Raw genomic sequence first — 56,048 nt, forward strand, 5'->3', positions numbered from 1 at the left:
GCAGATCTTTGGATGGGGCCAGAAAACGGTGCGATGAATATGGCATTTCATTTTGACCATGTCGACATTATGCGACGGTCGCGACTCGCCCCACTCGATGTCGTCGAGTTGAAACGAATCTTCGATAAGTGGCAGCAAGGTTTACGCGACACAGGATGGAACGCGCTATATATTGAAAACCACGATATGGTGCGAGCGGTCTCGCTCGTCGGGGATGAGCAACACTACTGGCGGGAGAGTGCGACTGCGCTCGCAATGATGTATTTCTTTATGCATGGGACACCGTTCATCTATCAAGGACAAGAGATTGGGATGAAGAACGTGCCGCTCCCGTCCATCCATGACTACGATGACGTCGCGACGAAAAATGAGTACTTCGAACGAATTGCGAACGGGATGAGTGAGCTTGATTCGATGCAACAAGTGTGGGGCACGTCCCGTGACAACGTGCGAACACCGATTCAATGGGATGCGTCACCATATGCCGGTTTCTCGACGACAACCCCATGGATGCCGATTCATGAAGAGTACGAGACACTCAACGTTGAGGCGCAGAAACACGATCAACACTCGATTTTATCGTTCTACAAGGAGATGATTCGTCTTCGCCGAGCCGAGGATGCGTTCACGTACGGTCGTTATCGTGATGTCTTGCCGGAACATAAGCAGGCTTTCGTCTACGAACGTACATTTGAAAATAATCGATTCTTCGTGGTCGTCAACTTGACCGCTAATCCGGCAGAAGTGACCATTCCGGAGATTGCGAGTGCGACGCTTGTCATGACGAATGAAATCGATCCGGAGACGATTGATACCGAGACATTTATGTTGCGACCATTCGCAGCACGTTTGTATCGTTTATGATAGAGGGGTACCTTCTTAGGAGGGTACCTCTTTTGAATATGAGGTGAGACGAGGATGCATACGGTTATATTTTCGAATGAGAACGAGTCAGTGCAGGTCGTGATTGCAAATGCCAATCGTGAACGATTAATCTTACAGATTGGGGAAAGCTGTAGTGTGATCGCTGTGACGGCGTATCTCGACTTTGCAGAGACGTTCGCGGAGGCTTTTCATTCTCTACAAGGATTAGCTACGCTTTGCGATATAGACGGAAACGAGGTCATCGACGTCAGCTTCTCACATCGGGGCGTCCGTATCGCGTTCCATAATTCGTTTCCGGAGAAGGTGCTACAGACCGATCAAAGTTACATGACGGAAACGATGCGACAAATCGGGATCTGGAATAGGCTGTGACAAATGAGGGAAAAGAGCATATGATAGAGATTGACTAAATGGAAAGGGGTGTCGGGTATGGATGGAACGAAACGTGCTGACATTCGCCCAGGGCTCCATGTCCAAATCGTTTTGAAACAAGATCAACGAAGCGGGAAGCTGACGAAAGGCGTCGTTCAAGATATCTTGACGAACTCGCCACGTCATCCGCATGGAATCAAAGTGCGTTTGAGCGATGGACAGGTCGGTCGTGTGAAAGTGATCGAAGCTGGAGGTGAGTAAGATGAGCGAGAAAAAACTATCTTTTCAAGAAGCGATGAAACAAAAGCTTGCAGAAAAGAAACAGAACCAGACGAAGGTTCCGACAGGTTTACATGGTACAAAACAAAAACCGTTAACGAGTCAATTGACGAAAAAACCTAATAACCAGAAGAAACGTACTGGTATTTAAAAAGCAGTCGCTTGAAAGAAGCGACTGCTTTTTTTGATGGATTAGTCGTGTAACGTATTTTCAAAATAACCGTTGTTGAATTGATCGAGAAGTTGTTGGTAATACTTCATTTGGTCTACGTTATTGTTAGCTAAAGCTGTTTCTGCGCCGGAAAGTAGCTCGCCAACTGTCAAACCAGTCGATATGCCACTGTCTTTATAGACGAGCTCTAGATCAAGGAACGCAGGGTCATTCAATAACACATTGATTTTCGCTGCTGTCAACTGCATAATCAATCGTTTTTCTTCCGTCATTGATTTTGGAGAACCCGTCATTAATGCAGACAACGCTTGTTGTCCTTCAAGTGTGCCGACATCATAGGCTACTCCTTGAATATAAACGATTGAACCATACTCAAACGAGACTTTTTCATAGTTGAAGATGTTCTTCCAGAATCCGATTGTATAGACCCCATAATCGATCTCTGGTGGCGGAGGTGTGCATTCTTCAACAGTCAATGTCACATAGCGGACCCAAGGAGTTCCAGTGCCTGGATCACCAGGATAAGCCGTCTCCGTTTCTCCATTGACGATTGTGTCTAGGTGAAGGAAAACGTTAAATTGGAAGCCGTTTGACTTCAATACACTTTCGTCTACGCCAAGATAACTTGCTAACGAAGCATAAGGGATTAGTAGATGTGTTGGATCAACGAGCGATGCTGTTTTAAATTCGTATGCGCCTGGACTTCCACGTTCGAGTGATTCGCTTGTTAACCGAAAATCAATTTTGATGTTTTCAGGCACGTCAGCTAATGTCACACCATCATTTAAATCGATGACAATTTTTAGACCGTCTGCGACAAACTCAAAATCGACGACTCCGATTGGGATGTTCTGTCCTGCATAGATGGTTGAATCAGAGGTGGTGGAGATACACCACTGCGTCCCGTCATTTGCTTCGACAACATTACCTTTCATGGGTAACAAGGACAACACGAATGCCAACACAACGAACCAAGACAACCATTTCCGATGCCTTTTCATGATGGATTCCTTCTTTCTTCTAGATGACTTTACGTGGTGAACAGAAGGTGACAACTATAGTAAGTTAATACCCGATAAACAGAGAAAACATAGATGAAGCTCCAAAAAAACAGCTTGAAATAGAGGGATAATGGACTGACTTACCCTTAAAATTCATGAAATTGAGTTTTCAAATATGTCAAAATAATCATGATTTAATATTTCTAAACATCTTTATGTAAGCGCTTTAAATGACTAAAAATAAGGAATCTCGTCGAATTGATGTGAAAAAAGAGTGAAATCACCCATAAAAAAATTGTTGCTAATTGTCAGAATCTTTGTATAATTCAGAACTAAGACATCATAAAAAATTCTCAACTTCAGATTCACACAACAGGGAGGAACTTATTCATGGAAGCGATTCAAGGTATGTTACAAGGAAGCGTCGACTTTTTGAACAACATCTTATGGTCGTACGTATTGATCGCCGTGCTCGTCGGAGCCGGGATCTACTTCACAGTCAAAACACGATTTATGCAGTTCCGTTACTTAAAAGAAATGTTCCGGACGATTACAGATAAATCGGACGTAACACCATCAAAAGATGGAAAGAGTATCACACCAATGAAATCATTCTTCATCGGTGCAGCTACTCGTATCGGTACGGGTAACCTTGCAGGGGTTACGGTAGCGGTCACACTCGGTGGACCAGGAGCGGTCTTCTGGATGTGGATTGTCGCCCTTCTCGGTGGAGCGACAGCGATGATTGAAAGTACATTGGCTCAAGTATACAAAGTGAAAGACGATGTCGCGTACCGCGGTGGTCCGGCTTACTACATTGAAAAAGGTTTGAACAACCGTGCGCTCGGAATCGTATTCGCGGTTCTCATCGCCGTCACATTCGGTTTGATCTTCAACTCAGTTCAATCGAACACGATCGCTGCAGCATTCGATAACGCGTTCGGTGTCGATGCAGTCATCGGTGGAGCAGTCTTAGTCGTCCTTACAGGTCTCGTCATCTTTGGTGGTGTACAACGTGTCGCGAACTTCTCGGCAATCGTCGTACCTGTCATGGCTGTTCTCTACCTTGCAATCGCACTTTACGTTGTGGTTGTAAACTTCGCTGAACTTCCAGCTGTCTTCGCGATGATCTTCCAAAGCGCATTCGGCTTAGACGAAGCGGTCGGTGGTTCAATCGGTGCTGCGATCTCAATGGGTGTTCGTCGTGGACTCTTCTCGAACGAAGCTGGTATGGGTTCTGCACCAAACGCAGCAGCAGCTGCTGAAGTATCGCACCCAGCGAAACAAGGTTTCCTTCAAGCACTCGGTGTATTCTTGGATACATTGATCGTTTGTACGGCAACTGCAGCAATCATCCTTCTCTCAGATAGCTACGCTTCAGGGAACGGTGAAGGGATTGTCCTTCTTCAAAACGCTTTGACTGAACAAATCGGAGCGCTTGCTCCAGCATTCATCGCTGTCAGCGTCTTCTTGTTCGCGTTCAGCTCGATCGCAGGAAGCTACTACTACGGTGAAACGAACATCGAATTCATCAAGAAGAGCAAAGGTGCAGTCCTCGGATTCCGTCTTGCAACAATGGCATTCGTTTTCATCGGAGCGGTCGCTAGCCTCGGATTCGTTTGGAGCCTTGCTGACCTCTTCATGGCAGGGATGACATTGATCAACATCGCGGCAATCACATTGCTCGGTGGTGTTGCCTTCAAAGTCCTCAAAGACTACGAAGAGCAACGTGCTCAAGGTCTCAACCCACGCTTCTCTGCTCGTAAGCTCGGTATCGAGAACACAGAGTGCTGGGACGTGGAAGAAGACGAAGTGGCACAAGGTTCTGTTCAAGCAGCCGCTGCTGACTCTTCAAAATCATAATTCGTGAAATGAAACAAACAGGGACCCTGCGAATCGGGGTCCCTGTCTTTTTATGCACGTTGGCGAATCGGTTTGACGGCTTGCTCCGTCTCCGATTTGTTCAAATATAAGTAACTTCCCGCAACGAACAACGCACCACCGACAATATTACCGAGTGTGGCGAAGAACAAATTGTAAAGGGCACCGCTGAAGGTGATGAGATCTGAAGGAACATAGTGGAGCGCAAGCGCGAAGACGCCCATGTTCGCAATCGAGTGCTCGAACCCGGCGGCAAAAAATACGACGACTGGAATCATCGTCAGCATAATCTTCGCGACGTCATTGTTCGTTTTGAGCGGCATGAAGATGGCCAAACAGACGAGCACGTTACATAAGATCCCTTTCAGAAAAATCGCGAGGGCATCTCCACCGATTTTTTTCGTTGCGACGACGGCGAGTAAGTGCTCACTTGTCACTTCCCCCATACTATGGGCACCGATGACGAGCAAGGCCAGGATGATGGCACCAATCAAGTTACCGACCCAACTGAGTCCCCATATTTTTGCTAAGTCTAGCCAAGCGACACGACCTCGTTTTGCACCGGTATAGAGATACATGGTGTTACTCGTAAAGAGTTCTCCACCCATCCACACGATGAAGACGAGTGCGACCGAGAAGCTCGCGCCGGCGATGAGCATCGTGCCGGGCACATCGATGAACATGTTTCCGACCGTGAACGAGAAGACGACCCCGATTCCAATCAAAAACCCTGCGATGATGGAGCGTAGCATGTATTGCGAAAATGATTGCTGAAGCAAGGATGATTTTTTAAATGCGGCTTCTTCCATATAGTCGACGACTTGCTTTTCCATAAAAAGACCTCCTTTAGACCCTTTCAGTCTAGGAGGTTGACATAAAGTTTGCAATTGTTTTCACAAACTTTCAAGAAGTTATCAAGAAACCGTTCACATCGTTGCCACGAGTTCAACTTTGATACGGTCCGGGTCTTCAAAAAACAGTGCTGTATAGTTCGGACCACCTGCGTGAGGGAAACGGTCCGCATACAATTCGCGAAACCCGTGTGATGTGAGCTGTTGTCGAATTTCTTCTAATTGCTCGAGTGATGAGGCATGAAACGCCAAATGATTCAGACCAGTCTTTTTTCGATGATAGGGCGGAGAAAGGTGATCTTCCTCTGTCTGGACGAAAACGAGATATGTATCTCCGTAACGATAGCTCCGACCTTCTGGCCACGATTGGTAAAGTGTGTACGCCAGTTGGTCACAGAGGAGCCATTCCCAGGCACGCACACTGTCATCAAGGTTGGATACGTACAGTTCAACATGGTGAAGCATGAGAATCATCCTTTCGATGGACGTTTGAAATCGGTCCGTTCGGTATAATTGAACTATACAACGAATGGGGGAGGAAGCATATGGATCGGACAGGGCTCGTCTCGAATATTTTGATTGCCGGGAAGACCGGTGTCGGAAAGAGTGCGTTCATCAATTATATATACGGTCATGACGTCGCCGAATCGCGTGCCGGAAGTCCGGTCACCGCAGAAGGCCTTCATGAATACGAGTATTACGATTTAGAGCGAGGAATCTTATTTCGTTTCTTTGATACGTGGGGGCTTGAAGCAGACCGTTCCGAAGAATGGCATCAAGCTATCCTATCCATTGTTCATCAGCGCGAAGGTGCCCTCGATATCGCAGAGTGGTTTCACACCATCTATTATTTGTTGTCCGTGCAATCAGGACGTGTCGAGGCATACGAGCTCGAGGCGATTTTAAAGCCGTTATATGAACGGGGGAGCAACGTCACCCTCATCCTGACCAACTTCAATGAGGAAGACCCGATGAGTGTACAGAAGGCGGAAGCGATGGAGCGAGTGCTGTTACGCGAACTTCCGATTGAAGAAGGAGACATCATCCGTGTCAACAGTGTCGAAAAGAAGTTACTGACGGGGAAACGTGTCCCGGTGAGAGGGTACGAAGAGGTGTGGAAACGGAATCGAACGAACTTGTGGAAAGACATTGAACGAAAACTTCCCATCAATCTGACGAATCATCTCATAGAAGAATTGGAAGATTGGCGCATTCGAAGTATCACGTCAGCGGAAAAAATCCGCATGCTGACCCCGCAAGCGATGATCAGTTGGAAAGCCCGGAATATTGAAAAAGATTTAGAGAAAACGCTCGAACAGGCGGCCGTGACGACCGAAGACGCGATGGCAGAAGGGGTGCGTCACTATATCCAACTCATGCAGCGGTACCCTCTGGTCGGTGAGCAAGCCGATCATCTGTTTAGAACGAGACGAGTCGAGCTCGGATTTGACTATTCGTTCGGGAAAACGGTCCGAAAGATGGTTCTCGGAATGATTCCTGGGGTGCACTTCATCTACTGGGCATTCAAGCGCCGAACGGCAGAACGAGGCATCAAAAAGGCCATCGATCAACAATATGCATCTGTGAAACAAACGATTGAAGAAGAGATTCGACGTGGCTTTGAGCGTGAGATGCGTCAACTTGGTCAAACGCTCAACTCATAAAGGGGGAAACGAGAATGGAATCGACAAAACGGTTCGATTTTAAAGAATATGATTTAAAAGCGGAGCTCGATCGCCTTCGTGGCAATGTGAAGAAACCAAACATCCTCATCGCAGGAGCGACCGGGGCTGGGAAAAGTTCGGTCGTGAACCATGTGTTCGGTCGTGATTTGACGAAGGTGGCGGCGGGAGAGCCGGTCACTCGAGGAATTCACCAATATAAGAGTGAGGATATTGCGGTCACGTTGTTTGATAGTGAAGGATATGAAATCGGCAGCGCACGGCAGCAACATTATGAGGAAGAAGTCATCGGTTTTGTGGAGAACGCAAAACGACAAGAGGCAACGAATCGAATCCATCTTGTATGGTACACGATCAACGCTGCGACAAAACGTGTCACGCCGCTCGACAAGACGCTCATTCGTCGTCTACGTGAATCGACCGCTGTGGCTGTCTTATTTACACAAATCGACCAAGTCGATTTGGATGAACTGACGGCGCTACGAAGTGAACTAGATGAGGTCGTATCAGAGGAATCCGTCTTCCAAGTCAGCATTTCCCCAGAAATATTGAATGATGAGACGTTACGACAGTATGTCGATTGGGAACGGTTGATTGTGTGGTCGGTCGAACAGTTAGACACTTCATTACAGGAAGGACTCTTGATGGAGATTCAGGCAGAGAGTGAAGCGATGCTCAAGTTGAAACGGAAGAAAGCGAATCGAATCATCTCAGGCTATGTGGCGAGTGCGGGGACTGCTGCGGCAGTGCCACTTCCATTCGCAGATGCCGTGGCATTGACACCGATTCAAGTGACGATGAGCGTCCACCTGTTCCGTTATTGGGGTGTGAAGGCGAGTGACGATTTACTGAAGACACTCATTGGAAGCACGATCATCCCACAAATCGGTCGTACGCTATCGAAGACGCTACTATTGAACGTAATGAAATTCTTCCCTGGAGCGAACGCCGCAGCTGGTGTCATTAATGCAACTGTCGCCTCGGGGATCACGTGGGCGATAGGACTCGCCATCAACGAAATTGCTTATCGAAATGCGATGGACTCCTCAAAAACAATCGAGCAGTTGTTGAATCAAGAGTTCGGCTCCTTGTTTGAAAAGTTCCTGAAACAAACTCCGAAGTCGGATCAACCATCTTAACGGCTCCCTTTTGTTAGACTACAAGTAAGTGTAGAGAGGGGGAGAAAGATGAAAAAACGAATCTATATTACGCGGCGTTTGCCGGAAGAAGCAGTCGCGCCACTTCGTGACCATTATGATGTACGTATGTGGGAACATGAGGGGGAAAGTGTCCCACGTGAGGTTCTTTTAGAAGAGGTGGCAAGTGCACATGCACTGTGGACGATGCTCAGTGACACGATTGACCGCGAGGTATTTGAACGTGCAACGAATTTAGAGGTCGTTTCCAACTTGGCTGTCGGCTATAACAACATCGACTTGAACGCAGCGAAAGCGAAGGGAGTCATCGTGACGAATACTCCGGACGTCTTGACCGAAACGACAGCGGACTTGACGTTTGGACTCATGATGATGACGGCACGGCGTCTCGGTGAGGCAGAGCGTGATTTACGTGCTGGCGAGTGGAAGTCTTGGCTGCCGATGGGGTATGTCGGGATGGACCTTTATCAAGCGAAGCTCGGCATTATCGGCATGGGACGGATTGGTGAGGCGGTCGCACGACGGGCACGAGGGTTTGATATGGAGGTGCTGTATCACAACCGGACGCGTCGTCATGAGTCGGAGTCGATGTACGGCTTCACGTATGCGGAAATCGATGAACTGTTGACGCAATCTGATTTCGTCGTCGTTCTCGCTCCGCTCACGGATGAGACTCGAGGCATGCTCGGAGCTGAGGAGTTTGCCAAGATGAAAGAAACGTCGATTTTCATCAATGTGGCTCGTGGAGAGATCATCGATGAACAGGCGTTGTATGAGGCACTCAAGGCGAAGAAAATTTGGGGAGCGGGACTCGACGTGTTCACGAAAGAACCGGTCAATCTCGATCATCCGCTATTGACGCTTCCGAACGTGACGACACTGCCGCATATCGGGAGTGCCTCGATTCGAACGCGTCTCGCGATGATGGCGTTGAACCGAGACGCTATCGTGAACGTGCTGGAAGGAAAAGAACCGAAGAATCGATTGACGTAAATAGAGCCTGACGCGGACGCGTCAGGCTCTTCTTATAATTAAAAACGTCGAATGTTGTCTGGGTCTTCGACGTCATTTCGGTAAGCACGATCATCGAGACCACGTAGTTTTTCTTCTCGGTCAGGTTTCTTCGTTTCTTCGTCTAATTTATCTTGTTCTGGGTCCACCGGGTGACTTGGATCGACCGTCTGGGCTTCATGATAAGGTTTCGAATCGATTTCTAATCCGTCGTCTGTATGACTACCGAGATGAGTGGATGATGCGTCTTGATACGGTTTCGCGTCAACCGTCACCCCGTCCTGATGACGACGTTCAAAATCTTCATCGACGTAAACGAGAATTTTACCGGCCTCGACATCGTCATAGTGACGTTTCACTTCATCTTCGCTAAGTCCCATATTTCGTAAACCGGCATGAACATCTTCATGTCCGCTTAAGAAGGATCGGACCTTATCGAACCAACTTGTATGATGTGCAGCTTCCGTATGAACGTCTGTGTCCCGTCTCAAAATCGATACGTTGTCTTCATGCTTCGTGACGACGTAAATGTGTGAGTCCTCGTACCCTTTTGCGCGTAACTCTTCAATTTTTCCAAACGCCGCATCTTGTGTGTCGTGCATACTGATGAATCGTTTCTCGTTCATAGTAACTCCTCCTTATAGTCGTCGATGGTCTTCTAAACCTGAATGTCCGCGAACAATCGGGTCATCCTTTGTACCTTTTGGTTCCTCGTCATGGTCGTTGAATGGTTTCGCGTCAAACGCGATTCCATCTGCCTCTTCCCCTTTGTCATGATCGAGTTCGCTATCTTTTTTATACATATTCGGATAGCGGTCGTACGAATGGCGATCGACATAGAGTAAAATCTGACCTTCATCGATGGCGTCATAGTATTGCTCCGCCTCTGCATCGCTAAGGCCCATGTTGCGCAGCTCGTCACGGATACGGTCACTTCCATGTAGGAATGCTTTGACGCGATCGAGCAAATTCACATCTCGAACCCCAGCCTCGGCATTTACATCCGTATGGTCACGTAAAGCAGAGATTTCCCCATCTCGTTTGGCGACGACATGCATATTTTTCTCGGCTTCCCCTGCAGCCCTTAATTCATCTACTTTATGCATGACTTCTTGTTCCGTCTGAAACAGGCCAATCATTTTACGTTCTGACATCGAATACCCCCTTAGATTTTGTCACTCTTCAATTAGCGTCACAATAGGAGTAATTTCCGTTCTGTCCAAAATCGAAACAAAAAACGCCATCTCCTTAAAGGAGTGGCGTGGTTAGTAGTAAAGCATGAGCGTGTCGTCACCGAGTGAACAACGTGTGCTCTTCCAGACGAATTCAATCAACGTCCAGATGGCCATAAAGCCGCTGATTGCCAAGAGAATGAGGGCATACAGTGGAGTCAATTGAATGACAAACGACCAACCGAGCATCATTAAAAGCGGTTGAATCAAAAAGATGGATGTAACGTAGACGACTACAATGAGTAGAGCAAATGCGATTCGTCTTCCGAGCGTTTGGATGTGGTGCCGAAAGCGGGTCAATACACCAAAGATGGCACCAGTCACGAGGACGGGTAACAGGAAGGCTAAATAATCTACCGGATAAGTCGACATTGGGGCAGTGAATAACCGTCCGCTAAATACATCGTCGATGACGAGCAGTAAGTTGGCGTAGGAAAATGCCAAAATCATACCGAGCAACCAGCCAAATCGGTTCCAAATCGCACGTGACGATTTGAGTGCTTCGATTTTTGTATAGGCGAGGAATGCAAGGTCTCGTACTTCAATCTCTTTTAATGAGAGTTTCGCTTCATCCAGTTGATTGACGGCCCAATCGAAATCTCGATTCGCCTGAGCTTTTTCATGAGGTTTTAATTCATCCGAGGCCTCGATCAAAACGTGGTAACGACGTCGATATTCTTCATTTGTTTCTGGTTGTTCAATGAGGAAACGAGCATACTCGTGCGGATCTTGGTTTAAGAGGCCGTCTAACGACTGTCCACTTTTCTCCGCATGGCGGATGTAGCCGGCGAGTGCCAGCAAGAGGCGGTCCGCTTCCGCCTCATTTCCAACTAGTTCAATCAGGCGCTTTCGCACTTCGTTAAAAAACTGTTGGACGTTCGGGTCGTGAATCATATTCGGTTCCAGGGAGATTCCTCTCCTTTCTTGGTTTGTCATGGTCACGCAGGTGGTTCGTCATTATGAGAAAGTTTGAGCGACTCAAAATCACCTTGTTCGATGCTTCGAATCAAAATCTCACTTCCGCCCATGTTTGTTGAAAGGGGGATGGAATAAACGTCACACAGACGCATCAATGCGCTCACATCTGGTTCGTGAGGTTGGGCAGTCAATGGATCTCGGAAGAAGATGATCATATCCATCTCTCCGCGTGCGACGGCAGCTCCAATTTCTTGGTCCCCTCCAAGCGGTCCTGAGCGGAAACAATGCACCGGTAACCCAGTCGCTTCCGCAATCCGTTTACCTGTCGTACCCGTTGCGAATAATTGATGTTTTTCTAGAATATGTGCATACGTTTTAATGAGGACAATCAAATCGTCTTTCTTTTTGTCGTGAGCCACTAAAGCGATGTTCATTCGAATTCCTCCTAAAATGACTTCTCATGTTATTCGTATCATATCTCGAGTGATTTGACACGAGTTCTCTCTTAACTAACGTACCCAATTCCGATAAATCGTAATAGTCATGTAAACGAGTTGTTATGTGCATGATGTTTGATGATTTTGAAATATAGGTATTTAAAGAAGGAGCACTGTTAAGGAAAAGCAATCATTTCATAAAAAAAGGAGGAAGATTCGATGAACAATACGACGTATAACTTCAATTCGTTCATGTCATGGCTACCAGAGCTTTTGCTGGCAATTGTTATTCTCGTAGTCGGTTATATCTTGGCGAAAGTATTGGAAAACGTGACACGAAAAGCATTGAAGAAGGCACGACTCGATGAGCGGGCCGGTATTAAAAAAGAGGGGGAAAAAGGAGATAAGTGGACGCCTGAACGCATTATTGCAAAAGTGGTGTTCTTTGGAGTCTTACTTCTCGCATTCCTGATCATCTTTGAATTTATGAACGTTCCTGCAATCACAGAGCCGTTCAGTCAGATTTATGAAGGATTCTCTGGATTGATTATTGGTGTCATTAAAGCCGGTTTGATTTTACTCGTTGCTTGGGTCATCGCCACTCTTTTGAAAAAAGGGATTCAAATGGCGGGACATCGCTTGAATTTGAGCAAGTTGATGGAAAAGACAGGACAAGAATCGACAAGTGTCAACCAAACGAAATGGGTCGATACGGTCGCGAATATCGTCTTCTATCTCGTCCTCTTACTTGCATTACCGGCTGTACTTGACGCCCTTGGACTTCGTGGGGTCAGCGGACCATTCGAGGACTTGTTAAACAGTTTCCTTGGATTCATTCCGAAGCTTGTCGCAGCAGCCCTCATCTTCGCAATCGGTTACGTCGTCGCGAAGATCGTCCGCGATATTTTGACGAAGTTCCTCGAGGCAGCAGGTTTAGATCGATTGGCAGAACGTTTCCATCTTTCTGACTATGTAAAAGGATCGAGTCTTGCGAAAGCGATCGGTACAATCGTGTTCATCTTCATCATGATTCCGGTCACAATCTCAGCACTTGAAGCGCTTGATATTCGAGGTATCTCGGAACCAGCGATTGCGATGCTGAACGATGTCCTTGTCATGATTCCGGACATCCTTGTTGCAATCGTTCTCGTCCTCGTCGGTGTGTTTGTCGCAAGATGGTTGAAAGGTGTTGTCGTATCGCTCCTTGAAAACCTTGGCGTCAATTCACTGGCTCAAAAAATGGGCTTCGGGGAACGCGCATCTTCGATGTCAATCGCCCAAGTGGTCGGTGTCATTGTCCAAGTAATCGTGATTTTACTCTTCGTATCTGAGGCACTTCAGGTCGCGAATCTCGAGTTCATGGCATCTCTCGCAACGGCAATCTTCGCTTACTTGCCAATGGTGATTGCAGCACTCATCATCTTGGCGGTCGGCTTCTGGTTGGCTAATATGGTAGAGCGTTTGGTCGGAAGTGTCCTTGTCGATGGAGCAGGACAACCGAGCGCACTTCGTTACGTAGCGAAATACGCGATTCTCGGTCTCGTCTTCTTCATGGCAATCAGTCAACTTGGCATCGCGCCAATGATTGTCAATACGGCATTCCTTCTCATTCTCGGAGCCGTGGCTCTCGCCTTCGGACTTGCCTTCGGTCTTGGTGGTCGCGAGACGGCGGCACGCTATTTGAAAAAAGCGGAGCAACGTATTGATGAAACAGAAGTGTCAAAAGAAGGGCTCGAGCAAGAAAAAGAACAGATGAGTCGTGAAGCGGAAGCTGTGAAGCATCAAGCAAAACAAGGTGTTGAGCAGTCGAAGCACGAAGCGGAACAATCCAAGCAAGAGATGAAGCGAGACGTTCATGATTCAACGGGAGATCACGTTGACGGACCGGAACCAAATCCGTTCCACGAAAATATCACCCCGGATCAAGACAATCGTTCACTTGATGACAATGATGGTCCGTTGCGTCCTTAATTGAATCTTTCACGGATCTCCCATGCGGAGATCCGTTTTTTGTGTTCAACTTATAAAGGAATCTGGTCGATAGGTAAAGAAAAGAGAGACAGAGGTGAGGGGAATGTTTGAACGATTTCAACGAACACTCGTAATCAACTATATCATCGGATCAGGATTAGCCGTTTTTGGAGTGGGTGGAGTCTTTATTTTTCAGACGCTTGATTTGTCCGTTCGTGAGGTGTTGTTGCTATTGACCATCATGCTAGGCTCAGGGATTATCATGATCACATCCGAACTTTTCTTATACCGCCGTCACATTCGACCGATTCGACAGTTTTTTGCGACCGACACACCGACAATTGATGAATTGACGTCGGCGTTCGAGCAAGCGAGTCGATTCCCGATTTTAACGGTACAGCGGATTCTAGGTCCGCATTTATTTGGATTATCCATCCCGTCAATTGCTTTGACGACCCTTTGTATTTATTATGATTGGATTGATTTACCGTATCGTTTGATTGGGCTAGCCGCCATCGGTGCTGTCATGATTGCCGTGTTACATGCATTGATTGAATATTTTTTAACGGTACGGTCAGTGGAACCGCTTCTTGTGCATATGAAGGATAAGCACTATGAGCTCTTTCATCAACCTATCCATGCAACATATCAATCGTTTAGTGTCCGAACGAAATTATTGATCAGCATGCTCATTACAGGTGTCTTTCCGATTATGCTGTTTATGTTGGCTTCGAGCGTTCAACTTTCGACCTCGACACGCACCGATACGTATTGGAACTGGGCGTTCGTGATTCTCGTCATCATTGTCGGGATTGCGGTGTTATGTAGTTTCTTACTTTATGACAACATCAAACGGCCGATTGGACTTTTGACATCGGGAATCGAACAGATGGAGTCGGGACGACTCCAAAAAATCGAAAATCCCTATTTAGACGAGTTCGCCCAATTGATCGGTGGCTTCAACCAAATGGTTGAGACGGTGAACGCTCGAGAACAAGAGAATGCGCAACTGCTAGATAGCCTCTTCATTTTGTTTGCCGCAACACTCGATGCACGTGACCCATATACAGCAGGTCATTCGGAACGTGTAGCGATGTACTCGGTGGAACTTGCCCGTGCCCTTGATTTGCCAAAAGAACAAATCGATTTACTCAATAAGTCAGCACTGCTTCATGACATCGGGAAAATCGGAATTCGCGACGATGTCCTGTTAAAAGAGGGGAAGTTGACAGACGAAGAGTTTTCAAAGATTCAGGAACATCCGACAATCGGCATTCATATTTTGAGTCAAATCCATTTGCCGGCATCACTTCAACCCATTTTAGCCGGAGTTCGATCCCATCATGAACGAATCGATGGAAAGGGTTATCCGGATCGCCTAAGTGAAGTCGATATTCCTCTATTCGGGAGAATCATGGCCATTGCCGATGCTTATGATGCCATGACATCAGACCGACCTTATCGATCGGGAATGCCGGTTGAGAAGGCACTTTCTATTTTAGAGAGCGGTCGTGGCACACAATGGGACGCCGAATTCGTAGACGTCTTTGTACGACTTCGTCGACAAGCCATCTCTGCATGAAAAAGGAGCCGCACCTCGTGTGCGACTCCTTTTACAATAAGGTTTGGAAGGCGTAAACACCGAACACGGCTCCTATGACGACAACGACGAGATTGACGCGGAGTAGCGCAAGCGTCGTAGCAACCACCCCTCCGAATAAGGCGGACGTCGTAGTGGTTGTGGAGGATAAGACCCCCGGAAAGATCAAACTGGCCAATACCGCATAAGGGATGAAGGAGAGAAATCGTTTCATATATGCCGGTAACGCCAATTCCTTTAACCACAGTAGCGGAATGACGCGAGGGAGGTACGTGACAAGAGCCAACCCTAGGACGAGCAGAAACAACGATATCATGTGACCTGTTCCTCCTTAAATACAAAAGCACCGATTCCGGCTGCAACAACGGTCGCGATGATGATTCGGATGCCGTCTGAGATTGGAAAGAACGGTGTGATGCCCCAGTGAAGTATCGCTTGAATCATGATGGCTAAACTCGCGACAACGAAGACGGGACGAGTCGTCAATGAAGGGACGAGTAACCCGATAAACATCGCATATAGCGCAATGCCCATGCTCGCCTGTAACGTGCCGGGAAGACCGAAGGCTAGGAAGACGCCAATCCATGTACCGATATTCCAAGCGAGAAAGGCAATTGTATTTAACCCGAGGACGAACAGACCAGAACGTGCCTCTTTTCGAGTGGACGCGATACTAAACGTTTCATCCGTCACTCCGAAGGCGATGGTTGCTAATAGTTTTCGAGACGTCGTTTCAATTCGTTGTGACAACGAGGCGGACATTAAAAAGTGTCGCGAGTTTAGAATGAACGTGGTCAGAATGATTTCCCAATACATCGAACCGGTCATCAGCAATTGCACGGTGATGAACTGACTCGCTCCCGCGAAGATGAAAAACGACATAGATAACGTGATGGTGTTTGGAAGATCAAACGATTTTGCTAAAAGCCCAAAGGCGACGGCGATCGGGATGTATCCAATTGCAACGGGAATACCTGCCCGAAGGCCGGCACGAAATGTCGATTGTTGTGAAGATGGGGATGTGGATTGAATCGAAGTCGCCATGACAGCCCTCCTTAAGAATCAAGATGATTTCTATGTCATTCGGGATGAATGGACGGTTTCCTGCTCAAACGATGAAAAAGAGGGTATACATGTATCGTTAAGGAGGGTGGTCACATGAGTCGTGCTGAAGAATTTTTGGCCTCTTATCATCGAATCGAGGACTACTTGAGTCGAGAGATGGGAGATGGACAACATTTCAGCTTTAGCAACATGGTGAATCGGTTAGCGAAACAAAACCCGATCATCGACCGTTATAAAGAAGATTTGCATCAAATGAGTCAACTGCGAAATGCCATCGTCCATGAGCGACGAGAACCTGATTTTATTATCGCGGAACCACACGAGTCGCTCGTTGAATTGATTTTAGAGGTGGAGCGGGAGCTACTTCATCCCCGTCTCGTCATCCCATTGTTTGCGAAATCCGTGGTGACGTTTCAGTCAGAAGACTTTTTGACGGAGGTGCTACGCGAGATTCGCGATAAAAATTACTCGCAGTTTCCGGTATATCACGACAATGGCTCGTGGCGTGGTCTACTGACGAAAAAAGGAGTGACGAGTTGGCTGGCCGAGACAATCGACGGGACCAACTTATCACTCAAAGGAGTCCGCGTGAAGCATGTGCTTCACCATGATCCACATATGCATCGTTATCGATTCATTCGAAAAGATGCTACGGTCATCGAGGCACAACATTGCTTCACACAAATGAAAGAGGGCGCACGATACGACGCCCTCCTGATTACGAATACCGGTAGCCCGGATGAAACGTTACTTGGAATCATTCGCCCTCAAGATTTACTGAACGCGCTCCGTTGAGGCGAGGTGTTCAATGGCAACCTCATATTGGGTGACGGTGTTGCCGAGGACGATCGGTTTCACTTCCGACGTCCCGTCATCCCGTTTCTTATGGGCATGCTTGTAGGCGTTGCTGTCACGCCAGTTCTCAAAGCTTGCCGCATCACGCCATGTGGTCATGATGACCACATGATCCATTGCCGCATCAGACGTATCTGTTAGCACTTGCATACGGACAAAGCCATCCATCGCTTCGATTCCTTTTGTCGTTTCGAAGCGTGCTTTGACCGCATCGACCTTTCCTTTTTCAACATCTAGTTTGTTCATCACAATCCACATCACGTATTTCCCCCTATACGAATAAGATGACTCCATTATAACGTGAACGGAGAAATGCCTGAAAAAGGATGCTCACTCATCGTTGGTTCCACCATTCTTCAAACGCCCAATTCTTTTGCTTCATCATCGTCGCTTCATTGACCCCGACATAGCGCAAATGCCATGGTTCATAATTGTAGCCGGTGATCTTTTCTTTTCCTTTCGGATAACGGACGATGAAGCCGTAACGATGTGCGTTTTGGATCATCCACTTTCCTTCAGGTGATTGGTCAAAGGATTCATATAACCCTAGTCGCATGCGTTGACTCGTCATATCTACGGCTAACCCGGTTTGATGTTCACTATGACCGGGACGGGCGACATATTTTGAAGCGTATGCGACCCCGCGTGTATTGACCCAGTAAGTGTATAGTGATTTTTGGGTCGAATAGGAGCGATAAGCGCTGAGTGCGTACAACGTATGACCTTGCTTCCGACCTGCATAATACAATTTCGCCAGTGCGTAAGCGGCTTCCGCTGTCATCAGTGTACGCTCACTCCCTTTTTGATAGACAGTTGGGACGGTTAAGGTCACAAGTTGTGGGGAACGATAAGTGGACGGGAGTCCATACGTTTTATTGACAAGTCGTAACCGATCGGCCGTAGGCATTTTAGGGATACCGGCTTTCAGATTAGCGGTCGGAGTGAAGTACTTTGCACTTCCGATATAAACGTTTGCCCAACTCCGGTTATACGTGGTGTAACGGACCGGTATATTCGTTCGTAACGTCTTTAACACAGGAGAAGCTTGCATTGCGCGACCATATAAGTAGGTTGTTTTAATCGTATAACCTGGTTGTGGGGACGATGATGCCGCCATCACCGGCGAGGTCTGAAACAGCAGCAGACAAATGATCAAGATACGCAGGGACTTCATGGCAAAACGCCTCCTCTTGGGTTAGATGATGTTCCTTTTCCCGTTTTTTTGATGGACTGAGCATCTTTTATCCATCCTTAGGTCGGATGAGGATACAGCTTGGGCCCGATGAAGCGAGACACCAAATCCGATACAATAAACATAACGAATGAGATCGTAGAAAGGAGTGAGCGAATGGAAGTCTTATTTGGATTACCACTGTTGTTGCTCGTCCTGTTCTTTGCCTTTTTATACTTTAATATCAAAGGGCTATCGAATATGTGGAAGGACTACAATCGAACGAAATCGATGATTCCGCTTGGGTTCTTCATCGTCGGGATTATTGGGATTTTCACAGGGGTGTGGACGTGGCTCGTCATTTTGATTTACTACGTCGTCCGACCGAAAGACTAAACACTGTATGCAGACGCATACGGTGTTTTTGCTATACTAAGGACGAGGTGTTGAGATGGAGAAGTTAATAAAAGCATGGTTTATCGTGACGTTGATCGCGTTTGGAATCTTTAAGCTTGGTGAAGTGATGACGACCCCTTATTCGGAAACGCCGAGTGAAGGGAATATATACTGGATTGTGCTCTTGATTGGCTGGCCGTTTCTATTATTGTTCATTTGGATTACAATCCGGATGACACGTCGAGTCACAGCATCCGTGCGACCAATCGGGAGAGTCGTATTAGGTTTGGGTAGTCTCATCATGGCCGGGATTGCTTGGGTGACCAATCAATCGCAAGCGACGTCTCTTCGGGAAGGAATTCGTTTATCTACGAACGAGTCTTTCGCAGAAGGATGGAACCAATTCACGAATATCATCTATATGAACCAACTGACTTTCTTTTTCCTGACAGTCAGTTGCATGGGGATTGGAGTTGTCCTTTCGTTCCTCCCGACTAAAAAACAGCGAGAAGAAGCCGTGTGAGCTTCCTCTCGCTATTTTCATAAACGCTCTTGATAAAGACGGGCATACCGGTCAGCCGCGATGATCGCATCCGCCACTTCTTCAGGCGTGACATCAAAACCGCTATGAATCGTTTCACCTTCTGCCGTGGCGGCTTTTCCGACTTTCAAGATATCTTCTCGAGATGCATCTTTCAATTTAATATCTTCGAGTGTGACCGGTAAATCAAGTGCCATATAAAAGGCAACGTACTGCTCGAATTCTTCTTGAGGACGTCCTTCGAGTGCGAGTTGCACGAGTGTTCCAAATGCAACTTTTTCACCGTGCGTCAAATGGTGGATGTCCCCCTCTAACGCGGTGAATCCATTGTGAATGGCGTGGGCAGCAGCCAAGCCACCACTTTCAAAGCCGAGACCGCTCAATAAGGTGTTGGCTTCAACGATGGCTTCGAGCGCAGGTGTGACGACTTTTGCTTTGACGGCTTCATACGCCTGAATGCCGTACGTGAACAGCACTTCTTCACACCGTTCGGCAATCGCTTCCGCCGCAAGCGTCGGGACACCACCGGCCATCGTTTTCCCTCTAAATGAAAGAACGCTTCGCACTTCAACCCACGTCGCTAAAGCATCGGCAATGCCTGATGCAAGGAAACGTGGCGGTGCCTGTGCAATCAACTCGGTGTCCACTAAAACGAGGTCTGGATTCTTTTTATAAAAACGATAGCTTTCGAAATTGCCTTCATCTGTATAAATGACTGAAAGTGCGCTCGTCGGTGCGTCTGTCGAGGCAATCGTCGGTACGATGACGATGCGCGCATCCAATTCATCTGCAACCGCCTTTGCCGTATCGAGCGTCTTACCGCCACCGAGACCGATCACAAATGCTGTACCGCTCTCTTTGGCGTCTGTGGCGATTCGAGTAATTTCATGTTTCGATGCCTCTCCGACAAAATCTGCTTTCGTCGACTCAAGATTGCTCGTCTCTAGCGACGTTGTCACACGCGAACCGATTAAATCCCACACGACGTCATCGGCGATGAGTAAAGCTTTTGAACCGAAATGAGCGACGAACTCTCCGATACGATCAATCGTTTGTTTCCCTTGCACATACTTAGCCGGACTGATGAAAATACGTTCTGACATAGTGAAATTCATCCTTTCCTATTGGGTTTGTTGTAAGTGCTTACAACGCCATCATACTACAGTTTGTGAAGGAATGTCCGTGAAGATTACATGAAGATCTTCAACTGACCGAGCACAAGCAACAAGATGATGATGGCAACAAAAGCGAGAAACCCCCAGTCATTCATTCGTTTCGTCATACGAGATATCCCCTTCATTGTTCAGAGTGACGATTCATCCTCAGTATAGAAGGATATACAAAAGAGGTAGGCTGAATAAATCACCAGGTCAAAAATAGAAACACCTCATGATGTCGAGACAGTTCATCAGGTTTAACGGATGATGAATCGGGAACAATAGTGTCGTATGTTGATTATTGAAGGAGGAATTGAGTATGTCGAAACATGTACTGATTGTCACAACGTCAGCGAATGAATTATCAAATGGCCATGCAACGGGACTTTGGCTTGAAGAGTTTGCCGTTCCTTACTTGTTGTTTGAAAAAGAAGGGTACAAAGTGACGGTCGCAAGTATCGAAGGTGGAGACGTGCCAATCGATGCGAATAGTTTAGAGGATGGCTTGTCAGAAGATATTTTAAATACACGCGAGTTGCTCAAAGACACAGCGCGTCTCGATCAAGTCGCAGACGAGTCATACGACGCAATCTACTTGCCTGGTGGTCACGGGACAGTCGTTGATTTCCCAGAAAATGAAACGCTACAGCGCGTGATTCGCAACGTATACGAAAGTGGAAACATTGTTGGAGCGGTTTGCCATGGACCGATTGGATTGGTCAATGTGAAGCTTAGTAACAATGAACCACTCGTCAAAGATAAACAAGTGACAGGGTTCACGGATGCAGAAGAAAAAGAAATGCAACTTGATTCAGCTGTACCGTTCTTATTGGAGACGGGACTTCGCAATCAAGGCGGACAGTTCAAAGGAGCCGACAACTGGGCGGTGAATGTGGCAGTGGACGATCGACTCGTCACAGGTCAAAACCCTCAGTCTTCTGAAGCGGTCGGGAAAGAACTTGTCAAATTGCTCGGATAAATATGATGAAGCAACTTCGATCATTCGAAGTTGCTTTTTATTTTTGGACATATGTCCTATTCAAGCTGTCATTCTTTTTGTACAGTCAGACAAAGAGAGAGGGGAATGACATGGGAGTTATATTTGCCATACTATCTGGCACGTTTATCGCGTTACAAGGGATTTTTAATGCCAAACTAGGAGATGCAGTAGGGGCATGGATGTCTGTCACGATCGTCCATTTCGTCGGACTTCTATTAGCGCTCGTCATTTATTTGTTCAAACGAGATGCTGACATGACGGCCTTCAAACGTGTCCCTTGGTATTATAGTTTAGGCGGACTGTTTGGTGTATTCGTCGTATTCGGCGAACTGACAGCGATTCAACAACTTGGTGTGACGTGGGCAATCTGTGTCCTGCTTGTGGCACAATTGGTAGGAGCCTTTATCATCGATTTGAACGGCTGGTTTGGTGTCAAACGGAAGCCGATGAATACGGGACAGGTCATGGGACTCGTCTTGATGGTCGTCGGTATCGGAATTTATACATTCGCGTAAGGAGTTCAATTCCAATGATGAATATTATGGATGCACTGACACGTTTGCAGTGGGATCATCTTTTTTCTAACGAAACGCTCGAAGCTTCTTCTGTAGTCACTTATGAATCCGGGACAATGCTTTGTTCGAACAATCAACATATTGAATCCTTGTTTGTCGTTCTCGAAGGACGTGTCAAAATTTATACGCTGAGTGAAGAAGGGAAGTTGCGCTTGCTTCGTTTAAAAGCTGCACCGACCTTGATTGGTGACATCGAATATGCGAGTGGTCGTAACGTGTTGCATACCGTCGAGGCGGTAGGTCCGGTAACCTGTTTACGCATTCCGTTCGAGGCACTTCGTCGTCATAATCGTACGGTCGAATTTACGGAACATCTATTGCACGGGGTATCTGAAAAACTGTTCATCGAGGCAAACGCCTCATCCAATCATCTCATGTCGACACTTGAAGAACGGTTGGCTGGTTATTTGATCTCGCTTAGCGAATCAGGTAATGAGCTGTTTCAAGCTGAGATGAGTCAACTGAAGCGTAAAGAAGTCGCCGAATGGCTGGGGACCAGCTATCGTCATTTGAATCGAACGTTGCAGGCGTTCGTCGATGAAGGATTGGTCAAACGAACGAGAAAAGAAGTTGTCATATTAAATAGTGCGCGATTAAAGGAACGTGCGAACGGCATGTTTTATGAGTGAGGAGCGATTACATGGTTTTTGGAATTATCTGTTCAGCAGTGGCCGGAGCATTTATTAGTGTCCAGGCAGCGGTCAATGCAAAAATGAATACAAATCTAGGAGCTTGGGCGACAACGGTACTGGTCTTTATCGTCGGTTTGGTCGGATCCATCATCCCGTTGTTATTATTCGGAGGCAATCTTTCCGGATTACGTGACGTCTCTCCCATCTATTGGCTTGGTGGGTTACTTGGTGTAGGTGTCGTGTATTGTGTCATGCGGAGCATCCAGTTACTTGGACCGACTTTGTCCGTGTCACTCATCCTCGTGTCACAACTCATTTGGGCATTACTCGTCGATTTGTATGGCGCTTTCGGGATGCCTCAAATCACGTTATCGGCTGGACAAGTCGTTGGGCTTACGGTCCTGCTCGTCGGAGTGATTCTCTTTAAGCAGTCCCAAACCGCGGCCATCGCCAAACAAGCTGTCAACGAAGCCACTTCTTGAGGAGTGGCTATTTTTCTGAGCAAAACGGGTACAGGTTGGTAACGATTTTTTGATAAAATGAAGCGGTATGGTTTAAAAAATAGCTGAGGTGATAAAAAAGTGGATTCTTCCATAGTGATTGATTTGTTGATTGTTTTGTTTTTGATTGTGTTGAACGGGATTTTTGCGATGACAGAAATTGCGCTCATCTCATCGAAACCTGCAAAACTTGAGGTTGAAGCAAATCGAGGGAAACGAAGTGCGAAGATTGCGCTTCACTATTCGAAAGACCCGACAGATTTGTTGTCGACCGTTCAAGTCGGAATCACATTGATTGGGATTATTAACGGGGCCTACGGAGGCGCGCGCTTCTCGGCACCTCTCGCATCGGCGTTTGAACAAGCCGGTATGAGTACGCAGTATGCCGGAACGGTAGCTTATGTGGCCGTCGTTACAATCATTACGTATTTGTCGCTCATCATTGGAGAATTGGTACCGAAACGGATTGCGCTCGTCTCGCCTGAAAAAGTAACGATGGCAATCATTCCTTCGCTTGATTTATTTAGCAAGTTGATGCGCCCATTCATTTGGATTTTATCGAAATCGACGCTCTTCTTATTCAAGCTACTTGGGTTGAAGGCAGAACAAACAAGTGGAGAAACAGAGCTTGAGATTAAGCAGCTCCTCTTTGAAGGGGCACAGCAAGGTCAGTTTGCTCACGAAGAAGTTCAGCAAGTTGAACGCGTCTTTGCGTTCCATGATCAGTTGATTTATGAACTGATGCAACCTCGGACGACGCTCGAATGGGTCGACTTAGAGGATGACATGGACGACATGAAAAAATCGATTTACGAAAGTAAGCATAACAAGTTACCAGTCGGTCGCGACTCGCTCGACGATTTTGTCGGATATATCGATGTGCGTGACATTTTGACGTTACCGACATTGCGTGAGCCGTCACAGATTTTAAAACGCATCAAGCAACCGCTCATCGTTCCAAAGCAACGAGAGGCGAGCCAAGTGCTTCAGATGATGCAGAAAAATGGTGTCGAGATTGCCTTTGTCTTAGATGAATATGGTGGATTCCTCGGAATGGTCACGTTATTCGATATTTTAGAAGAAATCGTCGGAGAGGTCATGATTGAAGAAGATACACCGGAAGTGGTTCGTCGTGAGGACGGATCGTATTTGGCGGATGGGTTACTCGGAATCGAGGATTTGAAACGAACGTTCGAGATTCGGGATGACCGATTCGACGAAGGACGTAATTCGTACCATACGCTCGCAGGTCTCGTCATTTATGCACTAGGCGATTTTCCGAAGCGGGGTGACGTGGTCGAAGCGTACGGTCTTCGCTTTGAAGTCGTGGACATGGACGGGAAGCGTGTCGACCAAGTACTTGTCTCTGAATTACAACATCCAACCAAAGAAGAGGATTGATGCAATCGCATCAATCCTCTTCTTCGTGTGTCATCCACGTGCGTTGTAAAGCACCTAGCAAAGTTTGAGCCGTGTGTAACATCGCCCGTTCATCCACATCGAAACGAGGATGGTGATGAGGGAAGATTGCCGCGAGCTCGGGATTCCCGGCTCCCGTGAAGAAGAAGCTACCGGGCACTTGTTCTACATAGTAGGCGAAGTCTTCGCCGACCATGAGCGGTGCCATCTCGATGACACCATCTGAACCGACGACGTCGATTGCGCTTTGCCGGACGTGTTCCGTTTCCGTCACATGATTGACGACAGCTGGATACCCTTTTATATAGTCGAGCTCGTACTCGGCATCGCTCGCAGCACAGACGGAACGGATAATACGTTCCATATCCATGATCATCTTTTCTTGCGTCTCATGGGTGAACGTACGCACGGTTCCAGATAACTTCGCTTCTTCGGCTATCACGTTGAACGCTTGACCGGAATGGAGAGTCCCGATGGTGAGAACGGCTGGTTCGAGCGGGTCAACGCGTCGACTGACCACTTGTTGGAGATGATTAGCCACGTTCACGGCGACCATGAGCGCATCGACCGTATGTTGCGGAATCGCGCCATGTCCACCTTTTCCTGTAATGGTCAATTCAAATCGATCGGCTGCAGCCATGACGGGACCTGTTTTCACGCCAATCGTTCCGAACGGGAGCGGCGTCCAAATGTGTGCGCCGTATACATAATCTACGTTGTCGAGACACCCGTCTTCAATCATCGGTTTGGCACCCCCTGGAGCCAACTCTTCAGCGAACTGATGAATCAACACGACGTCTCCCGGAAGGTCCATCTCGGTCAACACTTTCGCTAGGACGAGAAGTGTCGCCGTATGGGCATCGTGTCCGCAAGCATGCATGACCCCATTTACTTTTGAACGATAGGGGACATCTTTCACATCTTGGATCGGAAGGGCATCAAAATCGGCACGTAACGCGATGGTCGGGCCGTCACCGCCTTTGATTCGACCAACGACACCATTACCGCCAACGTGTTCACGCACCTCGATTCCAAGCGCACGGAGATAAGAAGCAATCATCTTTGGCGTTTCGACTTCTTGAAAGGACAGCTCTGGATATTGGTGAAAATGGCGCCTTAGTGACACCATCTCTTCGAACAACTCTGTCAAACGTACTTCGGCATGCGTGACGATCATTGCGAACACTCCTTTGTGATTACCGTGTCAAGAAATGAATCCATTTACAAATTGTTATGAAAGTTAAGCTTATCTTATACGAGTAAAGGGAATTAATACAGGAGAAAATGAAGAAATGAGGTGCCAACATGGGGTGGATTATTGCAATTGTAGCGGTTGTCGTGCTCGTACTCATCTATTTTTCGATGTACAACGGGCTCGTCAAATATCGGAACTGGGTCGATGAGGCATGGGCTCAAATCGATGTTCAGTTGAAGCGGCGGTATGATTTGATTCCGAACTTGGTCGAGACGGTGAAAGGGTATGCGAAACACGAGCAAGAGACGCTTGCGAAGGTTGTTGAACTAAGAAATCAGCTTGGTGAGAAGTCGAATCGTCAAGATCAGATGGCGGTGAACGACCAACTGAGCGGGGCGTTGAAAAATCTGTTCGCGCTTCGTGAAGCGTATCCAGACTTGAAGGCGAATGAGAACTTCAAAATGTTGCAGGAAGAATTGACGCAGACTGAAAACAAGGTCGCGTACTCGCGTCAGCTCTATAACAATACGGTCATGAAGTACAATACAAAAATCGAATCGGTACCGACGAATATCATCGCGTCCGTCCATCATTTCGAAAAACGCGACATGCTTGAAGCACGTGCTGAAGAGCGCGAAAACGTTCGCGTGTCGTTTTGATGAATCGAGGTGGCAGCTATGCTCCTCTATGAACAGATTCGAAAGAATAAAGTGAAGACCGTTTTCATCGTCACGGGGTTCGTCTTATTCGTTCTTCTCGTAGGGGCGGCCATCTCCTATGTCAACTACGGGGACGCAATCCCAGGGTTGATTTTCACACCAATCTTCTCATTGTTTTATGTCGGCATCGTCATCATGTCGAGCACGAACATCGTCATGAAGATGAATCGGGCGCAAGAGGTGACCTCGGTCGAAGAGCATCGTTTTTTATGGCATACGGTCGAAAACATGGCGATGGTCGCAAGAGTACCGATGCCACGCATCTTTATCATCAACGATTCGTCACCGAACGCATTTGCGACGGGACTGAAGCCGGAAAAGGCGGCCGTCGCCGTCACGACGGGACTACTAGAACGATTGTCTCGCGAAGAAGTAGAAGGTGTCATCGCGCATGAGGTCGCACATATTAAAAACTATGATGTGCGTCTCTCGACGGTTACGCTCGCACTCGTATCGGTCATTGCCATCATGAGCGACATCGGGTCACGTATGTTATTTTTCCGAAGCATCAGTGGAGGGAGACGCGATCAAAACCAGAATCCAATCTTTCTCATCATCGGGCTTGTCTTATTGGTGTTAGCCCCGCTCATCGCCATGCTGATCAATATGGCGATTTCACGTAATCGCGAGTTTCTAGCAGATGCAAGTGGAGCGGAACTGACCCGTAACCCGGATGCCCTCGCCTCAGCGCTTGAGAAGATTGCAAACGTCGAGACACCGGTCGAGCAAGCGTCGAGTGCCTCGGCCCCACTTTACTTCTCCGACCCACTCAAGAAGAAAGTGAGCGGTTTGTTCTCGACGCACCCTGATCCAGTCGAGCGGATTTCCCGACTTCGTCAAATGTAAGAAGAGCCTGTCCAGTTGCGGCAGGCTCTTTATGTTACACTGAACTGGGAAAATAAGGGGGTGGGTGAGTTGGATAAAAAGATATACATTGGTTTAGGAGTCGCTTTACTAGTCGTATTATTTTTATTTGGGCTAGGACCATATATTGTGCATACAGTACTTAAGGTCTTCATGTGGCTCACGCAATATATTTTGCCATGGATTTTCCTCTACTATTTCGTTCAATTTTATAAACAATATGCACAAAAACAAGAAAAGCCACCTGAATGAGGTGGCTTTCGACGTTTATCCTGCGCGGTGGCTACGGATTTTTTCAATCTCGTCGAGAACGAACTGAACGTTTGTACCGACGATGACTTGGATATGATTCGGGCTGACGACTTTAACGCCAGGAATACCAGCTTTTTTGATTTGATCTTGGTTAACGGTATCCATGTCTTTGACATCAACGCGTAGGCGTGTGATACAAGATTCGATTCCTGTGACGTTGCTGTCACCGCCGAGACCATCATAGATCATGTTCGCCATCGCTGAGAATTCGTTGCCAGAGGCAGATGCGACCGGCGCCACTTTCGTTTCGCCGTCTGTTGTTTCACTTGCGACTGCATCAACGACTTCATCCGGTTCACGACCTGGTGTTGCCAAGTTGAGCTTCACGATCATGAAGCGGAAGATTGCATAGTAGATGACTGCAAAGACGAGACCTTGAACGAGTAACATGTACGGTTGGTTCGCAAGTGGCAAGCGTGAGCTTAACACGAAGTCAACCAATCCTGCACTGAACCCGAAACCAGCTGTCCATTGGAACGTTGCAGCGATAAAGAGCGAGATTCCTGTAAGGACTGCGTGTACAAGGTAAAGAACCGGTGCGAGGAACATGAATGAGAACTCGAGTGGTTCAGTTACACCTGTAAAGAATGAAGCGAATGCAGCTGCAAGAAGAAGAGAAGCCGCTTGTTTCTTCCGTTTTGTCTTCGCTGTGTGGTACATCGCAAGTGCTGCGGCTGGGAGACCGAACATCATGATTGGGAAGTAACCCGCTTGATACATCCCAGTTACACCTTTCTCACCTTCACCCGACCAGAAGTTTCCGATGTCGTTAATGCCAGCGACGTCGAACCAGAAGACTGAGTTGAGGGCGTGGTGAAGACCTGTTGGAATCAAGAGACGGTTAAAGAACCCATAAAGTCCGGCACCAAATGCGCCAAGCTTAGAAATCGATTCCCCGAATCCGACGAGACCTGTATAAACGACCGGCCAGATGAAGTAAAGCGCGACCGATACGAGGATCATCGAGAAGGCTGTCATGATTGGAACGAGACGCTTCCCACTAAAGAACGCGAGGGCGTCTGGTAATTTAACGTGACTGAAACGATTATACATCGAAGCGGCGACGAGACCTGAAAGAATCCCGACAAACGCGTTGGCAATCTTGCCGAACGCCGGGTTGACGGCTTCGACGTCGACACCTTGGAACAAGGCGACCGTGCCAGCAGAGAGAAGCGTCGTGACAGTCAAAAAGGCAACGAGTCCACTCAGTGCAGCTGAACCGTCGCGGTTTTTAGCCATACCGAGGGCAACCCCGACTGCGAAAAGAATTGGAATGTTATCGATAATCGCGGCACCCGCTTTAATTAGGAAGGCGGCTGCAATGTTTTCAGATCCCCAGCCGACTGGGTCAATCCAATAACCAATCCCCATGAGAATCGCAGCTGCCGGAAGTACAGCAACCGGTAACATGAGGGAACGTCCGAGACGTTGGAAAAAGTTCATCATTTTTGATTTCCTCCTTTTTGGTGGTGTTGATCTTGTAGACGTTGAATGTGGAGCGTAATATAGCCAAGTTCTGACTCGGGCAAGACGATGCCATATGTCTCTTCCATTTCTTTTGCGACATCAGATGCGCACGCATAGGCAGACGTGAATTTCGTCTGAATCATGCGGAGCATGTCTTCATCAATCGTATGATGATCGTAATGGTTGACCCGATCCATGACGAACCGTAAATGAGTTAATAATCGTTGGTAGGATAAGTCATCTTCTTCAATGGATACATCGAGTCGTCGTGAAATCGATTGAATCATGTCGCGGACAATCGTTGTCTGTTTGACCGTCTTGCGTAAATCACCTCCTTTTACTTTCATCGTATGGATATGAAGCGCGATGAACGCGGCTTCGTCTTTCGGCATTTGAACATTCAGTTTGTCAGCGATGTGTTCAATCGCCCACAGTCCAATCTCGTACTCATTCCGATAGAGAATCTTAATCTCGTTCAACAATTTGTTTCGTAGTGAGATGCCTTCCATCTCCCGCTCGATCGCAAATGAGATATGATCGGTCAAGACGATGTGGATGTGCTCGTTGAACGATGTCTCGAGACGTTTCTCTGCGTATGAAATAATGTCCTCGGAGACAGTGAAGTGTTCAACCGGGATTCGGCTCAACAACTGTTGGAACTTGTCATTTTCCGGCATGATGAACAACTTTTCGATTTTATGGGGATTCACGATGTCGTTCCTCGTCTTTTTAAAGGCGACGCCAGGACCAATCGCAATCTTTTCTTCTCCATCGTCCGAGACGATGACCGCATTGTTATTTAGAATCTTTTTGATCTTAATCATGTGTCCTCCTTGTTCCGGAGTCACGCTTCCACTCGGGCGACGACCGTCTTACCTGGGACGGCTTCCTTCGTAAATGTGAAGGCATAGTGATGGGCAAGCGTTCCACCATTCGTCACGACCATCGGCGTGACGGTGTCTTTACCGGCTTGATGGATTTGTGCCAAGTCCGCTGTGAGTAGCAGCTGCCCCGTTTTCACATGGTCACCCACATCGACACGGAGATCGAATGGTCGACCTTCGAGTTCGACGGTGTCGAGTCCAACGTGAATCAAAATCTCAGCACCATCCTCGGTCCGAATGCCGATGGCGTGCTTTGTCGGAGCGATTTGTACGATTTCTCCGTCAGCTGGTGAGACGACTGCTCCGTCTGTCGGTGTGATCGCGATGCCATCGCCCATCATTTTTTCGCTAAAGACCGGATCGGCTACTTGTTCGAGTGGAATGACGTCTCCTTCCATCGGCGAGTGTAGTGTCGGTTTGTGTCGATTCATTAACTTATTCCATAGCATATCTTCTACATCCTTTCTTAAAACAAAACGCGGAAAAACAAAACAGGCATGGAGTATAGACGGGTGGCATGCACCGTACGTCTTACCCCATGCCTGATCGAATCAGTCACATGTGATCGCTATTCGTTTCTTCACGTACAACATAACATGTGTTGATTTGAGACACAAGTCTTTTTTTGAAAGCGTTCTCTAAAAATTTACAAGGTGATGAATCTATTGTATAGTTAAGGCGAATCTATTGAAGAAAGGTGTTGCATGTTGATGAGTGAGGTTGTATCTGCCTAACGAACTGAAAAATGTCGGATGACACGTCTTTTTGTCATGCCGTCATGTTCCGTTACAGATACCGCCCATCAAAAACTGCCAGACACCGGTCTGTCTTTTTGCGTTGGTCGTCATCGACCAACGCTTTTTTGTTTGCGCGGTATCTCGATTCTACATTTGAGGAGAGAGACATATGAACGAACAAACATTTGAAAAATTACAATACAACGAATTAATGACGAAAGTAGAGCGCTTCTGCATCAGCGGATTCGGGCGACGGTTACTCAAACAACAACGTCCGACGAGCCATATTGCGACGGTGAAGAAGCGTCTGCAGGAAACGTCTGAAGCACGAGCGATTTTAGATGCGACGTCACACGTCCCATTCATCGGGGTTTCTGATATGGAAACAATCATCGGAAAACTACAACGAGGCATCCAACTCGAAGCAACAGAACTTGAAGCGGTCGCTGAGTTTTTACGAGGAGCACGTAAGCTGAAGCGATTCATGCTCGAACATGAATTCTTTGCACCGCTCCTGTCCGCGTATGCTGCTGGAATGGGCGAATGGCGGACACTAGAAGAAGACATCACGCAAGCGATTCGAGCTGGACAAGTCGTCGATGAGGCGTCGAAAGAGTTGAAGCGGATCCGAAAACAAGTCGACATTCTCGAAGGGCGAATCGAGGAGCGGTTGGCCAAGTTTTTGAAGAGTGCCGCCAATCGCGAGATGATTCAAGACGGATTCGTCACGAAAAAACAGGATCGCTTCACCATCCCAATCAAAGCTTCATACAAGCATAAAGTAGCGGGTACGATTGTAGACACATCGAATCGTGGGACAACGGTCTTTATCGAACCGGAGGCTATTTCGAAATTGAATGCAGAACTCGTCATTAAACGCACGGAAGAAGCGGTAGAAGTGTATCAAGTATTAGCCACATTGACCGGAGCGGTGACAGAAGTCCTTTCTGACATCGAGGCAACACTCGATGTCATCGCGCAGTACGATATGGTCTTCGCCAAAGGGAAGTACAGTCAGTCGATTGATGGCGTGACACCGCATGTGAATGCGACCGGTCGAATCCAATTGAAGCAAGTGCGTCATCCGCTCTTAGAAAGTGCCGTTGCACTCGATTTTGCCATCGGTACAGACTATCGTGGCTTGATTATCACTGGACCGAATGCTGGTGGAAAGACGGTCGTCTTGAAAACGATTGGACTCCTCAGTTTGATGACGATGACGGGTCTGCATATCCCGGCACACACCGATACGGTCATCTCCACATTCGATGAGGTGTTCGTCGATATCGGAGATAATCAGGACTTGGAGTCAGCACTCAGTACGTTCTCGGCGCATATGCACAATGTGGCAAAAATCATGCAAACCGCTGGGAAACGGTCGCTGCTATTATTCGATGAGATTGGAAGTGGGACGGAACCGAATGAAGGGGCCGCTCTGGCGATTGCCATTTTAGAAGCGGCTTATAAACGTGGATCAATCGTTGTGGCGTCGACGCATTATGGAGAAATCAAATCGTATTCTGAAGCGCATCCGGATTTCATGAACGCAGCGATGCAGTTTGATCCGGAAACGCTCGAACCGAAATACCGACTGCTCATGGGGCAGTCTGGCGACAGCAATGCTTTGTTTATCGCTCGGAAGATGAAGTTACCGGAAGCGATTTTGAAACAGGCATCTCGTTATATGAACGAGAAAACCTATGACACCACGAAAGTCGATGATGCTAAAATCGCACGCGAAGTGGAAGTGGTTCCGCTTGAAGAGGCGGAACGCTTTGAAAAAGGTGACCGTGTCCGTCTATTAGAGACAAATCAAGTCGGGCTTGTCTATTCGTTTGATGCATCGCGTCGGCATGTCCGGGTGTTCGTGAATGACGATTATGTAGAGCTACCGAGTCGTCGTGTCCGGCTAGAGGCGCGTGCCACAGAACTCTATCCGGCTGACTATGATTTGGATACGTTATTCACGACGTATCAGGAGCGTAAGGAAGCACACGACTTTGCACGAGGATCGAAAAAAGCGTTACGACGAGTGGAGAAAGAGATTCGGGAAAGAAAGAAACAAGAGCAATCTAACCGGAAATGAATGTAGCGTAAAGCGAAAGGGTAAGAGCACATAGAGAGAAGTCTTAATGTGGGAGGGGCTTATGTGTTCGAGTTAAGTTTTTGGTTTGCACTCGGCTTTGCAGTGATTCACTTTTTTTCAGGAAAGCTCATTCATGTGCGTGAAGTGCCGAGGAGCCGTTTTTTATCAGTGGCTGGTGGGATTGCCGTTGCTTATGTATTCCTTCATCTGTTACCAGAGTTAAATGAATATCAACGTGAACTCGAAGGAGAGATTGGAAATAACGTCTTCGCTTCCCTCGAGAACCATATCTTGATCATCAGTATGTTAGGACTGGCTGTCTTTTATGGGCTCGAGCGATTCGCGACAGCCAATAAGCGCAAACAAAAACCATATGTATTTTGGATTCATATTGGTTCATTCACGCTTTATACGTTTAGCATCGGGTATGTGCTCGCAGAAAGTGAATTTCAGTCAAATGGCACGATGTTCCTCTATTTTGTAGCGCTCGGCATACACTTTGTCACGGTCGATCAAGGATTGCGTCAGCATCACCAGCAACTTTATGATCGACAAGGGCGCATCTTCTTGGCGCTTGCTGTACTCATAGGGTGGGCAGTTGGTACATTTGCAGAAGTGAATGAACTTGGCTTGTCCATCGTTGTCGCCTTTTTAGCAGGTGGCGTCATCTTGAACGTCATGAAAGAAGAATTGCCTGCTGAACGTGAGAGTAGTTTTGGTGCGTTTTTAGTTGGACTATTAGGTTATGCGTTGTTATTACTCGTCATATGAAAAGGCAGCCACGTGCGTCGTGGCTGCCTTTTGACTTATAAGCTTGAACTTTGATTCTCTATGTTGCTGTCGCTCTCTGTTGAAGCAGCGTCATCTGAAGAAGAGGCTTCGTTATGATGTGGGCCGTGACGGTGGCCATGGCGACCACCTTCTCGTCCGCCGCGCATACCGCGAGCATCTTCTAAGTCATCATAACTTGTCACATCAGCAAAACGCTCTTCGTGATCCGCAAGGATTTGATCAGCTTCTTCTTGCGTCAAGTTTCCTTCCTCCACAGCGGTCGCCAGTTTTTCTTCATGCGATGTCATGATGGCATCGATGAATGCTTCAATCGAAATGCCTTTTTCCTCCGCGAGTTCAGGAAGTGACTGTCCGTTTTCACGTGCCGCTTCCACTTCTTCTTCCGTTAAACCAAGCGCTTCGATGAGAGCGGCATGACCTGCTTCCCGATCACCGAACATACCAGGACCTCGCTCGCCGCGTTCACATTGGGTGGATGCTGTCGTTGTCGATTCGTCTGTCGTCGTGTCATTCGTCGCGGCATATACGCCAGTGCCCGAGACGGCTAATAGACCGGCCAAGGCGATTGCAAGTTTCGTTGATTTCATGTGTATCTCCTCCTTTTGATACTCCAAGTGTAGATCTGAAGGTGAGGAAAGTTGTGAGGGAGTTGCAAGATTTCTGCAAATTGTCTTTGGGAAACGGTGGGACATTCGATGTGTGCGATATAATGGGTGTGGAGGCGATATGAGATGAACGTACTCGTTGTGGAAGATGAACAAAAACTGGCGGACGGCATGTCTCGTTTTTTAACGTATGCAGGTTTTGATGTGACCGTGGCGACGACTCTCAGTGAGGCGAAGCGACAGCTACATCAACGATTTGATGCGGTGTTATTAGATGTTCGTTTGCCTGACGGGGAAGGTTGGACCTTGATCCCGACATTAAAAGCGCAACAGCCATCGCCCGCCATCATCTTGACGACCGCACGTGGTGAGGCGGATGACCGTGTATTTGGATTGGAACTCGGGGCGGACGATTACTTAGTCAAACCGATCGTCTTGAAAGAGTTGGAGATTCGTTTGAAACGTCTCGTGAAACAGACTGATGTGATTCAATTCGGCGCACTCACCATCGACATCAAGTCGAGGATGGTACAAGAGAACGGGCAACCGCTCCGACTGACGAACAAAGAGTATGAATTGCTTTTGTACTTATGGAAGCACGTCGGGGAGGCGTTAGATCGGAACCGCCTGCTCGACGATGTATGGGATTATACGTTTGTCGGAGATACTCGTACGGTCGATACCCATATCAAGCAATTACGTGACAAATCACCGACATTAAAAGAACAGCTGAAGACCGTTCACCGGGTCGGTTATCGATTAGAGGGACTGTCATGAACCGTCTGATGAAGAAACTATTATGGACGGCTATCCTACCGCTTGCTGTGATGGCGATTTTGACCTTCGGACTCACATCCTTATTGATCGGACGTTTCGCAGAAGATGAGACGTATGCACAATTGGAGCGCGAGGCGGCGATTGTATATGAAGCCATTCAGGAAGGACGCGGGATTCCAGGTCAATTAGACGTACTTTTATTTCAAGACGGGCAACGCATCGAGCTAGAGCGGGGTGGTCGGATGCACCGCATGATGCCGATTACCCTCGATCCGAATGATTTAGCAGTTCAAGACGAAGTGAGTGTGAATGGGACCCGTTTCTTGACGTACTTACAAGAAGAAGGGGACGTCCAAATCGTGACGTACAGCCCGGTGCCGTTTTCAAATCCACAGTTCCAACAAATCTATCTCATCTTAGCGGGCGGATTTATTCTGGCACTGTTGGTTGCCATCGGTGTTACGTTTTGGATGAGTCGCCGACTCACGCAACCGCTTGTGGAATTAAAACAGGCGACTACCTCGATTATGGAAGGGCGACACGACATTACACTTCCGAATGTGACGAACGATGAGATTGGAGATTTGACCGTTACAATTGGTCAAATGAATGAATCACTTCAAGAAAAAGAAGCACTCCAAAAATCATTTATCTCCGGTGTGACGCATGATGTGCGTACACCGCTCGCCATCGTTCGAAACGAGGCAGAAATGTTGGAGCTGGGTGTCGTGAAGGCGTCAGAGGTTTCTACGACCGGGAAAAGTATTACCGAGGAAGTAGATCGTATCGATCGACTCGTCAATCAGATGCTCGAATATTCAAAGTTGTCCACCGGTACGATTCCGCTCGAAATGGAGTCGCTACAACTAGACGACTTGATTCGTCGATTGACGTCACGCATGTCCGAGTGGTTCCGAAAAAAAGATGTGACGCTTGATTTACAACTCGAACCGGTATCGATTCAAGCTGATCGACTCGCAATGGAACGGGTACTCTCGAACTTCATCAGAAATGCGTATGAGGCGAGCCCTACTGGCGGAAGGATTACCATCAAACTGACACCGCATCGACTGTCCGTGACAGACGAAGGGGACGGGATTGACCCTTCCATCGGGCATTCGATTTGGGATATGTACGTGAAGGGTGATCGTTCAAATGGTCATGGCTTAGGTCTCGCCATCACGAAGCTCTTACTTGAAGCGCAAGGATTCTCGTACGGGGTCGATTCACATAAGGGGGCGACATTTTGGGTCGAATGGACATGACATTATTTTTACGTGGGATACGGTTAGAGAGAGAACGCATTCGTTCGACAGGATATCCATACTCGCTACCAATCTTTCAGACCCTCGATGAACTGACGTTTCATCATCCGGTCACGTTTCTCGTCGGAGAGAACGGGAGTGGAAAATCGACTTTAATCGAAGGGATGGCTGTAGCGGCGGGCTTCAACCCAGAAGGCGGAGCACCGTCCTTCCAATTTGAAACAGAGTCGACACATAGTTCTTTGTATGAAGCGCTGCGCCCGATTCGCGGTCCGTATCGACCGAAGGATGGTTTTTTCTTACGAGCCGAGACAGCATACCAGCTATCGAGTTATGTGGATGAGATGGCGAAATCAGGGCGTGATCCTGAACGGTTTTATGAGTCATACGGCGGACGTTCCCTTCATGAACAGTCGCACGGGGAAGCGTTCCTTTCCCTCATGTTGCATCGATTCCGAGAAAGAGGGCTCTATATTTTGGATGAGCCAGAAGCCGCATTGTCACCGATGCGGCAACTGACCATGCTCGCGCGTATGCATGAACTTGTACAATCCGGAAGTCAATTCATCATCGCGAGTCACTCACCCATCTTGATGTCATATCCAGGCGCGGTCATTTTGCAAGTAGAGACAGGGCTATCCCCGACGGCGTTTGACGATTTGGAGCATGTACGGGTTATGCGTGACTATTTAGAGGCGCCAGAGCGCATGCAAAGAATCTTGTTTGACTGAAAAAAGCGGCCTCGGCCGCTTTTTTCATGCTTTCGTAATCTTTCGCAATAAGATGATCGCGAGACTAATGCCCCCAGCAATCAACATATACATAATAATTTCCATCCATGTGCTCATTCGTCGTCTCCATCCGCAAAGATTGCGAGCTCCCCTTGTGGCATCGCGACCAACAGATAGGCGTCTCCACCAAGTGGTCTCGCGTCTCCTGCTTGCCAGCACTCAAAGTGTTCTTGGTATCCGTTGATGAATAGTAGAGAACCGGATTCGAATTGAAGTTCGAGATGCGGATGCTCGTCTCCGAGTCGTACGCGATGGATGCGTTCACGACGGAGTCGCATGAGTTGTTCGAGTTGTTCGCCTTCGTCAAATGTGTCTTGTGTGGCATGGACATGCCAAGGTCCCTCGATTGAGATCCATGATTCCAGTCCTTGGCGGCTAAAATAGAGGAGATGATGATTAGGGCCAGAACCAAAATCGATTCCGACGAAGGAGGAGGCGGTAAAGAGGTGGTGCAAAATAGATGTCGCTTGTTCGTACTCGGTGGTAGACACGCCGTCACCTCACTTTAAAGAGTTGTTATCATTATCATTCCACGTTACCACGCTAAAGTAAACGAATCTCACTCAACCTTCAGAAAAAAATAATCGTGAGTGATGCATGAAGAGACCGCTTCAACCGGAGCGTCTATCATCTGTTCAGATTATTTGGGTTATACTGGGATAAGGCGAAAGGAATGATGCTCGATTTCGTTCTAAATAGGGGGAAAAGAGATGATCGTAGCAATCGAAAAGGCAGGATACGAAGTAAATGAACCTGTCATTCAAAGCATTGCGTTCGAAGTGCGGACTGGTGAAATTTTAGGGGTGATTGGGTCGAACGGAGCGGGAAAAACGACGACCATTGCCTGTCTGACAGGGACGATTCCTTGGATGAAAGGGACAGTCGAGTTGGAACGCTATGCGTACATCCCGGAACAACCGGTCTACTACGATTATTTGACACTATCGGAACATATCGCGCTCGTTCAAGAATTGACAGGCGTAAATTCGACAGAAAAGACAGAGGCGTTGCTGCAGCTTTTCCGACTAGAATATGTGACAGACCACTATCTTTCTTCATTTTCAAAAGGGATGAAACAGAAAGCGATGATTTTATTGGCGCTCATCCAAGAAGCGCATGTATTGATTGTCGATGAACCGTTTATCGGGTTGGATGCGACGACGACGATTCAGCTACTTCGACTGTTAGAGGCGGAGCGCACAAGGGGAGCCGCTGTCTTACTAGTCACACACGTTCTTGATACGGCGGAGCGGTTGTGTGACCGGTTCGTATGGATTGATGACGGACAACTGCTGGCGAGTGGGACGAAAGCAGAGATTCGGGAAGCGCTCGAAACAGAGGGGATGACCTTGTTCGATATGATGGAAGATGTGGCGCTCCGATGATTGCGAAACGACTATTTTGGATGCGTGTTTCCCGTTATATGAAGCAACAGTGGAAGACAGTCCGATTGATTGTCGATTGGACGATTTTTTTATATGGGGTAGTCCCTCTGCTCATATGGGCAGGCTATTCCTACTGGCGTATATGGCAAGGTGATTTTGACTGGATGCGTGATGTACCTTACCTGTTATGGACAATCCTGTTCGGGTGGGTGATGTGGCAAGATCGTATTTTTGTCTGGGTGGAGCGCGCCGACATCATCCTCGTGTCTGACCGGAGCATGATTCGACAGTTGAAATGGTATTCTGTTTCATATCATCTCGTTCAACATGTCATTCAATACGGATTCTATCTTTTATTGATTACGCCGATTCTTCACATGAAGGGAAGAAGTGCTGTCGAGATTCTCGCATTCGGAGCCTCACTTTTCCTGCTTGCCTGGTGTCATGCGTGGATTCAATATCAACTTCGCCTCCGACATGCCCACCTTACGAAGCGATTCTTGATCATACTCCTTGCTTTCGTAGGCGTGTATGCGCTATTGATTGAGTCGGTGTTACTCGGTGTATTGATTGGAAGCGTGATGGTCACCTTTGCATTATACGCCGGGGAAGGCTGGGTGTCGCGACATCCGAGTATCGGTCGCGAGATTGAGATTGGGGAACGTGAACGTGCCTCGTTCGACCGTATGCTACTGACAACCTCAGGTGCCATCGAAAAGACGAGTGAGCGAAAACGTCCCTTGTATCGACCGAGACCGAATCGCTTTGGAACCGTCAGACGGACGATGGCACTCCTTATGTACTTTAGAACGCCGAGTCATCGGAATTTATGGTTTCGACTCATTCCGCTCGGGGTCACGAGCGTGATTCTCCTTCCGAGCTGGTTCAAAGTGTTGGTTCCGATTTATCTATTGTATGTCGCCTATCAGGAGCATACGTCGTTCACGAGGGAGATGGAGCGGCATCCATTCTTCCAATCCATTCAAGAAAGAGGTTCATCATGAACGAACAGCAATATGAGCACCTATTACACATCCAGACGGCTAAACCTCAGCAGGGATTCCCGTCGTCGGCGGAATATCACCGTTATGAACCGACTCCTTACGAAGCGCTCGATTTGCTTCGAGATGCGTATCCGCTAGAGTCCACAGATACCATCGTGGATTTCGGTTCGGGCAAGGGGCGTCTGCCGTTCTATTTGGCGTATACGTTTCGTGTGCGGGCAATTGGTGTCGAGATGGACGGTGGGTTCCACGAAGAGGCGCTTCAAAATTTAGTGAGTTATACGAAGAAACACCGGACCCGAGGAAGTGTTCAATTGGAACAAGGGCTCGCGGAGGAGTTCACGATTCCATCGGATGCGAATCGGTTCTACTTCTTTAATCCGTTCTCGGTAAACATCTTTCGACAAGTCATTTCAAATATCATAGCATCCGTTGAAACAGATCCTCGTCCAGTCGATGTGATTCTGTATTATCCGACAGATGCGTATCTCCATTATTTGAACGACGAGACACCTTTTCACTATTTGAAGACCGTGCGACTACCCCTCAAGAATCTTCATGAGCGATTTTTGATTTATCGTTTTGATATGATGGAATCATCTTGGTGATGGAGGAGTGAGTACGATGAAAAAGAAAGACATTTTAGAGGCGTATCGTTGGCGTCAAGCGACGAAAGTATTCGATGCGGACCGTAAAATCAAAGAAGAGGACATGGAGTTCATTTTAGAGACAGGACGTCTTTCCCCGAGTTCGTTCGGGTTTGAGCCGTGGCAGTTTGTCGTGGTCCGTCGGGAAGATTTACTCCAAAAAATTAAAGATCACGCATGGGGAGCGCAAGGTCAGGCTTTGACTGCGAGTCACTTCGTGTTAATTCTCGCAAGAACACCGAAAGCGATGCGTTACGATGCGGACTATATTCGTCATATCGTGACGGGCGTACAAGGTCGCACGGAAGAAGAATACGCACAACGCGTGAAACGGGTACAGGAGTTTCAAGAGAACGATTATCGTCTATTAGACGATGAGCGCGTCTTCCAAGAATGGATCAAGCGTCAGACATATATCCCACTTGGGAACATGATGACGGCGGCCGCACAAATCGAGATTGATTCATGCCCGATTGAAGGGTTTAATCAAGAGGAAATCGATGAGTTGCTCATCTCAGAAGGTGTCATGGAACGAGGCGAATGGTCGCTTTCGGTCATGGTCGCATTTGGGTACCGGGCGCGCGATTTTGCCCCGAAAACACGTCGTGACTTTAACGAAGTCGTCAAATATATCGGATGAAAAAAGGGTACATCGCCTCGGCGATGTACCCTTTTGAATTATTTCCAATCTGTGATGCGGTCGACTGGGAAGCGTACTGATGGATATCCTTCTTCTGCTGCTTTCCCGATTGAGAGAAGCATGACTGGAAGGTAACGTTCTTTGTCGAGGCCGAACGCTTCAGCGATGTTCGCTTTATCGTATCCGCCGATTGGGTTTGTGTCGTAACCATGTGCACGTGCGACGAGCATGAGTTGCATCGCAACGAGACCTGAATCAAGCATGATGCTGTCTTTAATCATTTCTTTCGGTGCGTCTTTGAAGATGCCTTTGATCATGTCGACTTGACGGTCACGGACCTCAGCCGGCATCATCCCGCGTTCTACCGCTGTATCGAAAATCTCTTCTGTGTAGTCTGCCATTTGATAGTCAGCGAAGAGTGCGATGACCGCTGAAGACGTTTCGACTTGGCGTTTGTTGAAGCTTGCGAGTGGAAGGAGTGTTTCTTTTCCTTCTGCGCTATCGATGACGACGAAGCGCCATGGTTGTAGGTTAAGTGATGAAGGTGCTGTCGTCGCCTCTTCAAGAATTTGTGTCATTTCTTCTTTTGAGATTTTGACGTTCTCATCGTATACACGAATCGAACGGCGTCCTTTGACAATCTCCATAAAGTCTTTTTGTGTAGCAGTGTTCATATTGTTGTCTTCCTTTCATGGTCAATTGTATCTTGTAACATCGTCAAAGATGTTAATAACTGTTGTTGATCCTCTACCTTCATGTTGACAAAAAGTCGGTCCGTTAAGCACTCTTTTTGCTCAGTCCAATGTGCAATTTGTTCACGACCATCGTCTGTCAACTCGACATAGATGACACGGTTGTCCTGTTCACAACGTCTACGCGTGATAAGTCCTTGTGTCTCTAGCTGTTTCAGGTGTCGGGTGATAGCCGCATGATCGACATCAACGCGTTGTTGCAATTCACGTTGCCGCAATGGACCGACGTGATACAGGTTGCTTAAAATGTCATAGCGACTTAAGCTGAGCCCGTTCATTTCGGAGTCGAATAATTGCCCCAATTCTTTTTGTACGGTGATGATGTGATAGAGAATTTGATCACGAAGCGAGCAAGAATCTCGCATGCACATCGCCTCCTTAAATCATTGATGACTCAATCATTGATGGGTCACACAATGTATAGTAAACCCATCTTGAGGAGATTTCAAATAAAAAGTTTTAAGAAATGGGTTGTCAAACTGTTATATAATAGTCTATATTGTAATCAACTGATATATAACAATGATTAAAGGAGGATGTGAGCGCTTGGAACATTACGAACGGCTGAATACGTACCATGTTCATGAGAAGCTGTTTGAACTCGTGAATACAAACATACTTGAACCCCATGAAATCAACGATTTTTGGGAAGGTGTTGAATCGCTTCTAGAGCGTTTCATTCCAGTGAATCAGATGCTTCTAGAAAAGCGTGCGACATACGAACGATTGCTACAGGAGTGGTACAGTCAGCAAGACGAAGTCGACCCGATCGAATATGAGACGTTTTTAACGTCAATCGGCTATATCGAACCGGTCGTCGAAGATTTCAACATTGACGTGTCGAATGTTGACCGAGAAATCGCGCATCAAGCCGGTCCGCAACTCGTCGTACCATTAGACAATGCTAGATATGCACTCAACGCCGCCAATGCCAGATGGGGAAGTCTTTACGACGCCCTTTATGGAACAGACATGATTGAAGAGACGGACGGTACGGAAAAAGGGCCGGGATACAATCCCGTTCGCGGCAATGAAGTCATTCGATTGGCAAAACAGTTTCTAGATGACACGTTCCCTTTGCCGTCAGGATCGCACGGGGAAGTGACACGTTACTTCGTTCGTGATGATGTCGCCTACGCGGTGATTGGGGAAGATGAGCACGCATTCGCACATGATTCCTTCGTCGGTTATACCGGGGACTTGAACAATTTGAAAACATTGATGCTCCAGCACCATGCCTTACACGTTGAACTGCAATTCGACCGTGAACATCCGGTCGGGAAAGTCGACCCTGCTGGACTGATGGACATCGAGCTCGAATCAGCCCTATCCGCAATCGTGGATTGTGAGGACTCGGTCGCAGCCGTTTGTGCAAAAGACAAAGTTCATCTGTATCGCAATTGGCTTGGCCTCATGGATGGGACGCTTGAAGCATCGTTCGAAAAGAACGGGAAGCGACTCTCACGACATTTGAATGAGGATAAGCGTTTAATCGGAAAAGGTGGAGCGGAAGTCGTCCTCCCGGGACGCGCGCTCTTATTCATTCGGAACGTCGGACACTTGATGACGACAGACTTGATGCTTGATGCAGAAGGTCGCGAGGTACCAGAAGGTATAGTAGACGCCATCTTTACTTCACTGATTGCGAGTCGACATCTACATCGCAACCTTAACTCTCGGGAAGGGTCCATCTATATCGTCAAGCCAAAAATGCATGGATCTGAAGAAGTGGTATTCACCAACGACTTGTTTGACGCCGTGGAAGATCGATTGAGCCTTCCTCGCCATACGTTAAAAGTCGGCGTGATGGATGAAGAGAGACGAACGTCGCTCAATTTAAAAAACTGTATCGCTCAAGTGAAAGATCGGGTCGTCTTCATCAACACGGGCTTCCTCGACCGGACGGGGGATGAGATTCATTCCTCGATGACACTTGGACCAATGCGTCGAAAAGGAGAGATGAAGACGTCTCCTTGGCTCGCTGCATACGAACAATTGAATGTATCGACTGGTCTCGAGAGCGGATTCCATCACCGTGCACAAATCGGGAAAGGGATGTGGGCGATGCCTGATCGGATGCGGGACATGATGCGTGAAAAGATTGCGCACGTACGGTCCGGGGCGACAACGGCGTGGGTGCCTTCCCCGACGGCAGCGACGCTCCATGCGATGCACTATCATCAACTCGACGCTTTTGCTGTGCAGCGACAATTGATGCAGCAACCTGCTTTGGAAAATGAACGACAACAACTCCTCGATATTCCGCTCGCGACACGCATCTATTCGCAAGACGAAATCAGAGAAGAGCTCGAGAACAACTTGCAAGGATTGCTCGGATACGTCGTTCGCTGGGTCGAACAAGGTGTTGGTTGTTCGAAAGTGCCAGATATTCATCATATTGGGCTAATGGAAGACCGGGCAACACTTCGTATTTCAAGCCAGCACGTGGCCAACTGGTTGCATCATGGCATCTGTTCAGCAGATCAAGTCGAAGTCACACTCTATCGAATGGCACAGGTCGTCGATGAACAAAACGAGGCAGATCCAAATTATCGACCGATGACACCGAACGTCGATCAATCGATCGCTTATCAAGCTGCGCATGAACTCGTGTTTCATGGGTTGAAACAACCGAACGGGTACACAGAACCGATCTTACATCGCCGTCGCCGTGAATTTATGAAACGACAAACTATGGAGTTAAACCTTAAAGGAGGAACCTCATCATGACTACGAAAAAAATGGAAAGCGAACAGTTGATTGAACGTTGGGTCGTCCGCCGCATCGTATCTGGAGAATCGACAGCTTCTTTGGCGAATACAGCATTCGTATACGGGAACGACTTGATGCGTCTCGTCTTGGACCGGGCAGATGGATCACTTCAAATCATGAAGGAACCGATTGATGAAGTCGTCGTCTTCCGCAAACCGGAAGATCGGGACGAAGAGAACGTCTGTCGTTGCTGTGGAATGGAACACTCGACGTTCAAAGCGGCATTGGAGTGCTGTGCTTACCTTGACTAAACCATTTATTTTGCACTATCTGTTATATAACAAATTTAATTTATTGAAATTAATATAATACAGGAGGGTTTATTGATGAAACAACGCGAACAATTGATGGATAGCTGGAAGTCGGAACGATTTGAAGGGGTAGAACGTCCATATTCCGTAGAAGATGTTATGAAATTACGAGGATCGATTGTGATTGAACAGACGCTCGCGACAAAGGGAGCGGAACGCTTATGGCAATTGATGCACGAGCGTGACTACGTGCATGCACTTGGCGCGTTGACAGGAAACCAAGCCATTCAGCAAGTGAAGGCAGGACTTGAAGCGATTTACTTGAGCGGCTGGCAAGTAGCGGCGGATGCGAACCTATCGGGTCATATGTATCCAGACCAAAGTCTATATCCGGCCAACTCGGTTCCGAGTGTCGTCAAACGAATCAATCAGGCACTCCAACGTGCCGATCAAATTCAAACGGCGGAAGGAAAGAGCGACACACATTGGTTCGCACCGATTGTCGCGGATATGGAAGCAGGATTCGGTGGGGTGCTCAACGTGTTCGAATTGACGAAGGCGATGATCGAAGCAGGGGCTGCCGGCGTTCACCTCGAAGACCAGCTCTCGTCTGAGAAGAAATGTGGTCACCTTGGTGGGAAGGTGTTACTCCCAACTCAGACGGCTGTGAAAAACTTGATCTCGGCTCGACTCGCGGCAGACGTCATGGGTGTCCCGACCATCATTGTAGCGCGGACAGATGCGCACGCGGCGAACTTGATCACGAGCGACATCGATCCAATCGATCACCCGTTCATCATTGGGGAGCGTACGCCGGAAGGATTCTATCGTACGGAAGCCGGCATCGAACAAGCGATCGCTCGTGGACTCGCTTATGCACCATATGCAGACCTCGTCTGGTGTGAGACGTCTGAACCAGACTTAGCGGAGGCTCGTCAATTTGCCGAAGCGATTCATGCGAAGTATCCAGGAAAACTCCTCGCGTACAACTGTTCACCGTCGTTCAACTGGAAGAAGAAGTTGTCAGACGAAGAGATTGCGACGTTCCAACAAGAGATCGGTGCGATGGGATACAAGTTCCAGTTCGTCACACTCGCTGGATTCCACGCGCTCAACTTCGGGATGTTCGAACTTGCACGCGGGTACAAAGATCGCGGAATGGCGGCTTATTCAGAGTTACAACAAGCAGAATTTGCGGCTGAAGTTCATGGTTACACGGCGACACGTCACCAACGTGAAGTCGGAACAGGTTATTTCGATGAAGTGTCGCTTGTGATTTCAGGAGGACAGTCCTCTACGACAGCATTAGCTGGATCGACAGAGGCGGAGCAGTTCACAAATTGATCATATCTTGGAGACGCCAATTTATTGGTGTCTCTTTATTTATGTGAAAGTGTGTGAGAAGGGTTGGTAAAAATGTGAAAAAAAGATGAATTGAAGTTCATTTTCACTTCTTCAATTCGACGAATAGTTGTCACAATTGAAAAGAATAAACCGTTTCCATTCCTTGTATACTCAATCTGTTCACAAGTTGGACACAATGACAAAGGGGGAAGCGGCATGCAGGGGGAACGATTGAACAAACGCAACGCTTGGTATCAAGCGGTGTGGCGTTGGCACTTTTATGCAGGACTTATATTTGCACCGATTTTTATTATCCTGGCTGTGACGGGCAGCATTTATTTATTTGAACCGCAATTAACGAAAATACAATACAGAGACATGATGACGGCATCATTTGCCGAAGAACAACCGATTGAAGTCCAAAAGGAGTCATTCCTGGCAGAACATCCGGAGGCGATGATCACATCGATCCGTTTGCCAGGTGAAGGAGAATCGACTCGAATCGGTTGGATGAACAATGACGAGATGATGTATACATATATTCATCCAGAAACTGCAGAAGTTTTAGGAACGCGAACTGCTGAAAGTAGCATGGATGTATTAGTTGTGATTCATGGCACACTGTTAGGGGGCCAAATCGGGAACTGGGTTGTCGAGCTCGCAGCATCCTGGGCAATCATTCTCCTCATTACAGGGACATTCCTATTCTGGCCGCGCGGAAAGAATCTAATCCGCATGCTTATGCCGAAGTTAGGTAAAGGGCGGCAATGGTGGAAACAAATGCATGGTAGCGTCGCTTTATGGTCATCGTTAGGACTTGTCATCATCATCAGTTCAGGATTGGCCTGGTCATCCGTGTCGGGTGCGATGTTGCAATGGGTTTCCTCATCGACAAACACCGGGACACCGATGTACGCGTATGCGTTTGGTGCTAAACCTGAATCAACTGTGACGACTAAGGATGTGGCAGAAGACGTGCCTTGGGCGACACAAGCAGACCTCGTCCCAGCGTCTTCACCGAGCTCGCTATTGCCAATTGATTTAAATCGTGTGGTGAGTGAAGTGTCGATTGCGCGCCCGTATACGATTTCGCTTCCGGAAGGCGAAACAGGCGTCTATACCGTCACATCGGCGGCAGGACATCCGTTCAAAGAAGCGACGGTGAACTTGGATCAATATAGTGGTGAGACACTCAGTTCTGTGACATACGCAGATTACGGGATTCTCGGAAAACTGATTACAGTCGGAATCGCTTTCCATGAAGGTCGCCTATTCGGTTTACTCAATCAATTGGTCGGGGTCGCGCTTTGTCTAGGTCTCATTTTTGTCATCATCAGCTCATTCGTGATGTGGCGCAAACGGAAAGTGGGATCCATCGAACAAATGAAGCGGTTTGAAGACGAACGAATCAAACGAATCGTCGGTATCTTGATTTTACTTCTCGGTGTCACATTACCGCTCGCAGGGATCAGTATCCTCGTCGTGCTTCTTTTCGATTGGTTCATCGGTCGACGGAAATTGAATGCGGAGGTGGCAGCATGAAACGATTCATCCAAGTCATTCCTCTCATCCTAGCGACGATTTGGTTAGGAGCGTGTCAGCTTCAACCGGTAGAACGTACGATTGATCCGATCGGTATTCAATTGATTGTACCTGAACGTGTGGAAGTCGGGTCGACCACGCTTGCGATGAAAGTATCGAATGACGAACGTGTGACGGAAAGTCATATTCAAGTGACACCTTACGAGTCAGAAGAGACACGGACGTACGAAGTGACGGAAAAAGATGGATATCTCGTGACGAGCTTAAAGCTCGATCAAGGCATCTATCAAGTGAACGGCATGGTGCATGAAGGGAAGAAAGTGTATACACCGACCGCATGGATGATTGTCGGTGATGTACCGCAAGACCAGATTGACAAGCTGGAGCAACCTACAGCTCACTCCCATGGTCATGGTGGGGGACATCAGCATTAAAAAAGTAACCGCTGCTCGCGCAGCGGTTACTTTTGTTTAAGACGTATCCCGATCTCTCCGATGAGAACGACAATGCCCATAAATCCGGCACCGAGGATGGCCATCTGATTCTGGTTAGCGACTCCGATTCCATTCTCAAATTGATAAATGTCACGCGTTAAGAATTGGATTGGCTCACCGGATGTGAGTGCCTGTTCATAACCGAGCCAAATCAAAATCGAGAATGTGGCAATTGAAACCAAAAGTCCGACGAATGCAGTAGTACTGACACGGATTAAGGTTCTAGTCATAGCGGTTCCTCTTTTCCTGTTTGTATACGATACGTCACAAGCTGAGGAAAAGATTCACGAGGCAATCATTTCGGAATGGTCAACACTTGCCCGACACTGATGAGATTGACGTTCGTGATGTTATTAGCGGCTGCAATTTTTGCGACAGTCGTATTGTACATTGTCGCAATCTTATAAAGTGTGTCGCCCGACTTCACGGTATATTTCACGGTCGTTGTAGGTGGTGGTGTGACGGTCGTTCCAGGAATGATGAGCACCTGTCCGACACTGATGAGGTTGATGTTCGTGATGTTATTGGCGGCTGCGATCTTCGCGACGGTCGTATTGTACATTGTCGCGATCTTGTAGAGTGTGTCGCCCGACTTCACGGTATATTTCACGGTCGTTGTAGGTGGTGGTGTGACGGTTGTTCCTGGGATGATGAGCACTTGTCCAACATAGATTAAGCTGTAGTTCGTGATATTGTTTGCGGCAGCAAGAGCCGATACGGTGACACCGTATGTCCGTGCAATACTGTACAACGTGTCACCGGATTTCACGGTATACGTTTTGTTCGTTGACGTGTTTTGATAGGCGAGTAATTGCGAAACCGTGACAAATTTGTACCCTTTTGCTTTGAGTTGCGAAATCATCGTTGGTAATGCGAGTGGGGTGCCCGGTGCCCCCGCACCTGTGTGCATCAAAACGATGGAACCCGGTTTAATATTGGTTTGTACTTTCGTATTGATTTGACTCGCGGTCAATCCTTTCCAGTCAATTGTGTCGATGTTCCATTGAATCGTGTATCCATATCCGGCGGCGCCGACGCCGTTCAATACGGCACTATTGACGGCTCCGAACGGTGCTCTGAAAAGTGGTTTCGTCGTTTTGCCAGTCAACGATTTAATCAAAGCTTCCGTGCGGTCGAGTTCGGATTTCATTTGAGTGGCAGTCAGTTTGGTGAAATCAGGATGCGTATACGAGTGATTACCGAGCTGATGTCCTTTTGCAGCGATGTTTTTAATGTATTGGGGATGATTGTTCGCACCCGATCCGGTTAAAAAGAAGGTCGCTTTCACGTTGTTTTTTGCCAAAATGTCTAAAATCTTGTTCGTGTTCGCACCGTCTGCCCCGTCATCAAATGTCAACGCGACAACCTTGCTCGTCGTGTTCACACTCGTGATAAATTTTGAAGCGGCGGCACTGACGGAAATCGATTGTGTGATCACCATCGCCAATAAGATGAAAAATGCCATCGCCCCACGAATGACCCTACGTTTCACCTGAATTCGCCTCCATTCATGATGTCATCCTCTTGATGTTAAGACTTTCCAAATGCACACCTTATATAGTTTTTATATACCCCTTTTTAGAAATGATGGACTAAAATTCGGAAATGCACACGATAAATTTTCAATTAATCATATGTGTGAAATTTGTGAGAACGTATCGTGGGATATATCACAGAATGCTCACACTCTTTCTGGAAAGGGATGGTATCATGAAGAATGTGTGAAAGATGTAAGCGATTTATAAGGAGGACTTATGATGAAAAAGATGATGACACGGTTTGGGGTCGTGTTTGGACTCATCGGCCTGTTCGTACTCGGTGCGTGCGGCACGGAAAAAGAAGCGGAAAGCGCAGCTGTTCCACAATCGATGGAACCTGTTGAAGCAGAGTTGACGGTGGCGGCGACGGCAGAAAAAGAAGAAACAGTACCTTTATCTGTAAAAGTCACGCAAGACGGTCAGCCTGTAGACGATGCGGATGAGATTAAATTCGAAGTGTGGAAGAACGGTGCGAAAGAAGAGAGCGACATGATTAAGGCGACGCTCACGAAAGATGGCGTCTATGAAGCGGAGACGACGTTCGCTGAAGAAGCAGTCTACACGGTCCAAGTTCACGTGACGGCTCGTTCGATGCACACGATGCCGACGACGAACGTGACAGTCGGACATCCAGAAACGGCTGCCGAAGCGGAAGAGGATAGTGACCATCATCACCACGCTGGAGCGGATATCACGCTTGACCCAAAAGAGGCGACAGCAGGTGAAGAACAACCGTTCATGGTGCACGTTATGATTGAAGAGGAGATGCTCGCGGGAGCAGACGTACAACTCGAAATCTTCCAAGACGGGGCAGAAAAGCATGAGTGGGTGAAGTTGGAAGAGGCAGAGGCAGGAATGTATAAAGGATCGTACACCTTTACTGAATCTGGCGCATACAACGTTCAAGTCCATGTCACGAAAGGTCATGACATTCATGAACACGTGATGGAGACGGTAGACGTTAAATAAAAAAATCGGCTCGCGTTTGAGCCGATTTTTTATTATGCGTTTTGGTAAAGTGATTCAACTTGTTGTTGAAGGGCTTCGTTCTCCAAGTACTCATCGTACGTTGCTTCTTTATCCACGATGCCGTTCGGCGTCACTTCGATGATGCGTGTCGCAATCGTCGAGATGAGCTGATGGTCATGTGAGCTGAAGAGGAGCACACCTTTGAACGACTCGAGACCGTTGTTAAGTGCAGTGATTGATTCAAGATCCAAGTGGTTCGTCGGGTCGTCGAGAACGAGCACGTTCGAGTTCGAGAGCATCATCTTCGAGAGCATGCAGCGTACTTTTTCTCCCCCTGAGAGGACAGACGCTTTCTTCATGACTTCTTCACCTGAGAAGAGCATGCGACCAAGGAATCCGCGAAGGAACGTATCTGACTCATCGGCTGGTGAGAACTGACGCAACCAGTCGAGGATGCTCTTTTCCGAGCCCTCAAAGTATTCCGAGTTGTCTTTCGGGAAGTACGACTGAGTCGTCGTCACGCCCCATTTGACCGAACCTGTATCTGGTTCCATCTCACCCATAAGAATTTTGAAGAGTGTCGTGATGGCAACGTCCGAACGACCGACGAATGCGACTTTGTCCGTCTTGTTGAGTGAGAACGTGACATTGTCGAGTACTTTTACGCCATCGATCGTCTTCGATACGTTGTCGACATAGAGAACATCGTTCCCAATCTCGCGCTCCATCGTGAATCCGACGAACGGATAACGACGTGACGACGGACGAATGTCATCGAGTGTAATCTTATCGAGCAACTTCTTACGCGACGTCGCTTGACGCGCCTTTGAGGCGTTCGAACTGAAGCGCGCGATGAAGTTTTGGAGTTCTTTGATCTTCTCTTCTTTCTTCTTGTTCTGGTCTGAAGCCATACGTGAAGCAAGTTGGCTTGACTCATACCAGAAGTCGTAGTTCCCGACGTACAATTGGATTTTTCCAAAGTCGAGGTCTGCCATATGCGTACAGACTTTGTTCAAGAAGTGACGGTCGTGGGAAACGACGATGACTGTGTTTTCAAAGTTGATCAAAAACTCTTCCAACCATTGAATTGCTTTTAGGTCAAGTCCGTTGGTCGGCTCGTCCAAAAGCAAGATGTCTGGTTTACCGAAGAGTGCTTGGGCAAGAAGGACTTTGACTTTCTCGCCACCTGTGAGTTCGCTCATTTGTTTCTGGTGAAGCGCTTCTGTGATTCCGAGACCTTGAAGAACCATCGACGCCTCTGACTCTGCTTCCCAACCGTTCAACTCGGCGAATTCGCCTTCGAGTTCAGCTGCACGCATGCCGTCTTCGTCTGAGAAATCTTCTTTCATATAAATCGCGTCTTTTTCTTTCATGACGCTATAAAGACGCTCGTGACCCATGATGACGGTCTCGAGAACAGCACTGTCCTCATACGCATAGTGGTCCTGTTTGAGGACGGCGAGACGCTCACCCGGTGTGATGCTCACATCACCCGTCGTCGTATCTTGCTCACCTGATAAAATCTTTAAGAATGTCGATTTACCGGCACCGTTTGCACCGATTAATCCGTAACAGTTGCCTGGTGTGAACTTGATGTTCACGTCTTCGAACAACTTGCGGCCGCCAAATTGTAGGCTGACGTTATTTACTGTAATCATGTATGGTATCCCTCGTTTTTCTGATTAGTTTACGACGTGTATTGTATCACGTTTTTAAAAATCGCGCAGTGTCACGTCATGATTCACAAACGTTAAAGATCAACTTGTGCATCATGATAGAGGATTCTACACCGTAAGATGGAAATATTATGTAGAACGAAATGAACGTGAATAAATTGGGGGATACTATGAAGCAAATTAGACTTTGGTTGATCATCCTATTCGTTGTGGTCAGTTCAAGTATCGTGAATTCGCTATTGAAGAGTGAACTTCAAGCGTTTGAGGTGGGGAAGTTTGAGTTTGGGAAATATGATAATTTTGACGAGGCGTTGGCTAAAGGTCTCACTTATGACATGAATAAATTGATTTATACAACACGTCACGATGGGGTGACCATCGTCATGTACACGACGATTCCGGATCCTGCAGAGTTCCAAGATAATAGTGAGTTTCAAAATAAAATGGAGGCACTAGTCGTCCAGTTCTTTGAGGGGAATAATGAGGAAGGGTGGGAACTTCTTGGACCAAGAGGGTGGACGCACTATGAAAACGACAATTTCACCTCATATAGCAAATTTTTACGAGAATACGATGACGCCGGAAACGTCGAACATTCTTTCAATGTGGGATTTGGAGAAGTGAACAATCCAGAAATCGATACGATTGAAACGAAATCTCATAACGACAATACGTTCACCGAGGCAACGATGATTCAAAAAGGTCCGTACCGATATTATTTTCAAATTGGAGAAGACGCGGTTGTACGAGGAATTTCTGTGAACGGTGAGATTGTCGATCAACAAGGTAGCTGATACTTCGATGCACAGAAAAAGCCATCATCACGATGGCTTTAGTCGACTCGTACAACAGTCGTATTCAATTCAAACGCCACATTTCCTGCGAGCGCGCGTGAAATCATACATTGATCTTTCGCTTTTTTCGCGATGCGCTCGACTAGCGTGATTTCTCGATCCGTCATCTCTGCAGGTACTTGAATCGTTGTCGCATAGCGAATCGTTTCATAGGTGAAGATGCCGTTCGTCACATCGACGATGCCTTCCGCATCAATCGTGATGCCACGGTGAGTCAAGTCACTTCGTCCGAGTACGGCTGCGAGTGTGATGATATAACACGTGGCCGCGGCTCCGAGTAACATCTCATCCGGATTCGTACCGACTCCGGGACCGTCCATTTCGGGTGGGATTGAAATCTGTGTCTTTAACCGCTCGGCCTCGAGGGTACCGACGTCATTTCGTCCGCCATCCCAGCCGAGGTTCATGCTAAATGTATGTTTCATTAAAAATCGCCTCCAATGTCTCTAGTGTAAAAGAGAACGATTGGAGGCGCATTTGTTATGCTTGTGCACGCTTCGCGAATGTGCGAAGTGTTTCGATGATGACGGTTGTTGCTTTTTCCATATTGTTCACAGAGATATATTCGAACTTCCCGTGATAGTTTTCGCCACCCGTGAAAATGTTTGGTGTCGGAAGACCCATGTAAGAAAGTTGCGATCCGTCTGTTCCACCACGAATCGGTTCAATCTTCGGTTCGATGCCAAGGCCGCGCATGACGTCAGCGACGGTATCGACGATGTGTTTCACGGGTTCGATTTTCTCGGCCATGTTGTAATACTGATCTTCCATCTTGAGCTCAATCCGCTCTTCCCCGTATTTTTGTTTCCATTCGAGGACAAGTTTCTCCATCAATGCTTTACGTGCTTCGAACTTCTGTTTGTCGTGATCGCGAATGATGTATTGAAGTGTCGTCTTCTCCACATCCCCATTGAAGCCGTTCAAATGGAAGAATCCTTCGTAGTTGCTCGTACGCTCTGGTGCCTCATCAGCCGGTAAACGGTTTTGGAAAGCCATCGCGAGCTTCATCGAGTTCACCATCTTGTTTTTCGCGCTACCTGGGTGTACGTTCGTTCCGTGGAAGGTGACGGTCGCACCCGCTGCGTTGAAGCTTTCATACTGCAACTCGCCGAGAGGTCCCCCATCCATCGTGTAAGCGAAGTCCGCATTAAAACGGGCGACATCGAATTTATGTGGTCCACGTCCGATTTCTTCATCTGGTGTGAAGGCAATGCGAACCGTCCCGTGTGGAATCTCAGGGTGGGCCAATAAGTATTCGACAGCTGTGACGATTTCAGCGATCCCTGCTTTATCATCCGCACCGAGGAGTGTCGTGCCGTCGGTTGTCATGAGCGTATGCCCGACATACCCATCAAGTTCCGGGAAGTCCTTTGGTGATAAGACGACGTTCAATGACTCGTTTAAGACAATGTCGCCACCTTCATAATGCTCAACGAGTTGAGGTGACACGTTCGTTCCTGTGAAGTCGGTCGCTGTATCCACGTGAGCAAGGAATCCGATTGTCGGGACGTCATAATCGACGTTACTTGGAAGTGTGGCGAATAGATAGCCGTATTCATCCGTCTCGACATCTGTCAGTCCGAGTTCTTTTAATTCTTTCTCCAAATGACGAATCAAATCCCATTGTTTAGCCGTCGATGGTGTTGTCGTACTCGTGAAGTCAGACTGTGTATCGATCTTCGCGTAAGTCATTAAGCGTTCAATTAATTTTTCTTGCATGGATTGCCCTCCTCTAAAAGTTTCATCTTCATTAGTTTATCACGAGCGCTCGAAGTCGAAACAAAAAAGTCACACCCATCGATGAAGTGGACGTGACCTGTTCAAAAGAGAAACGGATATAGAATGGGTAAGATGAACGATGTGAAGATGGCGGTCAATCCCATCGCAGCACCACCTGTTGCACCAGACAGCGGATGTTCAGTCGCTGCCTGAGCGGTTCCAATCCCGTGACTGATGGTGCCGAGCGTAAGTCCACGCGTGAACGGGTCGTCCATACGGATCCACGTCAATAAGACCGGTCCGAGCATCGCACCTAAAATACCGCAGGCGACGGCAATTGAGGCGGCAAGTGTCGCATCCCCCTCTAGTTGTCGTGCCAACTCAAGGGCGATCGGAGACGTAGCCGACTTGACCGATAGCGCAATCAACACGTTTTCGGTAAACGAAAACAACTTCCCGAAGAGCACAGCGACAAAAATCGTGGAGAGAGACCCGATAACAATCGCACTTAATGCTCGCTTTGCCCGAGCGAGTAACACAGGTAGGTTGCGATAGAGTGGCAATCCGAGGGCGACCGTCGCTGGACCGAGTAAGATCGTGATGAGATCGGTAGCCGGTTTATACGTATCATAGGACTGTCCCGTCACGAGTAACAAGAGAATCAAAATGGCTGTACTTAAGAAGACGACATTGGTGAACGGGGATGCCCATTTTTTAGAGAGTTGCCGACTAAGCGTATACACGAGAATCGTCAATCCAATCCAAACGTATGTCATGATGCCTCACCTTCTTTCCCGGAAACGAGCGCCGTCACAATCATTCCGACCGCCATGCTGGCGAGTAACGTGAGGAGAAGCGGGATGCCGGCGGCCTTTAACAACGTACCGTACGCCATGAGACCGACGGCAATCGGGATAAAGAAGAAGGCGAGATGCTTCGTCAAATATCCAGCGCTGTCTTCAATCCACTCCACGCGAATGACTTTTGTCAGTAAGAGGACGAGCAAGAGCACCATGCCGATGACACTGCCCGGTACTTTCCAGGAGAACGCTTCAACGATCCAGTTGCCGAGCGTGCTCAACCCAAACAAGAGTGAGAGTCCGATGATCCATTTAAATAATTTCATTTATATGACTTCCTTTCGCGTCATTCAAAACGTATGAATCTTCTCAAGTTACAAAATAGAGATAAAGAATACGCTTGAGCT

63 protein-coding genes (1 of these 63 cut by a window edge) are annotated in these 56,048 nt (G+C 47.7%); 36 read left to right on the forward strand and 27 right to left on the reverse strand.

Annotated elements, in window-relative coordinates; translation table 11 throughout:
• The 4 genes in view from KNO75_RS10975 to KNO75_RS10990 are tightly spaced (at most 57 nt apart) and all read left to right on the forward strand, a layout consistent with a single transcriptional unit that may run on beyond the window.
• Window positions 1-864 carry the 3' portion of a glycoside hydrolase family 13 protein gene (locus KNO75_RS10975; RefSeq protein WP_214822026.1) on the forward strand. The gene continues 792 nt to the left of window position 1, outside the view, so 864 of the gene's 1,656 nt are visible here — the last part of the coding sequence; the start codon falls outside the window, past its left edge; its stop codon occupies window positions 862-864.
• 54 nt (window positions 865-918) lie between these two features.
• Window positions 919-1,257, forward strand: a complete 339-nt coding sequence (locus KNO75_RS10980) for a hypothetical protein (protein ID WP_214821972.1) — start codon at window positions 919-921, stop codon at window positions 1,255-1,257.
• Between the two features lie 57 nt (window positions 1,258-1,314).
• Entirely contained in the window at window positions 1,315-1,518 is a 204-nt protein-coding gene (locus KNO75_RS10985) for a YwbE family protein (protein WP_015880320.1), read from the forward strand.
• A gap of 1 nt (window position 1,519) precedes the next feature.
• Complete coding sequence (locus KNO75_RS10990) at window positions 1,520-1,687, forward strand: hypothetical protein (protein WP_015880321.1); 168 nt, start codon at window positions 1,520-1,522, stop codon at window positions 1,685-1,687.
• A 41-nt stretch (window positions 1,688-1,728) separates the two neighbouring features.
• Here KNO75_RS10990 and KNO75_RS10995 read toward each other — a convergent pair whose 3' ends face one another.
• The gene (locus tag KNO75_RS10995) at window positions 1,729-2,709 is read right to left on the reverse strand and encodes a hypothetical protein (protein WP_214821969.1); all 981 of its coding nucleotides are present in this window, start codon (window positions 2,707-2,709) and stop codon (window positions 1,729-1,731) included.
• 390 nt (window positions 2,710-3,099) lie between these two features.
• Here KNO75_RS10995 and KNO75_RS11000 point away from each other — a divergent pair, with 390 nt between their 5' ends.
• Window positions 3,100-4,572: an alanine/glycine:cation symporter family protein gene (locus tag KNO75_RS11000; RefSeq protein WP_214790101.1), complete on the forward strand. Its 1,473-nt coding sequence runs from the start codon at window positions 3,100-3,102 to the stop codon at window positions 4,570-4,572.
• A gap of 50 nt (window positions 4,573-4,622) precedes the next feature.
• Here the strand turns inward: KNO75_RS11000 and KNO75_RS11005 are convergent, their stop codons facing one another.
• Together KNO75_RS11005 and KNO75_RS11010 are read right to left on the reverse strand one after the other, a co-directional pair.
• On the reverse strand, window positions 4,623-5,423 hold the full coding sequence (locus tag KNO75_RS11005) for a formate/nitrite transporter family protein (protein ID WP_214790103.1): 801 nt from the start codon (window positions 5,421-5,423) through the stop codon (window positions 4,623-4,625).
• 93 nt (window positions 5,424-5,516) lie between these two features.
• Window positions 5,517-5,906, reverse strand: coding sequence for a VOC family protein (locus KNO75_RS11010; RefSeq protein WP_214790105.1), 390 nt, complete (start codon window positions 5,904-5,906; stop codon window positions 5,517-5,519).
• Window positions 5,907-5,986: 80 nt separating this feature from the next.
• On the opposite strand from KNO75_RS11010, the gene KNO75_RS11015 reads away from it, so the two are divergent.
• The 3 genes from KNO75_RS11015 to KNO75_RS11025 are packed head-to-tail and all read left to right on the forward strand — an operon-like array spanning window position 5,987 to window position 9,273.
• Window positions 5,987-7,105, forward strand: a complete 1,119-nt coding sequence (locus KNO75_RS11015; protein WP_214821957.1) for a GTPase — start codon at window positions 5,987-5,989, stop codon at window positions 7,103-7,105.
• A 14-nt stretch (window positions 7,106-7,119) separates the two neighbouring features.
• Complete coding sequence (locus KNO75_RS11020) at window positions 7,120-8,262, forward strand: YcjF family protein (RefSeq protein ID WP_214821955.1); 1,143 nt, start codon at window positions 7,120-7,122, stop codon at window positions 8,260-8,262.
• Window positions 8,263-8,310: 48 nt separating this feature from the next.
• Window positions 8,311-9,273, forward strand: coding sequence for a 2-hydroxyacid dehydrogenase (locus tag KNO75_RS11025; RefSeq protein WP_214795932.1), 963 nt, complete (start codon window positions 8,311-8,313; stop codon window positions 9,271-9,273).
• Between the two features lie 38 nt (window positions 9,274-9,311).
• On the opposite strand, the gene KNO75_RS11030 is transcribed toward KNO75_RS11025, so the two are convergent.
• From KNO75_RS11030 to KNO75_RS11045, 4 genes are all read right to left on the reverse strand, one after another.
• Window positions 9,312-9,917, reverse strand: coding sequence for a YflT domain-containing protein (locus tag KNO75_RS11030; RefSeq protein WP_214821954.1), 606 nt, complete (start codon window positions 9,915-9,917; stop codon window positions 9,312-9,314).
• 12 nt (window positions 9,918-9,929) lie between these two features.
• Window positions 9,930-10,445 carry a YflT domain-containing protein gene (locus tag KNO75_RS11035; protein ID WP_214790115.1) on the reverse strand — a complete coding sequence of 172 codons (516 nt, stop codon included), beginning with the start codon at window positions 10,443-10,445 and terminating at the stop codon, window positions 9,930-9,932.
• Window positions 10,446-10,556: 111 nt separating this feature from the next.
• Window positions 10,557-11,459: a hypothetical protein gene (locus KNO75_RS11040; RefSeq protein ID WP_251126185.1), complete on the reverse strand. Its 903-nt coding sequence runs from the start codon at window positions 11,457-11,459 to the stop codon at window positions 10,557-10,559.
• Between the two features lie 2 nt (window positions 11,460-11,461).
• Complete coding sequence (locus tag KNO75_RS11045) at window positions 11,462-11,875, reverse strand: methylglyoxal synthase (protein WP_026824646.1); 414 nt, start codon at window positions 11,873-11,875, stop codon at window positions 11,462-11,464.
• 222 nt (window positions 11,876-12,097) lie between these two features.
• On the opposite strand from KNO75_RS11045, the gene KNO75_RS11050 reads away from it, so the two are divergent.
• Both KNO75_RS11050 and KNO75_RS11055 read left to right on the forward strand, forming a co-directional pair.
• Window positions 12,098-13,849: a mechanosensitive ion channel gene (locus KNO75_RS11050; RefSeq protein ID WP_214821945.1), complete on the forward strand. Its 1,752-nt coding sequence runs from the start codon at window positions 12,098-12,100 to the stop codon at window positions 13,847-13,849.
• A 103-nt stretch (window positions 13,850-13,952) separates the two neighbouring features.
• A complete protein-coding gene (locus tag KNO75_RS11055) occupies window positions 13,953-15,431 on the forward strand; it encodes an HD domain-containing phosphohydrolase (protein WP_214790118.1) in 1,479 nt (492 codons plus the stop codon).
• A 31-nt stretch (window positions 15,432-15,462) separates the two neighbouring features.
• On the opposite strand, the gene KNO75_RS11060 is transcribed toward KNO75_RS11055, so the two are convergent.
• Together KNO75_RS11060 and KNO75_RS11065 are read right to left on the reverse strand one after the other, a co-directional pair.
• Window positions 15,463-15,765: an AzlD domain-containing protein gene (locus tag KNO75_RS11060; protein ID WP_214795940.1), complete on the reverse strand. Its 303-nt coding sequence runs from the start codon at window positions 15,763-15,765 to the stop codon at window positions 15,463-15,465.
• A complete protein-coding gene (locus KNO75_RS11065; protein WP_214821943.1) occupies window positions 15,762-16,493 on the reverse strand; it encodes an AzlC family ABC transporter permease in 732 nt (243 codons plus the stop codon). Before KNO75_RS11065 ends, KNO75_RS11060 begins: the two co-directional genes overlap by 4 nt.
• Window positions 16,494-16,607: 114 nt before the next feature.
• Between KNO75_RS11065 and KNO75_RS11070 the strand changes: the two genes are divergently transcribed.
• Window positions 16,608-17,309 carry a CBS domain-containing protein gene (locus KNO75_RS11070; protein ID WP_214790131.1) on the forward strand — a complete coding sequence of 234 codons (702 nt, stop codon included), beginning with the start codon at window positions 16,608-16,610 and terminating at the stop codon, window positions 17,307-17,309.
• On the opposite strand, the gene KNO75_RS11075 is transcribed toward KNO75_RS11070, so the two are convergent.
• Window positions 17,289-17,627: an antibiotic biosynthesis monooxygenase gene (locus tag KNO75_RS11075; RefSeq protein WP_214821941.1), complete on the reverse strand. Its 339-nt coding sequence runs from the start codon at window positions 17,625-17,627 to the stop codon at window positions 17,289-17,291. The two genes, KNO75_RS11070 and KNO75_RS11075, sit on opposite strands and share 21 nt — an antisense overlap.
• A gap of 76 nt (window positions 17,628-17,703) precedes the next feature.
• Entirely contained in the window at window positions 17,704-18,543 is an 840-nt protein-coding gene (locus KNO75_RS11080) for a M15 family metallopeptidase (protein WP_214821939.1), read from the reverse strand.
• Window positions 18,544-18,717: 174 nt separating this feature from the next.
• Here KNO75_RS11080 and KNO75_RS11085 point away from each other — a divergent pair, with 174 nt between their 5' ends.
• Together KNO75_RS11085 and KNO75_RS11090 are read left to right on the forward strand one after the other, a co-directional pair.
• Window positions 18,718-18,936: a hypothetical protein gene (locus KNO75_RS11085; protein WP_074036747.1), complete on the forward strand. Its 219-nt coding sequence runs from the start codon at window positions 18,718-18,720 to the stop codon at window positions 18,934-18,936.
• Between the two features lie 55 nt (window positions 18,937-18,991).
• Complete coding sequence (locus KNO75_RS11090; RefSeq protein WP_214818035.1) at window positions 18,992-19,459, forward strand: hypothetical protein; 468 nt, start codon at window positions 18,992-18,994, stop codon at window positions 19,457-19,459.
• A 17-nt stretch (window positions 19,460-19,476) separates the two neighbouring features.
• Here KNO75_RS11090 and KNO75_RS11095 read toward each other — a convergent pair whose 3' ends face one another.
• Entirely contained in the window at window positions 19,477-20,580 is a 1,104-nt protein-coding gene (locus KNO75_RS11095) for a glycerol dehydrogenase (RefSeq protein ID WP_214795952.1), read from the reverse strand.
• A gap of 373 nt (window positions 20,581-20,953) precedes the next feature.
• Between KNO75_RS11095 and KNO75_RS11100 the strand changes: the two genes are divergently transcribed.
• From KNO75_RS11100 to KNO75_RS11120, 5 genes are all read left to right on the forward strand, one after another.
• Complete coding sequence (locus KNO75_RS11100) at window positions 20,954-21,613, forward strand: type 1 glutamine amidotransferase domain-containing protein (RefSeq protein ID WP_214795954.1); 660 nt, start codon at window positions 20,954-20,956, stop codon at window positions 21,611-21,613.
• 110 nt (window positions 21,614-21,723) lie between these two features.
• Window positions 21,724-22,149, forward strand: a complete 426-nt coding sequence (locus tag KNO75_RS11105; RefSeq protein ID WP_214795956.1) for a DMT family transporter — start codon at window positions 21,724-21,726, stop codon at window positions 22,147-22,149.
• Between the two features lie 14 nt (window positions 22,150-22,163).
• Entirely contained in the window at window positions 22,164-22,838 is a 675-nt protein-coding gene (locus tag KNO75_RS11110; RefSeq protein ID WP_214821937.1) for a Crp/Fnr family transcriptional regulator, read from the forward strand.
• 11 nt (window positions 22,839-22,849) lie between these two features.
• Entirely contained in the window at window positions 22,850-23,323 is a 474-nt protein-coding gene (locus KNO75_RS11115; protein WP_214821936.1) for a DMT family transporter, read from the forward strand.
• A gap of 99 nt (window positions 23,324-23,422) precedes the next feature.
• A complete protein-coding gene (locus KNO75_RS11120; RefSeq protein WP_214795960.1) occupies window positions 23,423-24,742 on the forward strand; it encodes a hemolysin family protein in 1,320 nt (439 codons plus the stop codon).
• 10 nt (window positions 24,743-24,752) lie between these two features.
• Here the strand turns inward: KNO75_RS11120 and KNO75_RS11125 are convergent, their stop codons facing one another.
• Window positions 24,753-25,937, reverse strand: a complete 1,185-nt coding sequence (locus KNO75_RS11125) for an amidohydrolase (RefSeq protein WP_214821934.1) — start codon at window positions 25,935-25,937, stop codon at window positions 24,753-24,755.
• Window positions 25,938-26,065: 128 nt separating this feature from the next.
• Between KNO75_RS11125 and KNO75_RS11130 the strand changes: the two genes are divergently transcribed.
• Both KNO75_RS11130 and htpX read left to right on the forward strand, forming a co-directional pair.
• Window positions 26,066-26,614, forward strand: a complete 549-nt coding sequence (locus KNO75_RS11130) for a LemA family protein (RefSeq protein WP_015880351.1) — start codon at window positions 26,066-26,068, stop codon at window positions 26,612-26,614.
• 18 nt (window positions 26,615-26,632) lie between these two features.
• A complete protein-coding gene (gene htpX / locus KNO75_RS11135) occupies window positions 26,633-27,520 on the forward strand; it encodes a zinc metalloprotease HtpX (RefSeq protein WP_214818181.1) in 888 nt (295 codons plus the stop codon).
• 285 nt (window positions 27,521-27,805) lie between these two features.
• Here the strand turns inward: htpX and nagE are convergent, their stop codons facing one another.
• From nagE to KNO75_RS11150, 3 genes are read right to left on the reverse strand one after another with little or no spacing between them, the layout of a single operon-like run.
• Window positions 27,806-29,296 (reverse strand): N-acetylglucosamine-specific PTS transporter subunit IIBC, encoded by a 1,491-nt coding sequence (gene nagE / locus KNO75_RS11140; protein WP_214695709.1) that lies wholly within the window; start codon window positions 29,294-29,296, stop codon window positions 27,806-27,808.
• The gene (locus tag KNO75_RS11145; protein ID WP_251126171.1) at window positions 29,293-30,141 is read right to left on the reverse strand and encodes a PRD domain-containing protein; all 849 of its coding nucleotides are present in this window, start codon (window positions 30,139-30,141) and stop codon (window positions 29,293-29,295) included. Before KNO75_RS11145 ends, nagE begins: the two co-directional genes overlap by 4 nt.
• Window positions 30,142-30,161: 20 nt before the next feature.
• Window positions 30,162-30,650 carry a PTS sugar transporter subunit IIA gene (locus KNO75_RS11150; protein WP_214790158.1) on the reverse strand — a complete coding sequence of 163 codons (489 nt, stop codon included), beginning with the start codon at window positions 30,648-30,650 and terminating at the stop codon, window positions 30,162-30,164.
• Window positions 30,651-31,107: 457 nt separating this feature from the next.
• Between KNO75_RS11150 and KNO75_RS11155 the strand changes: the two genes are divergently transcribed.
• Together KNO75_RS11155 and KNO75_RS11160 are read left to right on the forward strand one after the other, a co-directional pair.
• Complete coding sequence (locus tag KNO75_RS11155; protein WP_214821929.1) at window positions 31,108-33,024, forward strand: endonuclease MutS2; 1,917 nt, start codon at window positions 31,108-31,110, stop codon at window positions 33,022-33,024.
• Between the two features lie 63 nt (window positions 33,025-33,087).
• Window positions 33,088-33,795 carry a hypothetical protein gene (locus KNO75_RS11160; protein ID WP_214818025.1) on the forward strand — a complete coding sequence of 236 codons (708 nt, stop codon included), beginning with the start codon at window positions 33,088-33,090 and terminating at the stop codon, window positions 33,793-33,795.
• A 35-nt stretch (window positions 33,796-33,830) separates the two neighbouring features.
• Here the strand turns inward: KNO75_RS11160 and KNO75_RS11165 are convergent, their stop codons facing one another.
• Window positions 33,831-34,403 carry a hypothetical protein gene (locus tag KNO75_RS11165; RefSeq protein ID WP_214821926.1) on the reverse strand — a complete coding sequence of 191 codons (573 nt, stop codon included), beginning with the start codon at window positions 34,401-34,403 and terminating at the stop codon, window positions 33,831-33,833.
• Between the two features lie 144 nt (window positions 34,404-34,547).
• Here KNO75_RS11165 and KNO75_RS11170 point away from each other — a divergent pair, with 144 nt between their 5' ends.
• The 3 genes from KNO75_RS11170 to KNO75_RS11180 are packed head-to-tail and all read left to right on the forward strand — an operon-like array spanning window position 34,548 to window position 37,194.
• A complete protein-coding gene (locus tag KNO75_RS11170) occupies window positions 34,548-35,198 on the forward strand; it encodes a response regulator transcription factor (protein ID WP_214821923.1) in 651 nt (216 codons plus the stop codon).
• A complete protein-coding gene (locus KNO75_RS11175) occupies window positions 35,195-36,463 on the forward strand; it encodes a sensor histidine kinase (RefSeq protein WP_214821920.1) in 1,269 nt (422 codons plus the stop codon). Before KNO75_RS11170 ends, KNO75_RS11175 begins: the two co-directional genes overlap by 4 nt.
• Window positions 36,454-37,194, forward strand: a complete 741-nt coding sequence (locus tag KNO75_RS11180) for an AAA family ATPase (RefSeq protein WP_214822021.1) — start codon at window positions 36,454-36,456, stop codon at window positions 37,192-37,194. The genes KNO75_RS11175 and KNO75_RS11180 overlap by 10 nt, the downstream gene beginning before the upstream one ends.
• 113 nt (window positions 37,195-37,307) lie before the next feature.
• Here KNO75_RS11180 and KNO75_RS11185 read toward each other — a convergent pair whose 3' ends face one another.
• Entirely contained in the window at window positions 37,308-37,745 is a 438-nt protein-coding gene (locus tag KNO75_RS11185) for a hypothetical protein (protein ID WP_214821917.1), read from the reverse strand.
• Window positions 37,746-37,964: 219 nt separating this feature from the next.
• Between KNO75_RS11185 and KNO75_RS11190 the strand changes: the two genes are divergently transcribed.
• From KNO75_RS11190 to KNO75_RS11205, 4 genes are read left to right on the forward strand one after another with little or no spacing between them, the layout of a single operon-like run.
• Entirely contained in the window at window positions 37,965-38,639 is a 675-nt protein-coding gene (locus KNO75_RS11190) for an ABC transporter ATP-binding protein (protein ID WP_214821914.1), read from the forward strand.
• Window positions 38,636-39,643 (forward strand): ABC transporter permease, encoded by a 1,008-nt coding sequence (locus KNO75_RS11195; protein ID WP_214821911.1) that lies wholly within the window; start codon window positions 38,636-38,638, stop codon window positions 39,641-39,643. Before KNO75_RS11190 ends, KNO75_RS11195 begins: the two co-directional genes overlap by 4 nt.
• Window positions 39,640-40,251, forward strand: a complete 612-nt coding sequence (locus KNO75_RS11200; protein ID WP_214821908.1) for a class I SAM-dependent methyltransferase — start codon at window positions 39,640-39,642, stop codon at window positions 40,249-40,251. Before KNO75_RS11195 ends, KNO75_RS11200 begins: the two co-directional genes overlap by 4 nt.
• A 16-nt stretch (window positions 40,252-40,267) precedes the next feature.
• Entirely contained in the window at window positions 40,268-40,930 is a 663-nt protein-coding gene (locus KNO75_RS11205) for an NAD(P)H-dependent oxidoreductase (protein WP_214790182.1), read from the forward strand.
• A 38-nt stretch (window positions 40,931-40,968) separates the two neighbouring features.
• Here the strand turns inward: KNO75_RS11205 and KNO75_RS11210 are convergent, their stop codons facing one another.
• A complete protein-coding gene (locus tag KNO75_RS11210) occupies window positions 40,969-41,604 on the reverse strand; it encodes a nitroreductase family protein (protein ID WP_015880377.1) in 636 nt (211 codons plus the stop codon).
• Complete coding sequence (locus KNO75_RS11215; RefSeq protein WP_214795985.1) at window positions 41,601-42,047, reverse strand: MarR family winged helix-turn-helix transcriptional regulator; 447 nt, start codon at window positions 42,045-42,047, stop codon at window positions 41,601-41,603. The genes KNO75_RS11210 and KNO75_RS11215 overlap by 4 nt, the downstream gene beginning before the upstream one ends.
• Window positions 42,048-42,228: 181 nt before the next feature.
• Here KNO75_RS11215 and KNO75_RS11220 point away from each other — a divergent pair, with 181 nt between their 5' ends.
• The 5 genes from KNO75_RS11220 (at window position 42,229) to KNO75_RS11240 (ending at window position 48,025) form a co-directional block, all read left to right on the forward strand.
• Window positions 42,229-44,412, forward strand: coding sequence for a malate synthase G (locus KNO75_RS11220; RefSeq protein ID WP_251126847.1), 2,184 nt, complete (start codon window positions 42,229-42,231; stop codon window positions 44,410-44,412).
• Window positions 44,409-44,705: a hypothetical protein gene (locus KNO75_RS11225; RefSeq protein WP_015880380.1), complete on the forward strand. Its 297-nt coding sequence runs from the start codon at window positions 44,409-44,411 to the stop codon at window positions 44,703-44,705. Before KNO75_RS11220 ends, KNO75_RS11225 begins: the two co-directional genes overlap by 4 nt.
• A gap of 75 nt (window positions 44,706-44,780) precedes the next feature.
• Window positions 44,781-46,049, forward strand: coding sequence for an isocitrate lyase (gene aceA, locus KNO75_RS11230; RefSeq protein WP_214821902.1), 1,269 nt, complete (start codon window positions 44,781-44,783; stop codon window positions 46,047-46,049).
• 216 nt (window positions 46,050-46,265) lie between these two features.
• Window positions 46,266-47,591 carry a PepSY-associated TM helix domain-containing protein gene (locus KNO75_RS11235; RefSeq protein WP_214821899.1) on the forward strand — a complete coding sequence of 442 codons (1,326 nt, stop codon included), beginning with the start codon at window positions 46,266-46,268 and terminating at the stop codon, window positions 47,589-47,591.
• On the forward strand, window positions 47,588-48,025 hold the full coding sequence (locus KNO75_RS11240; protein WP_214817992.1) for a hypothetical protein: 438 nt from the start codon (window positions 47,588-47,590) through the stop codon (window positions 48,023-48,025). The genes KNO75_RS11235 and KNO75_RS11240 overlap by 4 nt, the downstream gene beginning before the upstream one ends.
• 26 nt (window positions 48,026-48,051) lie before the next feature.
• On the opposite strand, the gene KNO75_RS11245 is transcribed toward KNO75_RS11240, so the two are convergent.
• Together KNO75_RS11245 and KNO75_RS11250 are read right to left on the reverse strand one after the other, a co-directional pair.
• Entirely contained in the window at window positions 48,052-48,315 is a 264-nt protein-coding gene (locus KNO75_RS11245) for an LlsX family protein (protein WP_214817989.1), read from the reverse strand.
• Between the two features lie 65 nt (window positions 48,316-48,380).
• Window positions 48,381-49,577: a LysM peptidoglycan-binding domain-containing protein gene (locus tag KNO75_RS11250; protein ID WP_214795997.1), complete on the reverse strand. Its 1,197-nt coding sequence runs from the start codon at window positions 49,575-49,577 to the stop codon at window positions 48,381-48,383.
• 265 nt (window positions 49,578-49,842) lie between these two features.
• On the opposite strand from KNO75_RS11250, the gene KNO75_RS11255 reads away from it, so the two are divergent.
• The gene (locus KNO75_RS11255) at window positions 49,843-50,592 is read left to right on the forward strand and encodes a FixH family protein (protein WP_214790194.1); all 750 of its coding nucleotides are present in this window, start codon (window positions 49,843-49,845) and stop codon (window positions 50,590-50,592) included.
• A gap of 32 nt (window positions 50,593-50,624) precedes the next feature.
• On the opposite strand, the gene KNO75_RS11260 is transcribed toward KNO75_RS11255, so the two are convergent.
• The gene (locus tag KNO75_RS11260; protein WP_214790196.1) at window positions 50,625-52,250 is read right to left on the reverse strand and encodes an ABC-F family ATP-binding cassette domain-containing protein; all 1,626 of its coding nucleotides are present in this window, start codon (window positions 52,248-52,250) and stop codon (window positions 50,625-50,627) included.
• Window positions 52,251-52,438: 188 nt separating this feature from the next.
• On the opposite strand from KNO75_RS11260, the gene KNO75_RS11265 reads away from it, so the two are divergent.
• Window positions 52,439-53,062, forward strand: coding sequence for a hypothetical protein (locus tag KNO75_RS11265; protein ID WP_214821895.1), 624 nt, complete (start codon window positions 52,439-52,441; stop codon window positions 53,060-53,062).
• Between the two features lie 38 nt (window positions 53,063-53,100).
• On the opposite strand, the gene KNO75_RS11270 is transcribed toward KNO75_RS11265, so the two are convergent.
• The 4 genes from KNO75_RS11270 to KNO75_RS11285 form a co-directional block, all read right to left on the reverse strand.
• On the reverse strand, window positions 53,101-53,547 hold the full coding sequence (locus tag KNO75_RS11270; protein WP_214775456.1) for an SACOL1771 family peroxiredoxin: 447 nt from the start codon (window positions 53,545-53,547) through the stop codon (window positions 53,101-53,103).
• A 55-nt stretch (window positions 53,548-53,602) separates the two neighbouring features.
• Window positions 53,603-54,841 (reverse strand): peptidase T, encoded by a 1,239-nt coding sequence (gene pepT, locus KNO75_RS11275; RefSeq protein ID WP_214817981.1) that lies wholly within the window; start codon window positions 54,839-54,841, stop codon window positions 53,603-53,605.
• A 101-nt stretch (window positions 54,842-54,942) separates the two neighbouring features.
• A complete protein-coding gene (locus KNO75_RS11280; RefSeq protein ID WP_214790204.1) occupies window positions 54,943-55,617 on the reverse strand; it encodes an LrgB family protein in 675 nt (224 codons plus the stop codon).
• Window positions 55,614-55,967: a CidA/LrgA family protein gene (locus KNO75_RS11285; RefSeq protein WP_214817977.1), complete on the reverse strand. Its 354-nt coding sequence runs from the start codon at window positions 55,965-55,967 to the stop codon at window positions 55,614-55,616. Before KNO75_RS11285 ends, KNO75_RS11280 begins: the two co-directional genes overlap by 4 nt.
• Window positions 55,968-56,048: the final 81 nt, after the last annotated feature.

Source organism: Exiguobacterium sp. s35 (assembly GCF_018617535.1).
GTDB classification, from domain to species: Bacteria; Bacillota; Bacilli; order Exiguobacteriales; family Exiguobacteriaceae; genus Exiguobacterium; species Exiguobacterium aestuarii.

Coding starts and splice junctions, on each gene's coding strand:
- KNO75_RS10980 (WP_214821972.1), top strand. CDS start 919: ATGCATACGGTTATATTTTCGAATGAGAACGAGTCAGTGCAGGTCGTG.
- KNO75_RS10985 (WP_015880320.1), top strand. CDS start 1,315: ATGGATGGAACGAAACGTGCTGACATTCGCCCAGGGCTCCATGTCCAA.
- KNO75_RS10990 (WP_015880321.1), top strand. CDS start 1,520: ATGAGCGAGAAAAAACTATCTTTTCAAGAAGCGATGAAACAAAAGCTT.
- KNO75_RS10995 (WP_214821969.1), bottom strand. CDS start 2,709: ATGAAAAGGCATCGGAAATGGTTGTCTTGGTTCGTTGTGTTGGCATTC.
- KNO75_RS11000 (WP_214790101.1), top strand. CDS start 3,100: ATGGAAGCGATTCAAGGTATGTTACAAGGAAGCGTCGACTTTTTGAAC.
- KNO75_RS11005 (WP_214790103.1), bottom strand. CDS start 5,423: ATGGAAAAGCAAGTCGTCGACTATATGGAAGAAGCCGCATTTAAAAAA.
- KNO75_RS11010 (WP_214790105.1), bottom strand. CDS start 5,906: ATGCTTCACCATGTTGAACTGTACGTATCCAACCTTGATGACAGTGTG.
- KNO75_RS11015 (WP_214821957.1), top strand. CDS start 5,987: ATGGATCGGACAGGGCTCGTCTCGAATATTTTGATTGCCGGGAAGACC.
- KNO75_RS11020 (WP_214821955.1), top strand. CDS start 7,120: ATGGAATCGACAAAACGGTTCGATTTTAAAGAATATGATTTAAAAGCG.
- KNO75_RS11025 (WP_214795932.1), top strand. CDS start 8,311: ATGAAAAAACGAATCTATATTACGCGGCGTTTGCCGGAAGAAGCAGTC.
- KNO75_RS11030 (WP_214821954.1), bottom strand. CDS start 9,917: ATGAACGAGAAACGATTCATCAGTATGCACGACACACAAGATGCGGCG.
- KNO75_RS11035 (WP_214790115.1), bottom strand. CDS start 10,445: ATGTCAGAACGTAAAATGATTGGCCTGTTTCAGACGGAACAAGAAGTC.
- KNO75_RS11040 (WP_251126185.1), bottom strand. CDS start 11,459: ATGACAAACCAAGAAAGGAGAGGAATCTCCCTGGAACCGAATATGATT.
- KNO75_RS11045 (WP_026824646.1), bottom strand. CDS start 11,875: ATGAACATCGCTTTAGTGGCTCACGACAAAAAGAAAGACGATTTGATT.
- KNO75_RS11050 (WP_214821945.1), top strand. CDS start 12,098: ATGAACAATACGACGTATAACTTCAATTCGTTCATGTCATGGCTACCA.
- KNO75_RS11055 (WP_214790118.1), top strand. CDS start 13,953: ATGTTTGAACGATTTCAACGAACACTCGTAATCAACTATATCATCGGA.
- KNO75_RS11060 (WP_214795940.1), bottom strand. CDS start 15,765: ATGATATCGTTGTTTCTGCTCGTCCTAGGGTTGGCTCTTGTCACGTAC.
- KNO75_RS11065 (WP_214821943.1), bottom strand. CDS start 16,493: ATGGCGACTTCGATTCAATCCACATCCCCATCTTCACAACAATCGACA.
- KNO75_RS11070 (WP_214790131.1), top strand. CDS start 16,608: ATGAGTCGTGCTGAAGAATTTTTGGCCTCTTATCATCGAATCGAGGAC.
- KNO75_RS11075 (WP_214821941.1), bottom strand. CDS start 17,627: ATGTGGATTGTGATGAACAAACTAGATGTTGAAAAAGGAAAGGTCGAT.
- KNO75_RS11080 (WP_214821939.1), bottom strand. CDS start 18,543: ATGAAGTCCCTGCGTATCTTGATCATTTGTCTGCTGCTGTTTCAGACC.
- KNO75_RS11085 (WP_074036747.1), top strand. CDS start 18,718: ATGGAAGTCTTATTTGGATTACCACTGTTGTTGCTCGTCCTGTTCTTT.
- KNO75_RS11090 (WP_214818035.1), top strand. CDS start 18,992: ATGGAGAAGTTAATAAAAGCATGGTTTATCGTGACGTTGATCGCGTTT.
- KNO75_RS11095 (WP_214795952.1), bottom strand. CDS start 20,580: ATGTCAGAACGTATTTTCATCAGTCCGGCTAAGTATGTGCAAGGGAAA.
- KNO75_RS11100 (WP_214795954.1), top strand. CDS start 20,954: ATGTCGAAACATGTACTGATTGTCACAACGTCAGCGAATGAATTATCA.
- KNO75_RS11105 (WP_214795956.1), top strand. CDS start 21,724: ATGGGAGTTATATTTGCCATACTATCTGGCACGTTTATCGCGTTACAA.
- KNO75_RS11110 (WP_214821937.1), top strand. CDS start 22,164: ATGATGAATATTATGGATGCACTGACACGTTTGCAGTGGGATCATCTT.
- KNO75_RS11115 (WP_214821936.1), top strand. CDS start 22,850: ATGGTTTTTGGAATTATCTGTTCAGCAGTGGCCGGAGCATTTATTAGT.
- KNO75_RS11125 (WP_214821934.1), bottom strand. CDS start 25,937: ATGATCGTCACGCATGCCGAAGTACGTTTGACAGAGTTGTTCGAAGAG.
- KNO75_RS11130 (WP_015880351.1), top strand. CDS start 26,066: ATGGGGTGGATTATTGCAATTGTAGCGGTTGTCGTGCTCGTACTCATC.
- htpX (WP_214818181.1), top strand. CDS start 26,633: ATGCTCCTCTATGAACAGATTCGAAAGAATAAAGTGAAGACCGTTTTC.
- nagE (WP_214695709.1), bottom strand. CDS start 29,296: ATGATGAACTTTTTCCAACGTCTCGGACGTTCCCTCATGTTACCGGTT.
- KNO75_RS11145 (WP_251126171.1), bottom strand. CDS start 30,141: ATGATTAAGATCAAAAAGATTCTAAATAACAATGCGGTCATCGTCTCG.
- KNO75_RS11150 (WP_214790158.1), bottom strand. CDS start 30,650: ATGCTATGGAATAAGTTAATGAATCGACACAAACCGACACTACACTCG.
- KNO75_RS11155 (WP_214821929.1), top strand. CDS start 31,108: ATGAACGAACAAACATTTGAAAAATTACAATACAACGAATTAATGACG.
- KNO75_RS11165 (WP_214821926.1), bottom strand. CDS start 34,403: ATGAAATCAACGAAACTTGCAATCGCCTTGGCCGGTCTATTAGCCGTC.
- KNO75_RS11170 (WP_214821923.1), top strand. CDS start 34,548: ATGAACGTACTCGTTGTGGAAGATGAACAAAAACTGGCGGACGGCATG.
- KNO75_RS11175 (WP_214821920.1), top strand. CDS start 35,195: ATGAACCGTCTGATGAAGAAACTATTATGGACGGCTATCCTACCGCTT.
- KNO75_RS11180 (WP_214822021.1), top strand. CDS start 36,454: ATGGACATGACATTATTTTTACGTGGGATACGGTTAGAGAGAGAACGC.
- KNO75_RS11190 (WP_214821914.1), top strand. CDS start 37,965: ATGATCGTAGCAATCGAAAAGGCAGGATACGAAGTAAATGAACCTGTC.
- KNO75_RS11195 (WP_214821911.1), top strand. CDS start 38,636: ATGATTGCGAAACGACTATTTTGGATGCGTGTTTCCCGTTATATGAAG.
- KNO75_RS11200 (WP_214821908.1), top strand. CDS start 39,640: ATGAACGAACAGCAATATGAGCACCTATTACACATCCAGACGGCTAAA.
- KNO75_RS11205 (WP_214790182.1), top strand. CDS start 40,268: ATGAAAAAGAAAGACATTTTAGAGGCGTATCGTTGGCGTCAAGCGACG.
- KNO75_RS11210 (WP_015880377.1), bottom strand. CDS start 41,604: ATGAACACTGCTACACAAAAAGACTTTATGGAGATTGTCAAAGGACGC.
- KNO75_RS11215 (WP_214795985.1), bottom strand. CDS start 42,047: ATGCGAGATTCTTGCTCGCTTCGTGATCAAATTCTCTATCACATCATC.
- KNO75_RS11225 (WP_015880380.1), top strand. CDS start 44,409: ATGACTACGAAAAAAATGGAAAGCGAACAGTTGATTGAACGTTGGGTC.
- aceA (WP_214821902.1), top strand. CDS start 44,781: ATGAAACAACGCGAACAATTGATGGATAGCTGGAAGTCGGAACGATTT.
- KNO75_RS11235 (WP_214821899.1), top strand. CDS start 46,266: ATGCAGGGGGAACGATTGAACAAACGCAACGCTTGGTATCAAGCGGTG.
- KNO75_RS11240 (WP_214817992.1), top strand. CDS start 47,588: ATGAAACGATTCATCCAAGTCATTCCTCTCATCCTAGCGACGATTTGG.
- KNO75_RS11245 (WP_214817989.1), bottom strand. CDS start 48,315: ATGACTAGAACCTTAATCCGTGTCAGTACTACTGCATTCGTCGGACTT.
- KNO75_RS11255 (WP_214790194.1), top strand. CDS start 49,843: ATGAAAAAGATGATGACACGGTTTGGGGTCGTGTTTGGACTCATCGGC.
- KNO75_RS11260 (WP_214790196.1), bottom strand. CDS start 52,250: ATGATTACAGTAAATAACGTCAGCCTACAATTTGGCGGCCGCAAGTTG.
- KNO75_RS11265 (WP_214821895.1), top strand. CDS start 52,439: ATGAAGCAAATTAGACTTTGGTTGATCATCCTATTCGTTGTGGTCAGT.
- KNO75_RS11270 (WP_214775456.1), bottom strand. CDS start 53,547: ATGAAACATACATTTAGCATGAACCTCGGCTGGGATGGCGGACGAAAT.
- pepT (WP_214817981.1), bottom strand. CDS start 54,841: ATGCAAGAAAAATTAATTGAACGCTTAATGACTTACGCGAAGATCGAT.
- KNO75_RS11280 (WP_214790204.1), bottom strand. CDS start 55,617: ATGACATACGTTTGGATTGGATTGACGATTCTCGTGTATACGCTTAGT.
- KNO75_RS11285 (WP_214817977.1), bottom strand. CDS start 55,967: ATGAAATTATTTAAATGGATCATCGGACTCTCACTCTTGTTTGGGTTG.